The sequence below is a fragment of the Pseudomonas guariconensis genome (assembly GCF_015680235.1).
GTDB lineage: Bacteria > Pseudomonadota > Gammaproteobacteria > Pseudomonadales > Pseudomonadaceae > Aquipseudomonas > Aquipseudomonas guariconensis_A.
Window position 1 is genome coordinate 284,725 of record NZ_JADLJL010000001.1, and the last position, 57,452, is coordinate 342,176.

The 57,452-nt window shown below is 64.2% G+C and carries 50 protein-coding genes (2 of these 50 only partly in view); 33 read left to right on the forward strand and 17 right to left on the reverse strand.

Annotated features, from left to right (window positions below):
* The 3 genes from aat to infA all read left to right on the forward strand — a co-directional run.
* Positions 1–397 carry the 3' portion of a leucyl/phenylalanyl-tRNA--protein transferase gene (gene aat, locus IRZ56_RS01335; RefSeq protein WP_196143370.1) on the forward strand. Its footprint begins 284 nt before the window's first position, so the window shows 397 of its 681 coding nt (coding positions 285–681); the start codon falls outside the window, past its left edge; the stop codon is at positions 395–397.
* A 55-nt stretch (positions 398–452) separates the two neighbouring features.
* Positions 453–1,160 carry an arginyltransferase gene (locus tag IRZ56_RS01340; RefSeq protein ID WP_084855706.1) on the forward strand — a complete coding sequence of 236 codons (708 nt, stop codon included), beginning with the start codon at positions 453–455 and terminating at the stop codon, positions 1,158–1,160.
* A 103-nt stretch (positions 1,161–1,263) separates the two neighbouring features.
* Positions 1,264–1,482: a translation initiation factor IF-1 gene (gene infA, locus IRZ56_RS01345; RefSeq protein WP_002553999.1), complete on the forward strand. Its 219-nt coding sequence runs from the start codon at positions 1,264–1,266 to the stop codon at positions 1,480–1,482.
* Between the two features lie 160 nt (positions 1,483–1,642).
* Here infA and clpA read toward each other — a convergent pair whose 3' ends face one another.
* Together clpA and clpS are read right to left on the reverse strand one after the other, a co-directional pair.
* Positions 1,643–3,913, reverse strand: a complete 2,271-nt coding sequence (clpA, locus tag IRZ56_RS01350; RefSeq protein ID WP_196143250.1) for an ATP-dependent Clp protease ATP-binding subunit ClpA — start codon at positions 3,911–3,913, stop codon at positions 1,643–1,645.
* 30 nt (positions 3,914–3,943) lie between these two features.
* Positions 3,944–4,306 (reverse strand): ATP-dependent Clp protease adapter ClpS, encoded by a 363-nt coding sequence (gene clpS / locus IRZ56_RS01355; RefSeq protein WP_043212233.1) that lies wholly within the window; start codon positions 4,304–4,306, stop codon positions 3,944–3,946.
* Positions 4,307–4,535: 229 nt separating this feature from the next.
* On the opposite strand from clpS, the gene cspD reads away from it, so the two are divergent.
* Positions 4,536–4,793 (forward strand): cold shock domain-containing protein CspD, encoded by a 258-nt coding sequence (gene cspD, locus IRZ56_RS01360; protein WP_196143251.1) that lies wholly within the window; start codon positions 4,536–4,538, stop codon positions 4,791–4,793.
* Between the two features lie 70 nt (positions 4,794–4,863).
* Here cspD and icd read toward each other — a convergent pair whose 3' ends face one another.
* Positions 4,864–6,120: an NADP-dependent isocitrate dehydrogenase gene (gene icd, locus IRZ56_RS01365; protein WP_196143252.1), complete on the reverse strand. Its 1,257-nt coding sequence runs from the start codon at positions 6,118–6,120 to the stop codon at positions 4,864–4,866.
* Between the two features lie 429 nt (positions 6,121–6,549).
* Between icd and IRZ56_RS01370 the strand changes: the two genes are divergently transcribed.
* From IRZ56_RS01370 to IRZ56_RS01405, 8 genes are all read left to right on the forward strand, one after another.
* A complete protein-coding gene (locus tag IRZ56_RS01370) occupies positions 6,550–8,775 on the forward strand; it encodes an NADP-dependent isocitrate dehydrogenase (RefSeq protein WP_196143253.1) in 2,226 nt (741 codons plus the stop codon).
* 199 nt (positions 8,776–8,974) lie between these two features.
* Complete coding sequence (locus IRZ56_RS01375; RefSeq protein ID WP_196143254.1) at positions 8,975–9,415, forward strand: NUDIX hydrolase; 441 nt, start codon at positions 8,975–8,977, stop codon at positions 9,413–9,415.
* 58 nt (positions 9,416–9,473) lie between these two features.
* Positions 9,474–10,598, forward strand: coding sequence for a tRNA 2-thiouridine(34) synthase MnmA (mnmA, locus tag IRZ56_RS01380; protein ID WP_196143255.1), 1,125 nt, complete (start codon positions 9,474–9,476; stop codon positions 10,596–10,598).
* Entirely contained in the window at positions 10,595–11,221 is a 627-nt protein-coding gene (gene hflD, locus IRZ56_RS01385) for a high frequency lysogenization protein HflD (protein WP_196143256.1), read from the forward strand. Before mnmA ends, hflD begins: the two co-directional genes overlap by 4 nt.
* Before the next feature lie 237 nt (positions 11,222–11,458).
* The gene (purB, locus tag IRZ56_RS01390; RefSeq protein ID WP_196143257.1) at positions 11,459–12,829 is read left to right on the forward strand and encodes an adenylosuccinate lyase; all 1,371 of its coding nucleotides are present in this window, start codon (positions 11,459–11,461) and stop codon (positions 12,827–12,829) included.
* 81 nt (positions 12,830–12,910) lie between these two features.
* Positions 12,911–14,077: a cupin domain-containing protein gene (locus IRZ56_RS01395; RefSeq protein ID WP_196143258.1), complete on the forward strand. Its 1,167-nt coding sequence runs from the start codon at positions 12,911–12,913 to the stop codon at positions 14,075–14,077.
* Entirely contained in the window at positions 14,070–14,504 is a 435-nt protein-coding gene (locus IRZ56_RS01400) for a GNAT family N-acetyltransferase (protein WP_196143259.1), read from the forward strand. Before IRZ56_RS01395 ends, IRZ56_RS01400 begins: the two co-directional genes overlap by 8 nt.
* Before the next feature lie 222 nt (positions 14,505–14,726).
* On the forward strand, positions 14,727–16,700 hold the full coding sequence (locus IRZ56_RS01405) for a DNA topoisomerase III (RefSeq protein ID WP_196143260.1): 1,974 nt from the start codon (positions 14,727–14,729) through the stop codon (positions 16,698–16,700).
* A 9-nt stretch (positions 16,701–16,709) separates the two neighbouring features.
* Here the strand turns inward: IRZ56_RS01405 and IRZ56_RS01410 are convergent, their stop codons facing one another.
* The 4 genes from IRZ56_RS01410 to IRZ56_RS01425 form a co-directional block, all read right to left on the reverse strand.
* The gene (locus IRZ56_RS01410; protein ID WP_196143261.1) at positions 16,710–21,167 is read right to left on the reverse strand and encodes an NEL-type E3 ubiquitin ligase domain-containing protein; all 4,458 of its coding nucleotides are present in this window, start codon (positions 21,165–21,167) and stop codon (positions 16,710–16,712) included.
* Between the two features lie 88 nt (positions 21,168–21,255).
* Positions 21,256–22,347 carry an extracellular solute-binding protein gene (locus IRZ56_RS01415; RefSeq protein ID WP_196143262.1) on the reverse strand — a complete coding sequence of 364 codons (1,092 nt, stop codon included), beginning with the start codon at positions 22,345–22,347 and terminating at the stop codon, positions 21,256–21,258.
* Positions 22,347–23,456 (reverse strand): agmatine deiminase, encoded by a 1,110-nt coding sequence (gene aguA / locus IRZ56_RS01420; protein WP_196143263.1) that lies wholly within the window; start codon positions 23,454–23,456, stop codon positions 22,347–22,349. Before aguA ends, IRZ56_RS01415 begins: the two co-directional genes overlap by 1 nt.
* Positions 23,457–23,551: 95 nt before the next feature.
* Positions 23,552–24,439, reverse strand: coding sequence for a LysR substrate-binding domain-containing protein (locus IRZ56_RS01425; protein ID WP_196143264.1), 888 nt, complete (start codon positions 24,437–24,439; stop codon positions 23,552–23,554).
* Positions 24,440–24,782: 343 nt separating this feature from the next.
* Between IRZ56_RS01425 and IRZ56_RS01430 the strand changes: the two genes are divergently transcribed.
* The 4 genes from IRZ56_RS01430 to IRZ56_RS01445 all read left to right on the forward strand — a co-directional run bounded on the left by IRZ56_RS01430 (position 24,783) and on the right by IRZ56_RS01445 (position 28,954).
* Positions 24,783–26,072: an NAD(P)/FAD-dependent oxidoreductase gene (locus IRZ56_RS01430; protein ID WP_196143265.1), complete on the forward strand. Its 1,290-nt coding sequence runs from the start codon at positions 24,783–24,785 to the stop codon at positions 26,070–26,072.
* The gene (locus tag IRZ56_RS01435) at positions 26,065–26,643 is read left to right on the forward strand and encodes a helix-turn-helix domain-containing protein (RefSeq protein WP_196143266.1); all 579 of its coding nucleotides are present in this window, start codon (positions 26,065–26,067) and stop codon (positions 26,641–26,643) included. Before IRZ56_RS01430 ends, IRZ56_RS01435 begins: the two co-directional genes overlap by 8 nt.
* A 9-nt stretch (positions 26,644–26,652) precedes the next feature.
* Positions 26,653–28,008, forward strand: coding sequence for a glutamine synthetase family protein (locus tag IRZ56_RS01440; RefSeq protein WP_196143267.1), 1,356 nt, complete (start codon positions 26,653–26,655; stop codon positions 28,006–28,008).
* 166 nt (positions 28,009–28,174) lie between these two features.
* Positions 28,175–28,954: a TSUP family transporter gene (locus IRZ56_RS01445; RefSeq protein ID WP_196143268.1), complete on the forward strand. Its 780-nt coding sequence runs from the start codon at positions 28,175–28,177 to the stop codon at positions 28,952–28,954.
* Here the strand turns inward: IRZ56_RS01445 and nudC are convergent.
* Positions 28,922–29,752, reverse strand: coding sequence for an NAD(+) diphosphatase (gene nudC, locus IRZ56_RS01450; protein ID WP_196143269.1), 831 nt, complete (start codon positions 29,750–29,752; stop codon positions 28,922–28,924). The genes IRZ56_RS01445 and nudC overlap by 33 nt on opposite strands.
* A 36-nt stretch (positions 29,753–29,788) precedes the next feature.
* Positions 29,789–30,601, reverse strand: a complete 813-nt coding sequence (locus IRZ56_RS01455) for a crotonase/enoyl-CoA hydratase family protein (protein ID WP_196143270.1) — start codon at positions 30,599–30,601, stop codon at positions 29,789–29,791.
* 150 nt (positions 30,602–30,751) lie between these two features.
* On the opposite strand from IRZ56_RS01455, the gene nhaB reads away from it, so the two are divergent.
* Complete coding sequence (nhaB, locus tag IRZ56_RS01460; RefSeq protein WP_196143271.1) at positions 30,752–32,254, forward strand: sodium/proton antiporter NhaB; 1,503 nt, start codon at positions 30,752–30,754, stop codon at positions 32,252–32,254.
* Positions 32,255–32,420: 166 nt separating this feature from the next.
* On the opposite strand, the gene IRZ56_RS01465 is transcribed toward nhaB, so the two are convergent.
* Positions 32,421–32,813, reverse strand: a complete 393-nt coding sequence (locus IRZ56_RS01465; RefSeq protein ID WP_196143272.1) for a GFA family protein — start codon at positions 32,811–32,813, stop codon at positions 32,421–32,423.
* 201 nt (positions 32,814–33,014) lie between these two features.
* On the opposite strand from IRZ56_RS01465, the gene IRZ56_RS01470 reads away from it, so the two are divergent.
* Positions 33,015–33,428, forward strand: a complete 414-nt coding sequence (locus IRZ56_RS01470) for a hypothetical protein (RefSeq protein WP_196143273.1) — start codon at positions 33,015–33,017, stop codon at positions 33,426–33,428.
* A 207-nt stretch (positions 33,429–33,635) separates the two neighbouring features.
* On the opposite strand, the gene IRZ56_RS01475 is transcribed toward IRZ56_RS01470, so the two are convergent.
* Positions 33,636–34,253: a dihydrofolate reductase family protein gene (locus IRZ56_RS01475; RefSeq protein ID WP_196143274.1), complete on the reverse strand. Its 618-nt coding sequence runs from the start codon at positions 34,251–34,253 to the stop codon at positions 33,636–33,638.
* A gap of 263 nt (positions 34,254–34,516) precedes the next feature.
* Between IRZ56_RS01475 and IRZ56_RS01480 the strand changes: the two genes are divergently transcribed.
* Positions 34,517–36,271: a BCCT family transporter gene (locus tag IRZ56_RS01480; protein ID WP_196143275.1), complete on the forward strand. Its 1,755-nt coding sequence runs from the start codon at positions 34,517–34,519 to the stop codon at positions 36,269–36,271.
* Between the two features lie 122 nt (positions 36,272–36,393).
* Here the strand turns inward: IRZ56_RS01480 and ehuA are convergent, their stop codons facing one another.
* The 4 genes from ehuA to ehuB form a co-directional block, all read right to left on the reverse strand.
* Entirely contained in the window at positions 36,394–37,251 is an 858-nt protein-coding gene (gene ehuA, locus IRZ56_RS01485; protein ID WP_196143276.1) for an ectoine/hydroxyectoine ABC transporter ATP-binding protein EhuA, read from the reverse strand.
* Positions 37,251–37,907: an ectoine/hydroxyectoine ABC transporter permease subunit EhuD gene (ehuD, locus tag IRZ56_RS01490; RefSeq protein ID WP_196143277.1), complete on the reverse strand. Its 657-nt coding sequence runs from the start codon at positions 37,905–37,907 to the stop codon at positions 37,251–37,253. Before ehuD ends, ehuA begins: the two co-directional genes overlap by 1 nt.
* Positions 37,904–38,563, reverse strand: a complete 660-nt coding sequence (gene ehuC / locus IRZ56_RS01495; RefSeq protein ID WP_084855739.1) for an ectoine/hydroxyectoine ABC transporter permease subunit EhuC — start codon at positions 38,561–38,563, stop codon at positions 37,904–37,906. The genes ehuD and ehuC overlap by 4 nt, the downstream gene beginning before the upstream one ends.
* A gap of 62 nt (positions 38,564–38,625) precedes the next feature.
* A complete protein-coding gene (gene ehuB / locus IRZ56_RS01500; RefSeq protein ID WP_196143278.1) occupies positions 38,626–39,486 on the reverse strand; it encodes an ectoine/hydroxyectoine ABC transporter substrate-binding protein EhuB in 861 nt (286 codons plus the stop codon).
* 271 nt (positions 39,487–39,757) lie between these two features.
* Between ehuB and IRZ56_RS01505 the strand changes: the two genes are divergently transcribed.
* From IRZ56_RS01505 to IRZ56_RS01550, 10 genes are all read left to right on the forward strand, one after another.
* The gene (locus IRZ56_RS01505; RefSeq protein WP_196143371.1) at positions 39,758–41,152 is read left to right on the forward strand and encodes a PLP-dependent aminotransferase family protein; all 1,395 of its coding nucleotides are present in this window, start codon (positions 39,758–39,760) and stop codon (positions 41,150–41,152) included.
* Positions 41,153–41,792: 640 nt separating this feature from the next.
* Positions 41,793–42,764, forward strand: coding sequence for a hydroxyectoine utilization dehydratase EutB (eutB, locus tag IRZ56_RS01510; RefSeq protein ID WP_196143279.1), 972 nt, complete (start codon positions 41,793–41,795; stop codon positions 42,762–42,764).
* Between the two features lie 33 nt (positions 42,765–42,797).
* Positions 42,798–43,790 carry an ectoine utilization protein EutC gene (gene eutC, locus IRZ56_RS01515; protein ID WP_196143280.1) on the forward strand — a complete coding sequence of 331 codons (993 nt, stop codon included), beginning with the start codon at positions 42,798–42,800 and terminating at the stop codon, positions 43,788–43,790.
* Between the two features lie 33 nt (positions 43,791–43,823).
* Positions 43,824–45,014, forward strand: coding sequence for an ectoine hydrolase DoeA (gene doeA / locus IRZ56_RS01520; protein WP_196143281.1), 1,191 nt, complete (start codon positions 43,824–43,826; stop codon positions 45,012–45,014).
* A 4-nt stretch (positions 45,015–45,018) separates the two neighbouring features.
* Positions 45,019–46,038, forward strand: coding sequence for a N(2)-acetyl-L-2,4-diaminobutanoate deacetylase DoeB (doeB, locus tag IRZ56_RS01525; RefSeq protein WP_196143282.1), 1,020 nt, complete (start codon positions 45,019–45,021; stop codon positions 46,036–46,038).
* Between the two features lie 42 nt (positions 46,039–46,080).
* A complete protein-coding gene (locus IRZ56_RS01530) occupies positions 46,081–47,547 on the forward strand; it encodes an NAD-dependent succinate-semialdehyde dehydrogenase (protein WP_196143283.1) in 1,467 nt (488 codons plus the stop codon).
* A 12-nt stretch (positions 47,548–47,559) separates the two neighbouring features.
* A complete protein-coding gene (locus IRZ56_RS01535; RefSeq protein WP_196143284.1) occupies positions 47,560–48,945 on the forward strand; it encodes an aspartate aminotransferase family protein in 1,386 nt (461 codons plus the stop codon).
* Positions 48,946–49,126: 181 nt separating this feature from the next.
* Positions 49,127–50,020 carry a LysR substrate-binding domain-containing protein gene (locus tag IRZ56_RS01540; protein ID WP_196143285.1) on the forward strand — a complete coding sequence of 298 codons (894 nt, stop codon included), beginning with the start codon at positions 49,127–49,129 and terminating at the stop codon, positions 50,018–50,020.
* A gap of 101 nt (positions 50,021–50,121) precedes the next feature.
* Positions 50,122–50,826, forward strand: coding sequence for an SDR family oxidoreductase (locus tag IRZ56_RS01545; RefSeq protein WP_196143286.1), 705 nt, complete (start codon positions 50,122–50,124; stop codon positions 50,824–50,826).
* A 166-nt stretch (positions 50,827–50,992) separates the two neighbouring features.
* Positions 50,993–51,301, forward strand: coding sequence for a hypothetical protein (locus IRZ56_RS01550; RefSeq protein WP_196143287.1), 309 nt, complete (start codon positions 50,993–50,995; stop codon positions 51,299–51,301).
* A gap of 109 nt (positions 51,302–51,410) precedes the next feature.
* Here IRZ56_RS01550 and IRZ56_RS01555 read toward each other — a convergent pair whose 3' ends face one another.
* Positions 51,411–52,145, reverse strand: a complete 735-nt coding sequence (locus tag IRZ56_RS01555) for a TraX family protein (protein ID WP_328310468.1) — start codon at positions 52,143–52,145, stop codon at positions 51,411–51,413.
* Positions 52,146–52,450: 305 nt separating this feature from the next.
* Here IRZ56_RS01555 and IRZ56_RS01560 point away from each other — a divergent pair, with 305 nt between their 5' ends.
* Entirely contained in the window at positions 52,451–53,116 is a 666-nt protein-coding gene (locus IRZ56_RS01560) for a hypothetical protein (protein ID WP_196143288.1), read from the forward strand.
* 24 nt (positions 53,117–53,140) lie between these two features.
* Here the strand turns inward: IRZ56_RS01560 and IRZ56_RS01565 are convergent, their stop codons facing one another.
* Positions 53,141–54,277 carry a helix-turn-helix transcriptional regulator gene (locus tag IRZ56_RS01565; RefSeq protein ID WP_196143289.1) on the reverse strand — a complete coding sequence of 379 codons (1,137 nt, stop codon included), beginning with the start codon at positions 54,275–54,277 and terminating at the stop codon, positions 53,141–53,143.
* 436 nt (positions 54,278–54,713) lie between these two features.
* Between IRZ56_RS01565 and IRZ56_RS01570 the strand changes: the two genes are divergently transcribed.
* From IRZ56_RS01570 to IRZ56_RS01580, 3 genes are all read left to right on the forward strand, one after another.
* Entirely contained in the window at positions 54,714–55,118 is a 405-nt protein-coding gene (locus tag IRZ56_RS01570) for a hypothetical protein (RefSeq protein WP_196143290.1), read from the forward strand.
* A gap of 257 nt (positions 55,119–55,375) precedes the next feature.
* Positions 55,376–55,831 carry a (2Fe-2S)-binding protein gene (locus tag IRZ56_RS01575; protein ID WP_196143291.1) on the forward strand — a complete coding sequence of 152 codons (456 nt, stop codon included), beginning with the start codon at positions 55,376–55,378 and terminating at the stop codon, positions 55,829–55,831.
* Positions 55,831–57,452: the 5' portion of a xanthine dehydrogenase family protein molybdopterin-binding subunit gene (locus IRZ56_RS01580; protein ID WP_196143292.1), read on the forward strand. 628 nt of this gene lie beyond the right edge of the window; the window shows 1,622 of its 2,250 coding nt (coding positions 1–1,622); the start codon lies at positions 55,831–55,833; its stop codon lies beyond the right edge, outside the window. Before IRZ56_RS01575 ends, IRZ56_RS01580 begins: the two co-directional genes overlap by 1 nt.

The window sequence follows — 57,452 nt, forward strand, 5'->3', positions numbered from 1 at the left end:
TGCGGTCATCGCTGCCTGCGCCGCCCCGCGCGACTACGCCGACGGCACCTGGATCACCGACAGCATGCAAGCGGCCTATTGCGAGCTGCACCGGCGCGGCATCGCCCACTCGGTGGAGGTGCGCCAGAACGGTGAACTGGTCGGCGGCCTGTATGGCCTGGCCATGGGTCGGCTGTTCTTCGGCGAATCGATGTTCAGCCGCGCCGACAATGCCTCCAAAGTGGGCTTCGTCGCCTTGGTCGAGCACCTGAAGGCCGCCGGCTTCGTACTGATCGACTGCCAGATGCCGACCAACCACCTGCACAGCCTTGGCGCCCGCGCCATCAGCCGGGCCAGCTTCGCCGAGCACCTGGCGCGCCACCTCGACCAGCCCAACACGGCCACCTGGGCTCGCTAGGCGAGTTCTGCCAGCTGGCTTACACTTAAATCAAAGTCTTGCCGAGGGGTCGATCATGACAGAGCTGGCGCGGTTGAAGTTCTATGCCACTCAGCCCCACGCCTGCAGTTACCTGCCGGACGAGCAGGCGACTACGCTGTTCCTGGACCCCAGCCAACCGATGGACGTGCATGTGTATGCCGACCTTTCGGAAATGGGTTTCCGCCGCAGTGGCGACCACCTGTACCGCCCCCATTGCCAGCATTGCAATGCTTGCGTGCCTGCCCGCATCCCGGCGGCGCGCTTCATTCCCAACCGCCAGCAACGGCGCATCCTCAAGCGCAACGCCGACCTGACCGTCACCGCTGCCCGCCCGGCCTTTCGCGAAGAATATTTCGACCTCTACCGGCGCTACATCGAGCAACGCCACGCCGATGGCGACATGTACCCGCCGAGCCGTGACCAGTTTTCCACCTTCCTGGTACGCGACCTGCCGTTCTGCTGGTTCTATGAATTCCGCCTCGAAGGCCGGCTGATGGCCGTGGCCGTGTGCGACCTGCTGCCCAACGGCCTGTCGGCGGTCTACACCTTCTACGAACCGGAAGAAGAACGCCGCAGCCTGGGGCGCTACGCCATCCTCTGGCAGATCACCGAAGCCCTGCGCCAGGACCTGGAAGCGGTCTACCTGGGTTACTGGATCAAGAACTGCAAGAAAATGAACTACAAGACCCAGTACCGGCCTATCGAACTGCTGATCAACCAGCGGTGGGTTACCCTCAATTGAAAGCATTGGCTTGAAACACAGTTTTCGGGCATAATCCACGCCACTTTTTTTGCCCGGTGCAGTTGTGCGTCGGGCCATCACTGGATACCGAGGGCTTTACTGCATGTCGAAAGAAGACAGCTTCGAAATGGAAGGTACTGTCGTCGACACCCTGCCCAACACCATGTTCCGCGTGGAGTTGGAAAACGGGCACGTCGTAACCGCGCACATCTCTGGGAAGATGCGCAAGAACTACATCCGCATTCTCACTGGCGACAAGGTCCGCGTCGAACTGACGCCGTACGACCTGAGCAAGGGCCGCATCACCTACCGTGCGCGCTAAGCTCCAGCCATGAAAAAGCCCGGCCATGTGCCGGGCTTTTTCATGCCTGTCAGATATAGAGGGCTGCTTTGCAGCCATCGCGAGCTGCGCTTGCTCCTACGGGGTTATGCATCCCGTAGGAGCGAGCAAAGCTCGCGATGGCCGCAACGCGGCCCTGCTGTCACGCAACCTCGGCCGTGGTCTCGAAGTCGAACACCAGCTCGCCATCACGCAGGTCAACGTGCACCACCCCGCCATGCTCGGACAGCTCGCCGAACAGGATCTCCTCGGCCAACGGCCGCTTGATCTTGTCCTGGATGAGCCGCGCCATGGGCCGTGCACCCATCTGCACGTCGTAGCCGGAGGCGGCCAGCCACCCGCGGGCGTCATCGCTGACTTCCAGCAGCACACGCTTGTCCTCGAGCTGCGCCTGCAGTTCGATGAGGAACTTGTCGACGATGCTCTTGATGGTTTCGTGACTCAGGCGGCCGAACTGGATGATGGTGTCCAGACGGTTGCGGAACTCGGGCGTGAAGCTCTTGCGGATCACTTCCATGGCATCGGAAGTGTGGTCCTGCTGGGTGAAGCCGATCGAGGCCCGCGCGGCGGTTTCGGCGCCGGCGTTGGTGGTCATGATCAGAATCACGTTGCGGAAGTCCGCCTTGCGCCCGTTGTTGTCGGTCAAGGTCCCGTGGTCCATCACCTGCAGCAGCAGGTTGAAGACTTCCGGGTGGGCCTTCTCGATTTCGTCGAGCAGCAGCACGCAGTGCGGTTGCTTGGTGATCGCCTCGGTCAACAGGCCACCCTGGTCGAACCCGACATAGCCTGGCGGTGCACCGATCAGGCGCGACACGGTATGCCGCTCCATGTACTCGGACATGTCGAAGCGCACCAGCTCGACGCCCAGGGCCTTGGCCAACTGGCGTGCGGCCTCGGTCTTGCCCACGCCGGTGGGGCCGGCGAACAGGAACGAACCGACCGGCTTGTCCGGCGCCTTGAGCCCGGCACGGGAGAGCTTGATCGCGGTCGCCAGCGAGTCGATGGCGGCATCCTGGCCGAACACGGTGAGCTTGAGATCACGCTCGAGGTTACGCAGCAGCTCCTTGTCGGAACTGGTGACATGCTTGGGCGGGATCCGCGCGATCTTGGCGACGATGTCCTCGACCTGCGACACGTCGATGCGCTTGACCCTGTTGGCCTCCGGCTGCAGGCGCTGGTAGGCGCCGGCCTCGTCGATCACGTCGATGGCCTTGTCCGGCATGTGCCGGTCATTGATGTAGCGCGCAGCCAGTTCGGCGGCGGCGCGCAGGGCCTCGTCGCTGTACTCGATGTTGTGGTGGGTCTCGAAGCGGCCCTTCAGGCCACGCAGGATGCCCACGGTGTCTTCCACCGACGGCTCGGTGACGTCGACCTTCTGGAAACGCCGCGCCAGGGCCCGATCCTTCTCGAAGATACCGCGAAACTCCTGGAACGTGGTCGAACCGATGCAGCGAATATCCCCGGAGGACAGCAGCGGCTTGAGCAGGTTGGACGCATCCATCACCCCGCCCGATGCCGCACCGGCACCGATGATGGTGTGGATCTCGTCGATGAACAGGATCGCCTGCGGACGCTTGCGCAGCTCGCCGAGCAGCGCCTTGAAGCGCTTCTCGAAGTCGCCGCGGTACTTGGTACCGGCCAGCAAGGCGCCGAGGTCGAGGGAGTAGACGACGCTCTGGGCCAGCAGGTCAGGCACCTGGCCGTCGACGATACGCTTGGCCAGGCCTTCGGCGATGGCGGTCTTGCCCACGCCAGCCTCACCGACCAGCAGCGGGTTGTTCTTGCGCCGGCGGGCGAGGATCTGGGCGACCCGCTCGACTTCCTGTTCGCGACCCACCAGTGGGTCGATGCGGCCCAGGCGGGCCAGTTCGTTCAGGTTGCTGGCATAGGCGTCCAGGGGGTTGCTCGAGGACGCGGCTTCGCCACCTTCCTCGTCCTGCATGTCCTGGTCGCTTTCGCTGTGCGAACCGTGGCCCGGCACCTTGGAGATGCCATGGGCGATGTAGTTGACCACGTCGATGCGCGCCACGCTCTGCTGCTTGAGCAGGAACACGGCCTGGCTTTCCTGTTCACTGAAGATCGCCACCAGCACGTTGGCGCCGGTGACTTCGCGCTTGCCGGAGCTCTGCACATGGAACACGGCACGCTGCAGGACGCGCTGGAAGCCCAGGGTCGGCTGGGTTTCGCGGTCCTCGTCATGAACGGGAATCAGCGGTGTGGTGGAATCGATGAACTCTTGCAGGTCGTGCTTGAGCTTGTCGAGATTGGCACCACAGGCGCGAAGAACGGTCGCGGCGGCCTCGTTGTCAAGGAGTGCAAGCAGCAGGTGTTCGACGGTCATGAACTCATGACGCTTCGAACGAGCCTCCTTGAAGGCCAGATTGAGGGTGACTTCGAGCTCGCGGTTTAACATAGCTTCACCTCATACCCAAGTGGTCGGCGATTAACCGTCCTTCTCGATTTCACAGAGTAGCGGATGCTGGCTTTCCCTGGCGTATTGGTTGACCTGCATGGCCTTTGTCTCGGCGATGTCACGGGTAAACAATCCGCACACTGCCCGCCCTTCGGTATGGACGGTCAGCATGATCTTGGTCGCCAGCTCGCGGTTCAGATTGAAGAACGTCTCGAGCACTTCGACGACGAAATCCATTGGCGTGTAGTCATCGTTGAACAAAACCACCTTGTACATCGGTGGCGCCTGCAGGATCGGCTTGGCTTCCTGTACCGCCAGACCGGAGCCGTCGTCCTCGTTCGATTGCGGGCGATCCTGATTGAATGTTAGTCGAATCTGGCTGAGTGGTTGCATGGAAAGAATTTCATCATATCGACAGGTTAAGGTAGTGGGTTGACCGCGCAGGCCGCTTCCGGCGCGGGCGCCGTCTGACCTTGACTATCGGCAAAACGGTGTTACAACCAATAAGAACCCACCGTGGTCGATAAAGATCCGCGCAGTCAACCAGATTTTTTCGCATGGTTCGTATGCGGATGACCGGATGATACTCCAGTGATGGAGTCCTTTGCAGAGGGACATGAGGATGGCGAGCGGTAAAGTCAAGTGGTTCAACAATGCCAAGGGCTATGGTTTCGTCAACGAGGAGGGTAAAAGCGAAGACCTGTTCGCCCACTATTCGCATATCCAGATGGACGGCTACAAGACGCTCAAAGCTGGCCAGTCCGTGACCTTCGACATCGTCCAGGGTCCCAAAGGGCTGCACGCCGTGAACATCGCCAACACTGGCGCCACCCAGGCCAAGGTCGAGGCCCAGCCGGCAGGCGACACCGTACAGGCCTGACCCGCCCCACCTTCTGCAGGCACATCGGCAGCCGGCCAGCCCCGCAAGGGCTGGCCGGTTTTCATTGGCCTCACATGTGCTTGATCATTTCGTCGCCGAAGCCGGAGCTGCTGACCAGCGTGGCCCCTTCCATCAAGCGCTCGAAGTCATACGTGACGGTCTTGGCGGCGATCGCGCCATTGGTCCCCTTGATGATCAGGTCGGCCGCCTCGGTCCAGCCCATGTGGCGCAGCATCATCTCTGCCGAGAGGATCACCGAACCCGGGTTGACCTTGTCCTGCCCGGCATACTTGGGCGCGGTGCCATGGGTAGCCTCGAACATGGCCACGGTGTCGGAGAGGTTGGCACCCGGGGCGATGCCGATGCCGCCGACCTCGGCCGCCAGGGCATCGGAGAGGTAGTCGCCGTTGAGGTTGAGGGTCGCGATCACATCGTATTCGGCTGGGCGCAGCAGGATCTGCTGGAGCATGGCGTCGGCAATCGCGTCCTTGACGATCACCTCACGGCCGCTCTTGGGGTTCTTGAACTTCATCCATGGGCCGCCGTCGAGCAGCTCGGCGCCGAACTCGTCCCGGGCCACCTCGTAGCCCCAGTCCTTGAAGGCCCCTTCGGTGAACTTCATGATGTTGCCCTTGTGCACCAGGGTCAGCGACTCGCGGTCGTTGTCCACCACATACTGCAGGGCCTTGCGAACCAGGCGCTTGGTGCCTTCCCGGGAGACTGGCTTGACGCCGATGCCGCAGTCCTGGTCGAAACGGATCTTGGTGACACCCATTTCCTCCTTGAGGAACTTGATCACCTTGTTCGCCTCCGGGGAACCGGCCTTCCATTCGATGCCGGCATAGATGTCCTCGGAGTTCTCGCGGAAGATCACCATGTCGACATCGCCCGGCTTCTTGACCGGGCTCGGCACGCCCTGGAACCACAGCACCGGGCGCAGGCAGACGTACAGGTCCAGCTGCTGGCGCAAGGCCACGTTCAGCGAGCGGATGCCGCCACCGACTGGCGTGGTCAGTGGGCCCTTGATCGACACGACGTAGTCGCGCACCGCATCGAGCGTTTCCTGGGGCAGCCAGGTGTCCTGGTCGTATACCTGGGTGGCCTTCTCGCCGGCATACACTTCCATCCAGGCGATCTTGCGCTTGCCACCGTAGGCCTTCTGCACGGCGGCATCCACCACCTTGATCATCACCGGCGAAACATCGACACCGATACCGTCGCCCTCGATGTACGGGATGATGGGGTTGTCGGGAACGTTGAGCGAATGGTCTGCATTGACGGTGATCTTGGCACCGTCCGCCGGAACCTTGATTTTCTGGTATCCCATGCTGCACTACTCCGCTTTTTCCAGGTGTGATTGGACATCCTGCGATCCAATGAGCCTAAACCACATCCGCCGACCTGCAAGGGATGCGACAACCGACCACATTGCGGATACGTCTTTGGTCTTATAAATGGGCCGATATCACTTGGCCTTGCTGAATCGCCCGAATGGTTTGGTATACTGCGCCGCGACCGAAGGGTCATCGGGGCGATCCCTAGGCAAAATGCGGACCGCCCTTGGCCATGAATGGATACCAAGCCTGGCCACTAAGCCTGTGCTGTTACCGCAGCCCAGCACTTGACGCTCGACTGATGCATCCACCATCACCGCTCGCAGCCTCTCGACTTTCCGCTCATGGCACTGCCAGAGCGATGCGCCTACCCTGCGCACCACGAGACTCGAGCACGCTCAGCACACAGAGAGTTAACCCGCATGCCCACCCGTTCCAAGATCATCTATACCTTCACCGACGAAGCCCCCGCCCTCGCCACCTACTCGCTGCTGCCGATCATCGAAGCCTTCACCGCTTCGGCTGACATCGCCGTCGAAACCCGCGACATCTCCCTGGCTGGCCGTATCCTCGCCGCCTTCCCGGAGCAACTGGGCGCAGAGAAGCAAGTAGGCGATCACCTGGCGGAACTGGGCCAGCTGGCTACCACCCCTGAAGCCAACATCATCAAGCTGCCGAACATCAGCGCCTCGGTACCGCAGCTCAAGGCCGCGATCAAGGAACTGCAAGCCAAGGGCTTCAACATCCCGGACTACGCCGACGAGCCGGCCACCGCGGAAGAAAAAGAGTCGCGCGCCCGCTACGACCGCATCAAGGGCTCTGCGGTGAACCCGGTACTGCGCGAAGGCAACTCCGACCGCCGCGCCCCGCTGTCGGTCAAGAACTACGCCCGCAAGCACCCGCACAAGATGGGCGCCTGGGCCGCCGACTCCAAGTCGCACGTTGCCCACATGACCCAGGGCGACTTCTATGGCAGCGAGAAAGCTGCGCTGATCGAAGGCGATGACAGCCTGCGCATCGAGCTGGTCGCCAAGGACGGTTCCACCACCGTCCTGAAGGAAAAGACCGCCGTCAAGGCCGCCGAAGTCATCGACTGTGCCGTCATGAGCCGCAAGGCCCTGAAAGCCTTCATCGCCGAGCAGATCGCCGATGCCAAGGCCTCCGGCGTGCTGCTGTCGGTACACCTTAAAGCCACCATGATGAAGGTTTCCGACCCGATCATGTTCGGCGTCATCGTCGAAGAGTTCTACAACGACGTGCTGGCCAAGCACGCCGCTGCACTGGCCGAAGTGGGCTTCAATGCCAACAACGGCATCGGCGACCTGTACGCCCGCATCAAGGACCTGCCAGCCGACAAGCAGGCCGAGATCGAAGCCGACATCCAGGCCCTGTACGCCGTTCGCCCGGCGCTGGCCATGGTCAACTCCGACAAAGGCATCACCAACCTGCATGTACCAAGCGACGTCATCGTCGACGCCTCGATGCCTGCGATGATCCGCGACTCGGGCAAGATGTGGAACACCGCCGGTGAACTGCAAGATGCCAAGGCCATCATTCCTGATCGCTGCTACGCCGGCATCTACCAGGCCGTGATCGAAGACTGCAAGGCCAACGGTGCCTTCGACCCGACCACCATGGGCAGCGTGCCGAACGTCGGCCTGATGGCGCAGAAAGCCGAAGAGTACGGCTCCCACGACAAGACCTTCCAGATCAAGGCCGACGGCGTCGTACGCGTGGTCGATGGCAAGGGCCAGGTGCTGCTGGAACAGAGCGTCGAGGCCGGCGACATCTTCCGCATGTGCCAGACCAAGGACGCGCCGATCCAGGACTGGGTCAAGCTGGCCGTCAACCGTGCCCGCCTGAGCAACACCCCGGCGGTGTTCTGGCTCGACCCTGCCCGCGCCCACGACGGCGTGATGATCGAGAAGGTGCAGAAGTACCTGAAGGACCACGACACCAGCGGCCTGGACATTCGCATCCTGGCTCCGGTCGATGCCATCAAGTTCTCCCTGGCCCGTATCCGCGAAGGCAAGGACACCATCTCGGTGACCGGCAACGTACTGCGCGACTACCTGACCGACCTGTTCCCGATCATGGAGCTGGGCACCAGCGCCAAGATGCTGTCGATCGTCCCGCTGATGAACGGCGGTGGCCTGTTCGAAACCGGTGCCGGCGGTTCGGCACCTAAGCACGTGCAGCAGCTGGTCGAAGAGAACTTCCTGCGTTGGGACTCGCTGGGTGAATTCCTGGCCCTGGCCGCCTCCCTGGAGCACCTGGGCAACACCTACGACAACCCGCGCGCCAAGGTCCTGGCCAACACCCTGGACCAGGCCACCGGCAAGTTCCTCGATACCAACAAGTCGCCTTCGCGCAAGGTCGGCGGTATCGACAACCGCGGCAGCCACTTCTACTTGACCCTGTACTGGGCCGAGGCACTGGCCGCCCAGAACGACGACGCTGCCCTGCAGGCACGCTTCGCCCCTCTGGCCAAGACCCTGGCCGAGAACGAAGCGACCATCGTCGCCGAACTGGCCGCCGTCCAGGGCAAGCCGGCCGACATCGGTGGCTACTACGCCCCGGATGCCGAGCTGACCGCCAAGGTGATGCGCCCAAGCCAGACCCTGAACAGCGCCATCGCCGCCCTGTAAGGTTCGCTTGAAGTAACAGCACAAACCCCGGCCACGCACCGGGGTTTGTGCTTTCTGGGAACAAGGGCTGCTATGCAGCCCATCGCCGACAAGCCTGCACAGGTACTGCATCAGGCTCTATGTTTGCGCAGTACCTGTGGGAGCTGACTTGCCGGCGATGGGCCGCAAAGCGGCCCCAGCAATCCAAAGGGACATATCAATGACCTGGCAACCCCACATCACCGTCGCCACCATCGTCGAACACGAGGGCAAGTTCCTCTTCGTAGAAGAGTTCAAGGCCGGCCAGCACGTGTTCAACCAACCCGCCGGCCACCTGGAGCCCAACGAGACCCTGCCCCAGGCCGCCCTGCGCGAAACCCTGGAGGAAACCGCCTGGGAGGTCGAGCTCACCGGCGTGGTCGGCATCTACCTCTATACCGCCCCCAGCAACGGCGTGACCTACCAGCGCATCTGCTTCGCCGCCCGCCCCGTGCGCCACCACGAAGGCCGCGCCCTGGACAGCGACATCGTGCGCGCTGTCTGGCTGACCCGTGAAGCGCTGCTGGCCGACCCTATACGCTGGCGCAGCGAGCTGGTGCCACGCTGCCTGGACGACTACCTCGCCGGCCCGCTGCACAGCCTCACACTGCTACGCGACTGACGCGAAGCCCCCGGCCTGATAGAATCGGAATTTTTCCCCCAGATACACACCGGTAGCCATGACCAGCCCAGCACTCAAAGACCCCGCCAAGACCCGCGTCATCGTCGGCATGTCCGGCGGCGTGGACTCTTCCGTCTCCGCCCTTCTGCTCATGGAGCAGGGCTACCAGGTGGAAGGTCTGTTCATGAAGAACTGGGAAGAAGACGACGGCACCGAATACTGCACCGCCCGTGAAGACCTGGCCGACGCCCAGGCCGTGTGCGACCGCATCGGCATCAAGCTGCACACCGCCAACTTCGCCGCCGAATACTGGGACAACGTGTTCGAACACTTCCTGGAAGAATACAAGGCAGGCCGTACGCCGAACCCGGACATCCTCTGCAACCGCGAGATCAAGTTCAAGGCGTTCCTCGACTACGCCCTGTCCCTGGGCGCCGACCTGATCGCCACCGGCCACTACGTGCGCCGTCGCGACACCGGCGAGCTCACCGAGCTGCTCAAGGGCCTGGACCCGAACAAGGACCAGAGCTACTTCCTGCATGCCGTCGGCGGCAAGGAAATTGCCCGCACCCTGTTCCCGGTGGGCGAACTGGAAAAGCCCGAGGTGCGCGCCATCGCCGAGAAACACGGCCTGGCCACGGCCAAGAAAAAGGACTCCACCGGCATCTGCTTCATCGGCGAACGCCGCTTCAGCGACTTCCTCAAGCAGTACCTGCCCGCCCAGCCCGGCGACATCGAGACCACTGACGGCGAAGTGATCGGCCGCCACCACGGCTTGATGTACCACACCATCGGCCAGCGCCAGGGCTTGGGCATCGGCGGCCTGAAGGACGCCGGCGACGAGCCGTGGTACGTGCTGCACAAGGACCTTACCCGCAACGTGCTGGTGGTCGGCCAGGGCAATGAACACCCCTGGTTGTTCTCCCGCGCCCTGCTGGCCTCGGATATCTTCTGGGTCAACCCGATCGACCTGGTCAACCCGCGTCGGCTCACCGCCAAGGTGCGCTACCGCCAGGGCGACCAGGCATGCACCCTGGAACGCACCGAGAGCGGCTACCGCGCGGTGTTCGACGAGCCGCAGCGCGCCGTCACGCCAGGCCAGTCGGTGGTGTTCTACGATGGCGAGGTGTGCCTGGGCGGCGGCGTCATCGAGGCTGCCGAGCCCTGGAGCCCGCGCCAATGAACAACATCCAGGAGCAACTGATCGCCTTGGGCGGCGTGTTCCAGGCCGCGGTGCTGGTCGACCGCATCGCCCGCACCGGCCAGGCCAGCGAGGCCAACATCGGCTGCATGCTCGGCAGCCTGCTGGTCCGCGACCCCAGGGACACCCTGGAGGTGTTCGGCGGCGACGACCTGAACCTGCGTGACGGCTACCGTGCACTGGTCGGTGCCCTGGAGCGCGACCCCAGCAGCCTGCAACGCGAGCCTCTGCGCTATGCCCTGTCGATGCTGGGCCTGGAGCGCCAGCTGGCCAAGCGCGACGACATGCTCGACACCATCGGCAAGCGCCTGCCGCAGATCCAGGCCCAGGCCGACCACTTCGGCCTGGTTCACGATAATGTCATCGCTTCCAGTGGAGCCTTGTACCAGGACACCCTGAGCACTCTGCGCCAGCGGATCCAGGTGCACGGCGACATGCGCTTCCTGCAGCAGGCCGGTAACGCCTCGAAGATCCGCGCCCTGCTGCTGGCTGGCATCCGCGCCGCGCGCCTGTGGCGCCAACTGGGCGGGCACCGCTGGCAGCTGGTGTTCAGCCGGCGCAAGTTGCTCAACCAACTGTACGACATGATGCGCAGCCCCTCCTGACAGGGGTTTGACAGTTCCGGCCCTATCGCCGGCAAGCCAGCTCCCACAGGTACTGCATCGGCCTTGGGCACAGTGCAAATCCTGTGGGAGCCGGCTTGCCGGCGATAGAGCCGGAACAGGCAATACACAATGCCGCACCTGATATATGGCCTGACCTTTGGTCAGCCACCCGACTCGGGCGCATTTTTCATGTATGATATGCGCCCTTCCAAAAGCCTGACTGTCCGAGAACACCCCATGCAGCTCTCCTCGCTCACTGCGGTTTCCCCTGTAGACGGCCGCTACGCCGGCAAAACCCAGGCCCTGCGCCCCATCTTCAGCGAATTCGGCCTGATCCGTTTCCGCGCCCTGGTCGAGGTGCGCTGGCTCCAACGCCTGGCCGCCCACCCGCAGATCGGCGAAGTGCCGGCGTTCTCCGCCGAAGCCAACGCCCTGCTGGACAGCCTGGCCACCGATTTCAAGCTCGAGCATGCCGAGCGCGTCAAGGAAATCGAGCGCACCACCAACCATGACGTCAAGGCCATCGAGTACCTGCTCAAGGAGCAGGCCGCGACCCTGCCGGAACTGGCCAAGGTCAGCGAGTTCATCCACTTCGCCTGCACCAGCGAGGACATCAACAACCTGTCCCACGCCCTGATGCTGCGCGCCGGCCGTGACGAAGTGCTGCTGCCGCTGATGCGCCAGATCGCCGACGCCATCCGCGCCCTGGCCCACCAGTACGCCGACGTGCCGATGCTGTCGCGCACCCACGGTCAGCCGGCTTCGCCGACCACCCTGGGCAAGGAACTGGCCAACGTGGTGTACCGCCTGGAGCGCCAGATCGCCCAGGTCGCCGCCGTGCCGCTGCTGGGCAAGATCAACGGCGCCGTGGGCAACTACAACGCCCACCTGTCGGCCTATTCGCAGGTCGACTGGGAAGCCAACGCCCGCGCCTTCATCGAAGACGAGCTGGGCCTGGTGTTCAACCCCTACACCACCCAGATCGAGCCGCATGACTACATTGCCGAGCTGTTCGACGCCATCGCCCGCTTCAACACCATCCTGATCGACTTCGACCGCGACGTGTGGGGCTACATCTCCCTGGGCTACTTCAAGCAGAAGACCGTCGCCGGCGAAATCGGCTCCTCGACCATGCCGCACAAGGTCAACCCGATCGACTTCGAGAACTCCGAAGGCAACCTGGGTATCGCCAACGCGCTGTTCCAGCACCTGGCCAGCAAGCTGCCGATTTCCCGCTGGCAGCGCGACCTGACCGACTCCACCGTGCTGCGCAACCTGGGCGTGGGCTTCGCCCACAGCGTCATCGCCTACGAAGCCAGCCTCAAGGGTATCGGCAAGCTGGAAATCAACACCCAGCGCATCGCCGCCGACCTGGACGCCTGCTGGGAAGTGCTCGCCGAGCCGATCCAGACCGTCATGCGCCGCTTCAACATCGAGAACCCCTACGAGAAGCTCAAGGAGCTGACCCGTGGCAAGGGCATTACCCCTGAAGCGCTGCTGACCTTCATCGACGGCCTGGACATGCCGGCCGAAGCCAAGGCCGAGCTCAAGCTGCTCACCCCGGCGACCTACATCGGTAACGCGGCAGCCCAGGCCAAGCGCATCTAAGCTGACCCTCGCGTTCAACGCCCGGCTTGGCCGGGCGTTTTTATTCCCGGATAAAAACTAAGTTTTTTCAATAGGTTGAACATGAATCCTGATACTCCACTGCAGCTGCTTGGTGGTCTGACAGCCCGTGAATTCCTGCGTGACTATTGGCAGAAGAAGCCCCTGCTGGTGCGCCAGGCCTTCCCGGACTTCGAAAGCCCCCTCGACCCCGACGAGCTGGCCGGCCTGGCCCTGGAAGAGGAAGTCGAGTCGCGCCTGGTGCTCGAGCACGGCGAGCGCCCCTGGGAACTGCGCCGCGGCCCGTTCGCCGAGGACAGCTTCGCCGACCTGCCGGCGCGTGACTGGACCTTGCTGGTCCAGGCCGTGGACCAGTTCGTGCCGGAAGTGGCCGAACTGCTGGAGCACTTCCGCTTCCTGCCCAGCTGGCGCATCGACGACGTGATGGTCAGCTTCGCCGCGCCCGGCGGCAGCGTCGGCCCGCATTTCGACAACTACGACGTGTTCCTGCTCCAGGGCCACGGCAAGCGCAACTGGAAGGTCGGCCAGATGTGCGACAGCGACAGCCCGTTGATCGAGCACGCCGACCTACGTATCCTGGCCGACTTCGAACAGAGCGACGAGTGGACCCTGGAGCCAGGCGACATGCTCTACCTGCCGCCACGCCTGGCCCACTATGGCGTGGCCGAGGACGACTGCCTGACCTACTCGGTAGGCTTCCGCGCCCCGAGCGCCGCCGAGGTACTGACCCACTTCACCGACTTCCTCAGCCAGTTCCTGCCCGAGGAAGAGCGCTACAGCGACGCCGACGCCCAGCCGGCCAGCGACCCCCACCAGATCCAGCATGACGCCCTGGACCGCCTCAAGGCACTGTTGGCCGAGCACATGGGTGACGAGCGCCTGCTGCTGACCTGGTTCGGCCAGTTCATGACCGAGCCGCGTTATCCGGAGCTGGTGTCGGGCGAGGAGCTGAGCGAAGACGACCTGATCGACAGCCTGGAACAGGGCGCCATCCTGATCCGCAACCCCAGCGCGCGCCTGGCCTGGTCGGAAGTCGACGACAACTTGCTGCTGTTCGCCAGCGGCCAGAGCCGCCTGCTCTCGGGCCACCTGCGCGAGCTGTTGAAGCTGGTGTGCGCCGCCGACGCCCTGCACATCGAAAACCTTGTACAGTGGCTCGAAGACGAAGAAGGCCTGACACTGCTTTGCCAACTGGTCAAACAAGGAAGCCTGGGATTTGCCAATGAATAAGATCAGCGTTCGCCTCGCCGACTGGCACAAAGACAACGCCGATATCCGCCGCATCCGCGAAGCGGTGTTCGTTGCCGAGCAGCACATTCCGCCGGAGCTGGAGTTCGACGCCGAGGACCAGGACGCCCTACACTTCCTGGCCCTGGAAGGCGACTACCCGATCGGCACCGCCCGGCTGCTGCCCGACGGCACCATCGGCCGCATCTCGGTGCTCAAGGACTGGCGTGGGCTGAAGGTCGGCGACATGCTGGTGCGCGCGGTGATCGTCGAGGCGCAGAACCGCGACCTCAAGCAGCAGATGCTCAGCGCCCAGGTACATGCCACACCGTTCTACGAGCGCCTGGGATTCCGCGTCGTCAGCGAGGAATTCCTCGAGGCCGGCATCCCGCACGTGGACATGGTCCGCGACTCGCGCGAACTGGCCTGACGCCACACCCCTGTAGGAGCGGCCTCGTGCCGCGAGCGGGTAGCACGCAGCCCCAGCTACCTTGGCGCACCGGGGCCGCTTTGCGGCCCTTTCGCGGCACGAGGCCGCTCCTATAGGTCTGCGTCACCCGAAAAACTGTATATCCATCCAGATAAAGCTTGCCTACACGCCCTGGCTTGCGCATTCTAGTGCTCATCATTTCTCGATGAAGCAATCCCGGCCATGCGCCTGTATCTTTGCGAAAAACCCTCCCAGGCAAAAGACATCGCCAAGGTCCTCGGCGCCAACCGCAAGGCCGACGGCTGCTGGCAGGGCCCCGACGTCTGCGTGACCTGGTGCATCGGCCACCTGCTCGAAACCGCCCCGCCCGACAGCTACGACGAACGCTACAAGCGCTGGAACCTGGCCGACCTGCCGATCATCCCCGAGAAATGGAAGATGCTGGTCAAGCCCAAGACCGCCAGCCAGTTCAAGGCGGTCAAGCGGCTGCTCGGCGAAGCCCGGGAATTGGTGATCGCCACCGACGCCGACCGCGAAGGCGAAATGATCGCCCGCGAGCTGGTGGAGCATTGCCGTTACCGAGGGCCTGTCCAGCGCCTGTGGCTTTCGGCCCTGGACGACGCCTCGATCCGCAAGGCACTGGCCCGCCTGCTGCCGGGACAGCAAACCTACAGCCTGTACCATTCGGCCCTGGGCCGCTCCCGTGCCGACTGGCTGATCGGCATGAACTTGAGCCGCCTGTTCACCCTGCTCGGCCGTCAGTCCGGCTACCAGGGCGTATTGCCCGTAGGCCGGGTGCAAACACCGACCTTGCGCCTGGTGGTGGACCGCGACCGTAGCATCGCCGACTTCGTGCCCGTGCCCTACTGGGCCATCGAGGTGCAGCTGGAAAGCGCTGGCAGCGTCTTCAATGCCCAGTGGCGCGCGCCCGAAGACGCCTGCGACGACCAGGGCCGTTGCCTGAACCAGGCCCTGGCCCAGCAGGCCGCTGCCGCCATCGGCGCCGCTGGCAGCGCCCAGGTGACCCAGGTCGCCACCGAGCGCGTACGCGAAGCCGCCCCCCTGCCCTTCGACCTGGGCACCCTGCAGGAAGTGTGCTCGAAGAAGCTCGGCCTCGGCGCCCAGGAAACCCTGGACATCGCGCAGGCCTTGTACGAAACCCACAAACTGATCACCTACCCGCGCAGCGACTGCGGCTACCTGCCACTCAGCCAGCATGCCGAGGCGCCGGCGATCCTGGCGGCCCTGCAACGCGCCGACGCCAGCCTGGCGCCGCTGCAGCCGCACCTGGAACCGCAACGCCGCTCGCGTGCCTGGAACGACGCCAAAGTCAGCGCCCACCACGGCATCATCCCCACCGCCGCCGCCAGCGACCCCTCGCGCCTGCCGCCCAAGTACAAGGCGGTGTACACGCTCATCCGTGCTCGCTACCTGGCGCAGTTCCTGCCCAACCACGAGTACGACCGCACCCAGGCCGAGTTCGACTGCGCCGGCCACGCCCTGCGTGCGGTGGGCAAGCAGATCGTCGAGCCAGGCTGGCGCCGCGCCCTGCCCGAGGCGCTGACCCCAACCAAAGGGCGCGAGGCGCCGCCCGCTCAAGTATTGCCACCGCTGCGCGAAGGCCAGGACTGCGCCGTGCAGGGTCTGCAACTCAAGGACTTATGGACCCAGCCGCCCAAGCCCTTCACCGAGGGCGACCTGATCAAGGCCATGAAGAACGTCGCCAAGCTGGTCGACGACCCGCTGCTCAAGCAGAAGCTCAAGGAAACCACTGGCATCGGTACCGAAGCCACCCGCGCCAGCATCATTCAGGGCCTGCTCGATCGGGGCTATCTGGTCAAGAACGGCAAGGCCCTGGCCGCCACCCCGGCGGCCTTCAGCCTGATCGAGGCCGTGCCCCGGGCCATCGCCGACCCTGGCACCACGGCCATCTGGGAACAGGCGCTGGACATGGTGCAGAGCGGCGAAATGAGTCTGGAAGAGTTCGTCGCCCGGCAATCGGCGTGGATGGGCAAGCTGGTGCAGCGCTGCAGCGGCATGCGTCTGACCATCAGCGGCCCGCCCGTGCCCGCTTCGGGCAAAGGCGCGCCGTGGAAAAAGAAGCGCAAAAGTAGCCCCAAGGCCAAGGCGGCGGGTGAAGCCACCAAAGCGGCCAACGGCAAGGTCAGGCCGAGCCGACGCAAGGTAACCCGCTGACGGGCGAACTCAGATCGCCAGGTCGTAAATGATCGGCACCTTCCAGCTCGCCCCGTACTTTCTCAGTGCCTCGCTGGTGAGCGTACGCAACATGCCCGGTTTCACGGCCTGGATCACTCCCCACAGCTGCGCCGCGCCTTCATCGTCCCCCGCGTCGCAAAGCGTGCTGTATTCATCCTGGAGTGCCTGGGGCACTTCAAACCTATGACCGTAGGTCTTTTCCAGGTGGCTCACCCATACGCTGCGCTGCAGCAGGGCCTCGACCAGGATGCTTTCGGTCTGCTCCGACGTGATCCTGTCCCGTATCGCGTCGAGGGTTTCCTCATCTGCCTCGGCGAAAAAAGGGTGGCGAATGGTCAACCGGTTGAGGCCCAGATCCAACGCGTCATTGAGCCCGATCCGAAAATACAGCAAGGCCTCCACCGCCTCGCGCCCGTCGCCTCTCATGTTCAATGCATGCTCGCGGGCAGCTTCGTCTACCTGGTCCAGCCGCCATAGTCTTCCCAGCAGGCCCACCAGCGCTTCCTCCGCGACACCATCGCGCTCCGCGGCCCATACCGTCCGGTTTATCTCCAAATTGCTGAAGCAGGTAATGGCATTGTCTTCGCAGTGTGCGTTCACGGCCAATGCAAACAAGTGCGTCCTCAACGCCGGATCATCCATCAAATCCACCATCAGGGTGTACAAGCGGTTGGCCAAATCAGTGGCGTGGTCTTCGTTGGAGAAGCCTATCGACCTGGCCACCCTCGCCACCAACGTGAAGAACTCATGCGCCTCGGGGTACTGCTCCAGCTCGACCCAGGCCAACGCCATGCTGTCTCTGACCGTCGGATCGACACGGTCTTGCCAACGCAAGCGCATCGGCACTTCACTCCACCTCGGCTCCTGCCAGTCCCTCGGCTCAGGTGCGTATAGAGCATCGTCAATACGGACCCTGCCCTGCGCCCACAACTGCGAATGAACGACCGTACTGGGGATACTGATGCGGGCGTTGCCTCGTATATCGAAGTTGGAGATCCTGGCATGCAGCACAATCCCTGTAGGTATGGACGCCAGGTTGGCGTTGTTGAGCAACAGTGTATTGAGCATTGGTAAGGATCGAATGTCAGGCGCCCGCCCCAACGGGTTGTTGGACATATTCAAATAGACCAGCGACCTGCAGCGAGACACCCAGGTGGACTGAATGCCGTCCAGGTCAATCTTGTTATTGGAAAGGTCGAGTACGTTCAACTTCGTATCGAATGCCTTGTGCAAAGGCACCCGCTCGATCTTGCAACCGGTCACCTCCAACCGTCGTAAATTGACGAATGCAGCGAGGAACGTGCTCGGTATCTGCTTCAACGGCATTGCCCGCAGCAACAATTCTGAAACGTGCGGAAACTCAACGCCGGGGAACAAGCTCGGCAACGTTGTCAGCCGCGAAAACAAGACGCCCGCGATCGTCAATGTATCGTCCGGCTCATCACGTGCACGGGTCTTTCGCGGGATCAAGCGCTTCCAGGCCTTGAGCAAAAGCGCCTTGGCCAGGCGACGGCACTTTATTTCCCTCGGCGAACTCAGCGCATTCACCCAGACCCAATAGTTGAGGTTCTCGCACAACGCACGGTATTCGACTTTCAGTTCGCCGAGCACCACGCCAGGGACCTGGCTCTTGTTGCGAATCCCTTGCAACCACTGCTCGACTTCCTCGTCGCTGAAATCTGGATAGAAGTAGCGCAACCGTGTTTGAAGGGACTTGGGTTGGCGCTTGCCGACCTGATATAGATCACTGCTCAACGTGTAGTCGTCATGCTCTACAGACAAATCAGGCAAAGCCAGGAATGCACGACCATTGGCCAACGCCTGCGCCACTTGCTCACGGTGGTCGAGCAACAGCCCGACCAAGCGGGCCCGCAACGTCAATGCAAAGGTTTCGTCCTCGCCCGAGCCTTCGTCCTGTCCCTGCGCGAAAGCGCTGGCAAGGGTCAGGAACAACTCCCCCGGTTCACCGATATCCCGCCCTTGGTCATCACGTAAAAGGAACTGCCCATCCTGGCAGATCAGGCTGAACATGACGTCTTCGCCCTGGAACCTCAGTGAAGGCGCCTGCCCGTCGTCAACGATCAGTTCCCAGCCTGGCCCGGCAACGGCGTCGGGGAACGCTTCCAGCAGGCTCACTGCCAAGCGGGCAAGGTCCAGGCCCTGCGGTATTTCAAAGCACAACGCCTCGAATGCACGCACACTGCGGATCCGTGCGGCATGTACGCCGGCCCATTCAGCCAGGCGTGGCGGAACCTGTCCGTTCTCCAGCGCTTGCAGGTCGTCATCGCTGGTGATGTGCAATAACTGCTCTGCCGCCAGGCGATGCAGGCCAGCAAACGTCTGGCGCAAGAGACGTGTGTCATCCGTAACGGCGTCCAGCTCGCGGTACAGGTGCTGAAAGAGTTCGCGTCGGTGCGTCCAGGCCAGGTCAGCCAAGTTGTCATCGCTCGTATCACCCGTCGGTCTCAAGTCTCGTACCCGCGAAAGCAATGCCTGGTCCAGGATCGGTTGCCCGTAATGCAACCGGCTCGCCAAGTCGTACACGCGGTTGACCAACCGAACCCGCTGAACCGTATCGACCAGTTCGGCGTCCGGTGCCCTGGCATACACATGCAACCCCCTGAGGTAGTCGGCATCCAGGCCATGTATCGCCATGACCTGGTCGATCTGTTCGTCACGAAGCTTGCCGAATGCCCCGCCCAGGCGCCGGAACATACGCCGGGCATCTGTCCATTCCACCGGCTGCTCGCACCAAAGCCGCCAGGCGCCTGCCTGGTTGTGCAGTACTTCCGGGGCATGACCATCCTGGGATTTCAAATGCCAGGTGTCATGGTCACGCTTGAGCACTTCATAGAACTGGCCATCGATCTCTATCCAGTGCCGTTCGCCCAGGCTGCGGACCCCAAGCTCATCCGATGCCGCCTCAGCCGGCGGCTCGCTGAGAAACGGCGCAAGGTCCTGGTTCCACAGTTTCTCCGTACCGTCCTCCAGCAGGACCGGCACCAACTGGTCCACCACCTCGGCCCGTGCCCAGTTCGACCGCAATGTGTCGAACCCCTCGCCCACCCCGCCCGAGAGCGTCATGCCATCGATGACATGAACCACATGATCGAGCGCGGCCGTAGTGTCTCCGTCCCGCCAATCCTCGATGGCGTGAAACACCTCTTCGAGCATGCTCCATACATGCGCCAGATGAAGGATCTCGCCAACCTCCGGCACGAACAGCTGTGCCATTTCCAGCAACGTCCTGCCTTCAGCCTCCAGGCGCTGGTCATGTGCCTTCTGCACGGCGCGGTCCAGTCGCGCCACCGGCGTGGCGATCATTGCAGCATCGTCCTTGACCTGGGCGACGCGCGCCGCCGCCAGATACTCGAACAATGGCCTGGGGTAGGCCTTCAAGCTTTCGTCCAGGCCCTCTATTTTCAGCGCTACCGCGTTGTCCAGGCGACTCAGGGCAGCGGAAAAGAAACGTTGGCTGTCGCGATAGCGCACGAATCGCCTGAAGAACTGCCGGTATTCAGACTGGGCCAAGCGCTTGGCCAACGTACCTCTGGCGAAGTCGTTGATGTTGCTGGCTGAGTGCCAGGGGCCGTGCGGATCGCCTGGAATATGAACCAGCACGCGCTGGCTGGTATTTGCCAACTGGTGCTCCTCGACGGCCACCAGCACGACGATCTGCTGCAGATCGCAAGCGAACGCACGTAGTCGGCAGGCGATGACAGGAGCCCCTCCCAAGCCCCCTGGCTTGCCGTGCCGATAGAGCGCGATCACCACACCCAGTTCGTCCCACGACAAAACGTCTTGTTCATACGCCTTGAAGGCATCGAGCAACATGGAAGAGCGCTGCAGTTGCGCTATGGACTGCTTGAAATCCAGACCGTTACCTGCCGATGACTTGAAAACCGAGTCGAGGTGCTGCTGGTATTGCACGCCCAGGTCAAGTGTCCGGCACAGCTCGGCAAATGCCCGCGCACTCGGTTGTGCCACGGTATTGCCGGATACGTCGACCAACCTATTGTGCTTTGGCTGGCCATCAGGCTTGGTTTCATCCAGCGTGAAGTTGCGTAAGGCAGCACTCAGCAAAGGGACGTCGTAATAATCGGTATCCTGCAATGGTAAGCGGCCGGCCCAGGGGCTCTGTTCAGGCGAGGTGAAGAAGTACTGGCGACGAAAGTACTGGGTGTCGATATCGACATCGGCACCCACCTGTTCGTGTATCGCAGCCTGGAGCATTCGTTTGCCGAAAACGTCGATCTGCTCTATCCGGGCCCAGTAGCGGACCAGGCGCTGTCGGCTTGCCAGGCCATCCTCCAGCGCCTCCACCAGATCCAGGTAATACATGTCGTGCACCTGGGTAATCCACCCGGGCAAACGCCTGGCGATCAGGCGATCCTGGAACTGTTGCGCGACTGCCAGCGTGTCCACGCCTTGGGAAACGTTACCCATGTGCCTGCCTCCGACTGTGTAGGAAGGGGGCGAGATTAATCACCCCCTGCCCACCACGACCGGTACCAGGCTACTACCCGTCTCAGGTTCAGCTCTTGAGCCGGCTGAACGCGCGGGTCAGCGCTCGGTTGAACGCCTTGCCATTGTCGTTCTTGCTGTACAACCGCGCCCTCACCTGCGCAGGTGGATAGGTGCCCGGTGCATTGCGGATCCGCGCATCCACCAGGCTGTCTGCTGCCGTGATGGCATTGGCGTAGTGAATGGTGTCGGTGATGGGCGCGATCACGTCCGGTCGCATCAGGTAGTCCATCAACTTCCAGGCCGCCTCCGGATGCGGCGCGTCCTTGGGTACCACCAGCGCATCCAGCCAGATGAGCGTGCCTTCCCTGGGAATCTGGTAGTCGAGCTTGAACGTCTTGCCGGCCTGCTCGGCCTGGGCCTGGGCGATGGCCACGTTGCCGTTCCACGACATCGCCACGCAGGTCTCGCCATTGGCCAGGTCGTTGATGTTGCGGTCATTGTCGAAATAACGGATATACGGGCGGATCTTGCGCAGATGCGCCTCGGCGGCCTTCAGGTCCTCCATGCGCTGCTGGTTGATGTCCAGCCCCAGGTAGCGCATGGCTGCCGCGAACACCTCGTTGGGATCATTTAGAAAACTCACACCGCAGTCGGCGAATTTCGCCACCACCTGCGGGTCGAACAGCATCGCCCAGCTGTCACGCGGCGCATCCGCGAGCCGCGCCGCCACCGCCTGTTCCTGGTACCCCACGCCCGTGGTGCCCCAGGCGTAGGTACCGGCATAACGATTGCCCGGGTCGAACACCGCCATATGCTGGCGGAACTCCTCGCCGATGCCCGACAGGTGCGGCAACTGGCGCTTGTCCAGCGGCTGCAGCGCGCCGCTGGCGATCGCCCGGCTCAGGTGCTGGCCAGCGCTGAGCACCAGGTCGTAGCCGCTACCGCCAGTGAGCAGCTTGGTTTCGGCGGTTTCCAGGGAGTCGAAGTGGTCGGCCACCACACGGATGCCGGTCTCTTTCTCGAAGTTGGCCAGGGTGTCCGGGGCGAGATACTCGCCCCAGATGTACAGATTGACGGTCGGCTGTTGTGCGTCGGCTGCCTGGGCCGCCGACACGGCACAACCCAGGGCGAGCGCCAGGGCAAGGGCGGTCGGTTTCATCAGCGGTCTCCGGCAGCGTATTGAGGCATGGTGATGCAGGCGACGTTGCCGCCACCGAGCAGGATCTCCCGCGAGTGCTCGATACCGATGATGCGGTGGTTGGGAAACAGCTCGGCCAGGGTCGCCTGGGCCACGCTGTCGTTGCGGTCGCCGAACAGCGGCACGACGATGGCCGAGTTGCCGGCGTAGTAATTGATGTACGAGGCACAGATCCGGGTACCTGCCTGGCGCAGATGGGTACCGTCGACCTGGTCGAGGCCTGCGGCCTCTTCGGCGGTCCATTCCAGTACCTGCGGCTGCGGCAGCTTGTGCACTTTCAACTCGCGGCCTCGGCTGTCGCGTGTGCTGCGCAAGATGTCGTAGGCCTCCTGGTAGATCTCCCACTGCGGGTCGTTGCGATCGTCGGTCCATTGCAGCACGACCTCGCCGGGGCGTACGAAGCAGGCCAGGTCGTCCACATGACCATCGGTTTCGTCGAACTTGCAGCCGCGCGGCAGCCAGATCACCTGCTCGGCACCCAGGTAGTCCTGCAGGCGGCGGGTGACTTCCTCCTTGCCCAGGTGGGCATTGCGGTTGCGGTTGAGCAGGCACTGCTCGGTGGTCAGCAGGCTGCCCTGGCCATCGCTCTGGATGCCGCCCAGCTCGGCGATCAACGGGGCGCGGTAGCGGTCCAGGTGCTCGATTTCCAGCATCTTCTGGGCGATCTGATCGTCCTTGTCCCAGGGATAGTAGAGGCCGCCATCCAGGCCACCGTAGGCATTGAATTCGAAATCCACCCCGCGTACTTCGCCGGTGCTGTCGTTGACCACGAAACAGGCGCCGCTGTCACGGAACCAGGTGTCGTTGCAGGTCATCTCCACTACCCGCACCTGGGCCGGCAACAGACGGCGGGCGTTGGCGTACTGGGCGGCGGAGGCGCACACGGTCACAGGTTCGCTGGAGGCGATGGCGGTGACGATATCGACCCAGACCTTCTGCGCCGGCTTGCCACCGTTGCGCCAGACATCCGGGCGCTCCGGCCAGCCGAGCCAGCAGCGGGTCTTGCGCTCGAATTCGCCAGGCAGGCGGAAGCCATCGGCCTTGGGAGTGGTGGTCAGCGTACGCGCCATGGGTCGAACCTCGTCATCGGTGAGTGATGACTGCACGCTACGCCGCAGCGCCAGGGGCTTCCAACGATGAAAACTCAGCGATTGATGAATTGAATTCAGGGTTCGGCGATCTGTTCGATGAACCAATCGACGAATTCGGCCACGGCCACCCGCTCCAGGCGCAGGCGCTCGCATACCAGGGCGTATTGGCCCTGTGCGGTCACACTGGCCGTGAACGGCCGCACCAGCCGCCCGCTTTGCAGGTCGGCCTGGCAGGTCAGGTTATCGCCCATGGCCACGCCCTGCCCCAGCACCGCCGCCTCCAAGGCCAGCGCCGCATGGGGGAAATACAGCTGGCGGGTGGGCAAGGCATCTTCGGCGTGAGTGGCCAGCCAGGTGGTCCAGGTGCGGCCGTCCTGGTCGTCGTGCAGCAGGCAATGGCGCACCAGGTCCCGTGGGCGCTTGAGTCCGCCCTGGTTGAACAGGCCCGGGCTGCACACCGGGAAGAACTGCAACAGCGGCAGCGGCCGGACGAAATGGGTACTGGCGTCCAGCGCGCTGGTGCCGTAGGTGATGGCAAGGTCGACGTCCACCGCCGGGGCACCGGCGTCGATCGGCTGCTCGTGCAGGTGCAGGGTGATGTGCGGGTAGCGACTGCTGAAGTCGGCAAGCCGGGCCACCAGCCACTTCTGCGCGAGCTCTGCCGTCACCGCGACCCTGAGCACGGCCTGGGACGCCGGATCGCGCAGCTCGTCGCAGGCCTTGCCGATCAGTTCGAAGGCCTGCTGCAGGTGATGCAACAGGCGCTCGGCTTCAGCCGTCGGACGCACCTGGCGCCCTGCCCGCTCGAACAGCGGCACGCCGAGTTGCTCCTCCAATTGGCGGATCTGATGGCTGACCGCGCTGTCGGTCACGCACAGCTCGGCAGCAGCGCGGCCGAAGTGGCCATGGCGGGCGGCGCATTCGAAGGTGCGCAGGGCAGTCAGGGAAGGCAGGCGGCGCATGGGGGTTCCTGAGTCCAAGGGGCTGCAGTGCAGCCAATCGCGGGGCGAGCCCGCTCATAGAACAACGCATAAGTATTTGATTTTGCAGGGCCCTGTGGGAGCGGGCTTGTCCCGCGGTTGGGCCGGGCCCGATATCATCGTCGCCTGGCAAGGGCTTCGCCCTTGATCGCGGGACAAGTAGGACCGCCGCACCGCCGCTCCCACAGGGGCGCGGCGCTAGCCGCTTGTTCTCTGCGCGATGGGTCACAACAGGATCTTATCTGCAAATGATGGCGACTGGCGCGGTGAAATTTATCTGCTATTTTTTCATGAAATAAATAACAAAAAATTTCACGAGGCCCGCATGTTCAAGCAATCCGCTCAACACGTCGCCAGCTATTACGCCCAGACCTACCCCGGCGCCATCCCCTTACGCCCGACCCTACAAGGCACCCTGGATACCGATGTGCTCATCATCGGTGCTGGCTTCAGCGGCCTGCATACCGCGCTGCGCCTGGCCCTGGCCGGTAGGCGCGTGGTCCTGCTGGAGGCCAGCCGGGTCGCCTGGGCCGCGTCCGGGCGCAATGGCGGGCAGGCGCTGCTAGGCTGGTCGTGCGACATGCCGCCGCTGGAGAAGGCGCTGGGCGTGGAGCGCGCCCGCCGGCTGTGGGCCAGCATGTGCTGGGCCGCCGAAGAAATGCGCGAGCTGCCCGAGCGACACGGTTTCGACGTGGACTACCGGGTCGGCAGCCTGTGGACCGCCGTGATGCCCCGTCGGGTGAAGATCCTTGAACAGGCCCAGCGCGAGGCCGAGCAGAAATGGGGGTACGACTGCCTGCGCCTGATCCGCCGCGACGAGCTGCCCGAATGGATCGACAGTCCGCGCTACCAGGCCGCCCTGTACGATCCCAACGGCGCCCATCTCAACCCGCTGAAGCTGGCCCAGGGCCTGGCAGCCACGATCGAGGCCGCGGGTGGGCAGATCTTCGAGCAGAGCCGGGTGCTGGACTATCACGAAAGCGCCAGCGGCTTCGTCGCCCGCACCGCCCACGGCGAAGTGCGCAGCCAGGTGCTGGTACTGGCCTGCAATGCCTATATCGACCGCCTCGACCGCGACCTCTCGCGCCGCCTGCTGCCGGTGGGCTCCTACCAGGTGGCCACCGCGCCCCTGGACCCGGCACTGGCCCAGTCGCTGCTGCCGCGCAACAGCTGCGTGATCGACAACCAGTTCGTCCCTGATTACTTCCGCCTGACGCCCGATCACCGCCTGTTGTTCGGCGGTGGCTGCACTTACCTGGGCGGTATTCCCAAGGATGTCGCCAGCGCCACCCGCCCTTATCTGGAACGCGTCTTCCCCCAGCTCACCGGCGTGGCCCTGGACTATGCCTGGGGCGGACACATCGACTGCAGCATCCAGCGCACGCCGGACATCGGACGCCAGGGCCAGCGCTACTGGCTGCAGGGCTTCTCCGGCCATGGCGTGCTGCCGACCCTGGCCGGCGCGCGGGCGGTCAGCGATGCGATTCTCGGCGATGACGAGCTGCTGGGCCTGTATCAGGGCATCGAGAACGGTCGCTTCCCCGGTGGAGCGCTCATGGCCGCGCCATTGGAAGCCGCTGCCAAAGCCTGGTACAGGTTGCGCGACCATGTCTGAAGCCCACGTCACACGGCACACCGACGAAGACATCCAGGGCCTGGCGCTGCTGATCCGCGACCTGCGCAAGCACCGTGGCCTGACCCTGGGCGAGCTGGCCAGTCGAGTCAACCGCTCGCTGGGTTTCGTGTCCCAGGTCGAGCGCGGCCTGTCGCGCCCAACCGTGGCCGACCTCACCGCCATCAGCGAAGCCCTGCATGTACCGACCACCTATTTCTACCAGGCCAACCAGCCCCGGGCGCTGGGCTGGGTCACCCGTCCCGGCGAGCGGCGCACGATCTACTACGCCGAGGGCGTGACCGACGTGTTGGTCTCGCCCACCCTCACCGGCAGCTTCTCCATGCTCGAAAGCCACCTGGCCCCCGGCGCCAGTAGTGGCGAGGGGCACCTGGACGACAGCTCCGAACAGGGCGGGTTCGTCCTCGAAGGGCAACTGACCGTCTGGCTGGAAGGCCGCGACGAGCCGGTGACCCTCGGCCCCAACGACAGTTTCCAGCTACCGCCGCACAGCCAGTTCCGCTACGCCAACCTGACCGACCAGACGACCCGAGTCCTCTGGGTATTTCGTTGAGAGCACAGCATGACAACCACAATAAAAAGCGTTCCCGACCTGCTCAGTGAAGTTCGCGCATTTCGCGCCCAGCACCCCGACGTGCGCCATGTGGACCTGATCAGCCTGGATATCCCCGGGCATTTCTATGGCAAACGCTACCCGGTGGACATGCTCGAAAAGGTTGCCGCCGGCAGCCCCCTGAAACTACCGCAAAACTGCGTGTTGCTGGGCGTGCAGGGCGGGCTGTTCCCGATCGGCGACTACTGCTTCGCCGACGGCGATCCGGACGCACCGCGCCGCCTGGTGCCCGGCACCCTCAAGCCGGTGAACTGGGAGCGCGAGCCGCTGGGGCAAATGCTCATCACCTCCGACGGCACCGCCGCCCCCATCGAGTTCGAACCGCGCGAAGTGCTCGCCCGCGTGCTGCAGCGCCTGCAACGTCGAGGCATCCGCCCGGTGGTCGCCTTCGAGCTGGAGTTCTACCTGTTCGACCGTACGCTCGAAGATGGCCTGCCGCAGTTCCCCCGCGACCCGTTCAGCGGCGATGCCGACGACCAGCCCAACATGCACATCGAGCGCCTTTCGCGGTTCTCCGACGTGCTGCACGACATGGTCGGCACGGCCAATGCCCAAGGCGTGGATGCCAATGTCATCACCGCCGAGCTCGGCCCGGGCCAATTCGAGATCAACTTCGGCCATTGCGATGACGGCCTGCGCGCAGCTGACTGGGCCGCCATGTTCTGCCGCAGCACCCGTGGCGTTGCCCTCAAGCACGGCCTGCGCGCCTCGTTCATGAGCAAGCCCTACCTGCATGCGCCGGGCAGCGGCATGCATGTCCATGTGAGCCTCTACGACGAGGCCGGCAACAACCTGCTGGCGGCCGACGGCCAACGCCCCCTGCGCCACGCCGTGGCCGGCTGCCTGGCGCTGCTGCCGCACTGCATGCCGATCTTCGCCGCCAACCACAATGCGTTTCGTCGCTATGGCGCCATGGTCAATGCCGCCAGCCGTGCCAGCTGGGGCTTCGAGGACCGCGATGCGTGCATTCGCATCCCCGACTCCGATGCCCGTAACCTGCGCATCGAACATCGCCTGGCGGGGGCCGACGCCAACCCATACCTGGTGCTGGCGGCGATCCTGTGCGGCATGGAACATGGGCTCGATGCCGCACAGGAGCCGATCGCGCCGCTCAACGACGACCGCACCAGCGGAATCGATTTCCCCACGGACATGCTCGGCGCCGTGGCGGCGATGCGCAGCGATCGGGCGGTGAACGAGGGCTTGGGTGAGGAGTTCGTGATGGTCTATTGCGAAAACAAACGCCAGGACCATTTGGCATTCATGCATGAGGTCAGTGCGCGGGAGTATCGCTGGTTCCTCTGATCGACATATCAACAAAGGTCGCCCCCACACTGTTGGAGCGGCCTTGTGCCGCGCAAGGGCTGCAAAGCAGCCCCAACGGCTCGATTGGCAACCGCTCTGCGGGCCGATTACCATGTACACCCTCTAGCGCGGCCCTCGCCGCCTCCCCAGCCAGCCAAAGCCCCCCATGCCCTTCGAACTCACCGTAGAACCACTCACCCTGCTGATCCTCGCCCTGGTCGCCTTCGTCGCCGGGTTCATCGACGCCATCGCCGGCGGCGGCGGGCTGCTGACCACGCCGGCATTGCTGACCGCCGGCATGCCGCCGCACCTGGTACTGGGGACCAACAAGCTCAGTTCCACCTTCGGCTCGGCCACCGCCGGCTTTACCTACTACCGACGCAAGCTGTTCCACCCGGCGCAGTGGCGCCCGGCGCTGCTGGGTACATTGGTCGGTGCGCTGCTCGGGGCGGTAGCGGCGCACTTCATGCCCGCCGACTGGCTGAACAAGATGCTGCCGGTGATCGTCTTCGCCTGCGGCGTCTACCTGCTGTTCGGCGGTACGCCCAAGGCACCACTGGACGCCGACGTGCCAATCAAGAAGAGATGGCAGTTCCCCCAGGGCTTCGGCCTGGGCTTCTATGACGGCGTGGCCGGCCCGGGCACTGGCGCGTTCTGGACGGTGAGCACCTTGCTGCTCTACCCCATCGACCTGGTCCGTGCCAGCGGCGTGGCACGCAGCATGAACTTCGTCAGCAACATTGCGGCGCTGACGGTATTCATCGTTTCCGGGCAGGTGGACTACATCGTCGGCCTGGCCATGGGCCTGTCGGTGATGGTCGGTGCGTTCTTCGGTGCCCGCACGGCGATCAGCGGCGGCAGCAAGTTCATCCGCCCGGTATTCATCGCCGTGGTCCTGGCATTGACCGTGCGCCTAGTGTGGCAGCACTGGTTCGGGCAGGCCTAGGCGACGGGCCACATAGAGGTCGATCAGGTAGCGGGCGATGGAGCGCCCGGCCGGCAGCGGCGGCAGGTCGTGCACGTTGAACCACTGGGCATCCTCGATCTCGTCCGGCTGCATGACGATTTCGCCACCGGCATATTCGGCATGGAAGCCCAGCATCATCGAATGGGGGAATGGCCAGCACTGGCTGCCGATGTACTGGATGTTCCTGACCTCCACCGCCACTTCCTCGCGCACCTCACGCACCAGGCAGTCCTCCGCCGACTCGCCCGGCTCGGCAAAGCCCGCCAGGGTGCTGTACACGCCCGTGACGAAGCGCGGCGAACGTGCCAGCAACACTTCATCTCCCCGGGTAATCAGCACGATCATGCTTGGCGAAATGCGCGGGTAGCTGCGCAGGTCGCACGGCTGGCAGTACATCGCCCGCTCCCAACGGATCTGGGCCATGGGCTGGCCACAGCTGCCGCAGAAACGGTGCTCGCGGGCCCAAGTGCCGATCTGCGCGGCATAGCCCAGCACGGTGTAGGTCTGCATGTCGCCCTCGAGCATGAACTGGCGCAGGCCGCGCCAGGTGCAGCCCGGCACCTGGGCAGTGGCGCGCAGCTCGAGCAGGAACACCGGCTGGCCGTCCAGGTGGCCGATGCCGTGCTCGCACAGTACGTCCAGGTCCTGGGCCTTGAGCCACTGGCGGGGGAACAGCGCGCCGTTGTCGTCCACCAGGAACCCTTCCGGGCCACGGGCGACGGCCAGGCCGCCGGTGATCTGCGGGTCTAGTACTGCGGTAGTCCAGCGTGCTGACATGTTCGGGGGTTCCTTGAAGCGCGTCCCCCGGCCTGGTCAGTCGGCGAACGTCGGTTTCTGTTTGCTCATGTGGGCCGCGATAGCGACCCGCAGGTCTTCGGACTGCAGCATGGCGGCGTTCCAGGTGGCGATGTACTCCAGGCCATCGTCGATGCGATGGTCGCGCATGTAGTTGAGCATCTGCTTGGTGCCGCCCACGGCAATCGGCGATTTTTGCGCAATTTGCGCCGCCAAGGCAAAGACTCCATCGAGCAGCGCCGCCTGGTCGTCGAACACTTGGTTGACCAGCCCGATACGCTGGGCCTCGGCCGCCGCCACGTTGCGCCCGGTATAGGCCATCTCGCGCATCACGCCATCGCCGATGATACGCGGCAAACGTTGCAAGGTGCCGACATCGGCCGCCATGCCCATGTCGATTTCCTTTATCGAGAACTGTGCATCCGCGCTGCAGTAGCGCATGTCGCAGGCCGAAACCAGGTCGATCGCCCCGCCCAGGCAATAGCCCTGGATCGCCGCCAGCACCGGCTTTCGGCAGTTGTCCACGGCATTGAACGACGCCTGCAGGCCGAGAATGGTGCGCCGCAGCAGGCGTGCGTTGCGCCCCACGTCCCTGCCCATCTGCCCGGCCAGCTGGGCCAGCAAGGCCAGGTCGATACCGGCGGAAAAATGCCTGCCGGCAGCGCTGAGCACCACTACGCGCACCGCGTCGGTGTCATCGACCCACTGGAAGATGTCGCGGATCTCCTGCCAGAAGTCGGCATTCATCGCATTGAGCTTTTCCGGGCGGTTGATCTGCACATGGGCGATGTTATCGGTCAGTTCAACCTTGAACGCGCGATACTCGGTCACAGGCGGCACTCCTGAAGTAAAAATATTCACGTAGCGGACTATAACGCACCCACAAGGCAGTGCTTGTGCCAAAAGCGGGACTGAACGCCTTGCACCCAGCGCGCGCATCGGGCACCTTGCGCCACTGCTGAATCATAAGGATACAAATTCATGTCCCGTTCCCTGCCCAGCGCCTTCGCCCGCGGTTTCCTGGGCCAGTCGCCGCTCTGGTACAAGGCGGTCATCTGCCTGTTCCTGGTGCTCAACCCCCTGTTGTTGGCCACCCTCGGCCCGGTGGTCGCCGGCTGGGTGCTGGTGATCGAGTTCATCTTCACCCTGGCGATGGCGCTCAAGTGCTACCCCTTGATGCCGGGCGGCCTGTTGCTGATCGAAGCGCTGCTGCTGAAGATGACCACACCTGAAGCGCTCTACGAGGAATTGCTGCACAACTTCCCGGTGATCCTGCTGCTGATGTTCATGGTGGCCGGCATCCACTTCATGAAAGAGCTGCTGCTGTTCCTGTTCTCCAAGATCCTCCTGGGCGTGCGCTCCAAGGCGATCCTGTCGCTGCTGTTCTGCGTGCTGTCGGCCTTTCTCTCGGCGTTCCTCGATGCGCTGACGGTTACCGCCGTGATCATCAGCGCCGCGGTGGGCTTCTACGCGGTCTACCACCGCGTGGCGTCGGGTTCCAACCCGCGCGAGGAGTCGGAACTGGACAACGACCACCAGGTGCCGCAACTGCATCGGGACGACCTGGACCAGTTCCGCGCCTTCCTGCGCAGCCTGCTGATGCATGGCGCCGTGGGCACGGCCCTGGGCGGTGTCTGCACGTTGGTGGGCGAGCCACAGAACCTGTTGATCGGCCATGAAATGAGCTGGCACTTCGGCGAGTTCTTCTTCAAGGTCGCCCCGGTATCGATGCCGGTGCTGGCCGCAGGCCTGGTGACCTGCGTGCTCTTGGAGAAACTGCGCCTGTTCGGCTACGGCACGCTGATGCCCGAACGCGTGCGCCAGGTGCTGGCCAGCTACGCCGCCGAAGACGACGCCGCGCGCACCCAGGCCCAGCGCGTGGCCCTGCTGGTGCAGGGCATTGCCGCGTTGATCCTGATCGTCTGCCTGGGCCTGCACATCGCCGAAGTAGGCCTGATCGGCCTGTTGGTGATCGTGCTGATCACCGCCTTCACCGGCATCACCGATGAGCACCGCCTGGGCCGCGCCTTCCAGGACGCCATGCCGTTCACTGCCTTGCTGGTGGTGTTCTTCGCCGTGGTGGCGGTGATCCACCAGCAGCAGCTGTTCAGCCCGTTGATCGCCTGGGTCCTGGCCCTACCGGCAGAACAGCAGCCAGGCATGCTGTACCTGGCCAACGGCCTGCTGTCGGCGATCAGCGACAACGTGTTCGTGGCCACCATCTATATCACCGAGGTCAAGCAGGCGTTCCTCGAGGGCGCCATGAGCCGCGAGCATTTCGAGACCCTGGCGGTGGCGATCAACACCGGCACCAATCTGCCCAGCGTGGCCACGCCCAACGGGCAGGCGGCGTTTCTGTTCCTGCTGACCTCGGCGATCGCGCCGTTGGTGCGGTTGTCCTATGGGCGGATGGTGTGGATGGCGTTGCCCTATACCGTGGTCATGGGCGGGCTGGGGTGGTGGGCGGTGACCTACTGGCTCTGACCCCTTTCTCGTTGTAGGAGCGGCCTTGTGCCGCGATCGGGCGCGCAGCGGCCGTGAATGGGCCACCTCGGTATGACTGGTTTACCGAGGTGGCTGGTTTACGGGCGCTACGCGCCCGATCGCGGCACAAGGCCGCTCCTACATTGTCCCGAGCATGCTGACTCGGTCAGGTTTCGCTACGCCCCGTTCCTTCCCGGTCGCCCGCGTAATGCCGGGCGAGCGGGAACGCCGGCAACCACCCTTCACGCCGAACCGTCCAGCTTTCATAGGTCGGCGTGAACTGGTCCGGCGCATCTAGCGCCCCCAGATGGACCTCCACCTCGTCCCCGCTTCGCGAAAACACCGACGACCCGCAGCGTGGGCAGAAAAACCGTCCGGCATAGTCGCCCGTCTGGCCTTCGACCTTCACCGCCTCTTCGGGAAAAATCGCCGACGCGTGAAACAACGCCCCATGGTGCTTGCGGCAATCGAGACAATGACAAAGCCCTACCCTGTAAGGCTGCCCCGCAGCCTCGAAGCGAACCTGGCCGCAAAGGCAACCGCCTGTGAACAGGTGCATATCCGCCCTCCTTCGCCGATCTTGACGTCAATGGACAGCATAGCCATGCGAGCTTGCCGATTTCATCATCTATGCCCCGCGCATGGCCTTCCTCGAGGAGGATGACGGGGCCGGCTATTTTGTCGGGCGGCTTTGAACAAATGTCGCCGCGATTTGTCCATAGGACACATCACAACACTCGCCCCTGGAGGCGTTTAAATCATGAAGAAAACCCTGGCTGCCGTGGCTGCTTTTGCACTGGTATTGGGCACCACAGCCTTCCTGCCTGCTGAGGTGTCCCCGATCGCGTCGGCTTATGCCAAAGGTGGCGGCGGCGGTGGTGGCCACGGCGGTGGCGGTGGTCATGGCGGCGGGCATGGCGAGGGCGGCCTGGGCCTGGGCAAATCCGACGGGCATGCCGGCAAGGCTTCCCGTGACCATGGCCTGAGCGGCAACCACTACGGCAAGGACCGTAACGATGACAAAGGCCACGGCACCGCGACTTCGGGCATCGCCCAGTCGAAAGACACCCGCGGCCTGACCAAGGCCACTGCGATCTCCGGCACCACGCCGGGTACGCACAACAGCAAAGGGCTGTCGAACGCGGTGGATTCCTCCACCAAGAACGACCGCTGAGGCCAAAGGCCTGGTCGACAAAGCCGCACCCCACAAGGTGCGGCTTTTTTTTACGCTGGCGCACGGCAAGCCGACTCCGCGCCCTTTGTGGGAGATTCTATGGTTGTGGGCAAACCGGCTCCCACCGGTACTTCGCCAACTACACCCTGTGGGAGCCGGCTTGCCAGCGATTGGGCTGTCAGGCAGCCCCTTGCGTCCTCACCGGCGCTAGTCGAACGACCCGGTCCGCACTTCCCCGCTGCGCACATACCGGCTGATGACCACCCCGCTCGGCGTCGCGGTCGAGTCCGTCAGGGTAAAGGCCGCCGGCTGGGCATCGTCGCCGAACAGCCGCTTGCCCGCCCCCAGCAAGATCGGGTGGACCATGAGCAGCAATTCATCCACCAGCCCCGCCGCCAGCAATTGCTGCACCAGCTCGCTACTGCCCTGGGTCAGCAAACGGTCGCCCGCCTGCCGCTTGAGCGCGCCCACGGCCTCGCAGACATCGCCCTGCAGCCCATGGCTGTTATGCCACTCCAGTGTCTCTGGATGGTGGGTGGCCACATGTTTGGGTATGCGGTTGAACACTTCGGCAATCATGTGATCGCTCGACTCGGCGCCGATACGCGGCCAGTAGCCGGCAAAAATATCGTAGGTGCGCCGCCCCAGCAGCAGTTCGAACGGCTCGGCGAACAGCGCGTCGATGGCCTGACCGAAGGCCTGGTCAGCGTAGGGCACGAGCCAGCCGCCGAAACGGAAGCCGCCGCTCAGGTCTTCGCTCGGCCCGCCAGGGGCCTGCATGACGCCATCGAGCGAAACGAACGCGGCAACGGTGAGCTTGCGCATGGTGTGATCCTCCAGTTCTGGGCTGCCAACATGCCGCCCCTGCTCATGGTCGAACGGCGCACGGCCAGATCGACAGCCGGCCACGGCGTCGTTTCAAGGACGTGCCAGGACGGTCTTGGGACAGGAAGCCCCCTTTTTTCAGCAGGATAATCCCGCCTCGGCAGCACGGCCTGGTTCCGAGGCGTCTGCCGACGCACAGCGGCACACTTAAAAAAACTACAACCTGCAGCGGCAAGGCACCCACCAAAGGGGCGTTATTACACATGGCAACGGAAGAGAACGTTGAAACACTCGCGCTTGGCGTGACGGACCCTTCGCAAACCGAAGAGGCCAAACGGGATCGTCACCTGGAGGGCAAGATCGACTGGGTCGTCTTCGGCATCACCAGCATCCTCGCAATCGCATTCGTCATCTGGGGTTTCGTCAGCCAGGCAAGCCTCGCGGCCAGCGCCTCCAACGCCCAGTCCTGGGTCATCGTCAACTTCGGTTGGTTCTTCGTCCTCACTTCCACGCTGTTCGTGGTATTCGTGCTATGGCTGGCGGCTAGCCGCTACGGCAAGGTACCGCTGGGGCGTGATGGCGAGCGCCCCGAGTTTCGCACCGTGTCGTGGGTGGCGATGATGTTCAGCGCCGGCATGGGCATCGGCCTGATGTTCTTCGGCGTGGCCGAGCCGCTGTCGCACTATGTTTCCCCGCCGCCCGGCACCGCCACCGCGCAAAGCAGCGAGGCGATGCAGGTGGCCATGGCCACCACGCTGTTCCACTGGACCCTGCACCCCTGGGCCATGTACGCCATCGTCGGCCTGGTGATCGCCTACGGCACCTTCCGCCGCGGTCGCTCGCAACTGATCTCCACGGCATTCCGCCCGTTGATCGGCCGCCACGCCAACGGCCCCATCGGCCGCCTGATCGACATGATGGCGATCTTCGCCACCCTGTTCGGCTCGGCCGCCTCGCTGGGCCTGGGCGCACTACAGATCGCCGGTGGCCTGGAATACAACGGCTGGATCGAGCACCCGGGCAAAATCTTCTACATCTCGATCATCACCCTGCTCACCGTCGCGTTCGTCGCCTCGGCGGTCTCTGGCATTGGCAAGGGCATCCAGTGGCTGTCCAACACCAACATGGTGTTGGCCCTGGCACTGGCGCTGTTCACCTTCATCGTCGGCCCGACCCTGCTGATGCTGAACCTGCTGCCGACGTCCATCGGCGTCTACATCGAGATGCTGCCGCAGATGATGGCACGCACCAGTGCCAGCGGCGGCGAGCAGATGGACAACTGGCTGGCCGGCTGGACCGTGTTCTACTGGGCCTGGTGGATCTCCTGGACACCGTTCGTCGGCATGTTCATCGCCCGCATCAGCCGTGGCCGCACCATCCGCCAGTTCGTCACCGGCGTATTGCTGGTGCCGAGCCTGGTGAGCCTGATCTGGTTCACCATCTTCGGCGGCGCCGGCATCGACGCGCTGCAGCAAGGCACCTACCAGTTGGTCAATGGTGCCGTGAACAGCAACCATGCGCTGTACCAGTTGCTGGAAAGCTACCCGTGGGCCTCGGTGACCTCGGTGCTGGTGATGGTCCTGGTCGGTATCTTCTTCGTCTCCGGCGCAGACGCCGCATCCCTGGTGATGGGCACGCTGTCCGAGCGCGGCACCACCGACCCGTCCCGTGCCACGGTGATCTTCTGGGGTGCCCTGACCGGCACGGTGGCGGCGATCATGCTGGCCATCGGCGACCCGAGCAACCCAGGCGAGGCCCTCACGGGCCTGCAGAACCTGACCATCGTCGTGTCGTTGCCCTTCGTCATCGTGATGGTGCTGCTGTGCCTGGCGCTGTACCGCGACCTGCGCAAGGACCCGATGATGCTGCGCCATCTGCGCGGCACCGAGCTGATCGAGAAAGCCGTGCTGTATGGCGCGGTCAAGCATGGCGAGGAGTTCTACATCGTCGTGCAGGAGAAGAAGTCCGCGGTCAAGCGTACGTCCGCCGAGACCGAAGCCACTGAGCAACCGCTTTAACACCTCGTCGCCTACCTCGCGGGACAAGCCCGCTCCTCCAAGACAGCGCCGTTCTGACGTGCAGCGTCTTTCCTGTAGGAGCAGGCCTGCCCCGCGAACACCGGCGCAGCCGGTGCCATGCCTCAGTTGGCTTCCCTGACCGCACTCAAGAATGCCCGGGTCCTCTCCTGCTGGGGGTTCTCGTAGAGCTGGGCCGGCGCGCCCTGTTCATGGATCTGCCCTTTGTAGAAGAAGCACACCCGGTCGGCGAACTCACGGGCGAACCCCATCTGGTGGGTGACCATGAGCATGGTCAGGTTGTGCTCGCTGCCCAGTCGGCGGATCACGTTGAGCACTTCTCCGCACAACTCGGGGTCCAGCGCCGACGTCACCTCGTCGAACAGCATCACTTTCGGCCGCATGGCCAGGGCCCGGGCGATCGCCACGCGCTGCTGCTGGCCACCGGAAAGCTGCGAGGGGTAGTGATCGAACTTGTTGCCCAGCCCGACCATCTCCAACAGCTCGGCAGCACGTTCGCGGGCCTCGGCAGGCTTGACGCCCAGCACCTGCACCGGTGCCTCGATGACATTCTGCAGGGCGCTCATGTGCGGAAACAGGTTGAAGCTCTGGAACACCATGCCGATCTTCGCGCGCACGCGGCGCACATGGCGTTCGTTGGCGCTGACCAGGCCGCCGTTGCGCCCGGGCATGTGGGTCAGCGATTCGCCATCCACTTCGATCATGCCCTGGTCGATGCCTTCAAGCGTCATGAGCACCCGCAGCAAGGTGGACTTGCCCGAGCCGCTGGGGCCGATGATCGCCACTTTTTCGCCCGGGGCGACTTCCAGGTTCAGGCCGTCGAGCACAGTGAAGTTGCCGTAGCGCTTGGTGACGTCGCGGAAGGCGACGATCGGCTGGGCGATGACCGGTTCCGGCATGACGTGGTCCCGCTGCTGGGGGCTGGTGGCAAGGGTGGCGAGGTTCGAGACAGGCGCGATCATTAGCGTAACTCCAGGCGCACTTCGAGGCGCCGAACCAGGTAGGCCAGAGCGACGCTCAAGGCCAGGAAGAACAGACCGACCAAGGTGATCGGCTCCAGGTAACGGAAGCTTTCGGAACCGACGTTCTTGGCCTGCTGCATGATTTCCACCACGGTGATGGCGGACAACACCGGGGTGTCCTTGAGCATGGCGATCAGGTAGTTGCCCAGCGGCGGCAGGATCGGCCGCACCGCCTGGGGCAGGATGATCGTGCGGTAGGCGGTCCAGGGGGCGAAGTTCAGCGCCACCACGGCCTCCCACTGGCTGCGCGGCACAGCGTCCAGCCCGCCGCGGTACACCTCGGCGATATAACAGGCGTAGTGCAGGCCGATGCCGAGGATACCCGCCTGCATGGCCGTCATGTTCACGCCGTAGTTGGGCAATACGTAGTACAGGAAGTACACCTGGATCAGCAGCGGCGTGCTGCGGATGAACTCGATCAGCAGGGTCACCGGCCAGGCGATCGCCACTTGCCGGCTGCGCCGTCCGATGGCTAGGAACAAGCCCAGGACGATGGCGATCATGAAGCCCACCAGGGTAATGCCCAGGGTCTTGAGCGAGGCCTGCAGCAGGTCGGGCAAGATCTGCGCGACGTAGTTCCAGTCCCAGACGTTCATGACAGGCTCCCCCGCAGGCGACCACGGCCCAGGCGTCGCTCGACCCCGCGCATGGCAAAGTTGATGACCTGCGCCAGGACGAAGTACAGCAGCAGGGTCAGGCTGAAGATCTCCAGGGTCTGGAAGGTCGCCTGGTCCAGCTGGCGGGCGCGGAAGCTCAGGTCCGACAAGGTGATCAGCGACACCAGGGAGGTGTTCTTGAGCAGCTCGATCAGCAGGTTGGTGCCCGGTGCGATCGCCGCCAGCAACGCCTGGGGCAGGATGACGCGGCGAAAGCGCGTGGCCGGTGGCATGTTCAACGCCACGCAGGCCTCGTATTGGCCCTTGGCCACCGAGCCGATGGCACCGCGCATCACCTCGGCGCCATAGGCCCCGATGTGCAGCCCGAGACCGACGATGGCCACGGTGTAGGCGCTCAGTTCCAGGTTGAACGGCGGTAACGGCAGCACGAAGAACAGCCAGAACAGCTGCACCAGCAGCGACGTGCCACGGAACAGTTCGATGTAGGCCACGCAGAACCAGCTCAAGGGTCGCCAGGAGGAGCGCCGGCCCAGGGCGGCGAGGATCGCGGCGACGATGGCCAGCAACGAGCCGAAGAATGTGACCTGGATGGTGATCCAGGCACCTTGCAGTAACAGCGGTATCAATTCACCCATGGTTCGACCTGAATAATCGGATTACGCAGGGAACGGCATGGCAGGCGCCATGCCACCTCGATTCATTGCTGGGCACAGAGCTCGGCGGCGGTCTTGTCGGTCACGTTGGAGCGGTCGAAACCGAACGGGGCCACGGCCTTGAGGTGCTCTTCGCTGCCCAGCCAACGCTTGAGTTCGGCGTTGACCGCGTCGCGCAGGTCCTTGTCCTCAGGGCGGAACGCCAGGGCGCCGTAACCGGTGTGGGCCGGGTCGTCCTTAAAGTCGCCGATCGCCTCGACCTTCTCGCCGCCCTTCTTCGCCAGGCCCTTCATGGTCAGCTGAGTGCCCACCGCGGCATCGGCGCGCCCGGCGCGCACGGCCTGCAATTGGGCGGTGGTGTCTGGCACCTGGAGGATCTGCTCTTCCTTGACGCCTGAATCACGGGCATAGGCCAGGTTGACCGTGCCGGCCATGATCGCCAGCTTCACCTCGGGGTTCTTGGCGATGTCGGCGTAGCTGTGCAGGTTCTTCGGGTTGCCGGCGGCCACCAGCAGGGTGTCGGGCAAGGCGTACTGCGGGTCGGTGAAAATCACCTGCTTGCAGCGCGCCGGGGTGATGTACATGCCAGCGGCAATCACATCGAAGCGGCCTGCACGCAACCCTGGGATCAGCGACCCCCACTCGGTGAGCACGCCATCGACCTGCTTGATGCCCATCTTCTGGAAGATGATCTTGGCGATCTCCGGCGATTCGCCCGTGACCCGACCGTCGGTCTCGGTGAAGGCGAATGGCGTTTCGTTGGCGTAGCCGATACGAATGCGGCTGTTTTCCTTGATCGTGTCCAAGGTGGTGGCCTGGGCACTGGCAGCCAGGCCCAGGGCCGCACAGGCCATCAGCAGGCGCTTGAAGGGGGATACCGCGTTGGCGGAAGGAGGCTGGCTCATCAATGAATCTCCTGTTTTGTTATCAAACCGTCGGTGACGGCTGTGTGTATAGGAGGCAGTGGAGCAAAACAGCGAAGGCCGGATGTCTCGTTCGATCGGTGCACAGCCCGAGCGTTCCGGCGGGCCGACGATGCATTGTTCGGGTAACGGGTGTCGACCTTGGACCGGAGCATACAAAAGCCTCAACAGCGATGGCATTGCACTAGGACAATTGCCCGAAGATCCTGCACAGGCGATGCTGTGCGCAGTCCCGACCAGCGAAGCGATACCCATGGAAAACTGGAAGAAAGTCCTCGAGTCGGCACGCATCGGCGAGTCCAAGTACAAACTGCTGGTGCAGGCCATCACCGGGGAGATCGAACGCGGTGAACTGGTGCACGACCAGCGCCTGCCGCCCCAACGGCATGTTGCCGATGCGCTGGAGATCAGCGTGCAGACGGTGACCAATGCCTACAAGGAACTGGAGCGCCAGGGCCTGGTGCGCTGCGAGATCGGCCGCGGCAGTTTCGTCAGCCGGCGCATGAGCGACCGGGTAGCCGACGACATCATCGACCTGCCCGAGCGCACCCTGGTGGATTTTTCCATCACGCGCATCCTGCACACCCAGGTGCACGAGCGGATCTGGCGCGAGACCTGCGCCGAACTCAGCGTGGAGGAAGAGCAGCCATGGATCCACGCCTACCGCCCCATCGCCGGCTTCGAGAGCCACCGCGAGGCAGCGGTGCGCTGGCTGGCAGGCCTGGGCATGACGGTAGAGCGCGACGACGTGTTGGTGACCAACGGCGCGGCCCATGCCATCTTCTTGGCCCTGGCCTCGCTGGCCGGCCCCGATGACGTGGTGCTCTGCGAAGGCCTGACCGACCACGGCGTGATCGGCAACTCTCAGGTGCTGGGGTTCACCCTCAAGGGCCTTGAAATGGACCGCGACGGCATCGACCCGGAGCATTTCGAGGATATCTGCAGCAACGAACGGGTCACCGCCCTGGTGTGCACGCCAAACCTCAACAACCCTACCACCAGCCTGATGCCCGACGCTCGCCGCCGGGAGATCGCCGCCATCGCCCGGCGCTTTGGCGTGCACATCATCGAGGACGATGTGTACGGGCCATTGCTGGGCGAGCGTCGTGCCCGGCCGATCAGCCACTATGCGCCGGAGCTGTCGTTCTATTGCACCAGCATGACCAAGTCGGTGCTCACCGGGCTGCGGGTCGGCTACCTGGCCATGCCCAAGCGCCTGGCGCTGCGCACCGAAAGCATCTTGCGGGTCAACAGCTGGATGGCCACGCCGCTGGTGGCGGAGATCGCCACACGCTGGATCAACGATGGCCGCGCGGCGCAGTTGGCCGAATTGCAGCGCAAGCTGATCAGTGGGCGCCAGGCGATGCTGCGCGAGCACCTGGGCGAGTACCTGCTGGGCAACCCGGCCCAGGCACTGGGCGCCTGGCTGGGGATCCCCGCACACTGGGAGGTGGACAGCCTGGTGCGCGCCCTGCGTCGCCGACAGATCGCCGTGACCCCGCCGGAGCCGTTCCTGGTGCGCGGCACGCCGCGACCACGGGCAGTGCGGTTATGTGTAGGCGCCGAGTGTTCCGATGCCAAGATGCGCCAGGCGCTGGCCGACATGCATGAATTGTTCGGGCAATACCCGCAGATCCACGAGCTTTGACCCGGGGCCGCTGCGCGGCCCGATCGCGGGACAAGCCCGCTCCCACAGAGGGTCAGCACTGGCCGTTTGTTCTTTGCTCGACAGCGCAGCCCAAAGGGCTGGGTGACCTCCCGCAACAAGCGTACACAGGGCCTGTGTGCGGGCTTGCCCCGCGATTGGGCCGGGCCCGCTATCACCGCCGCCAAGCAAGGGCTTCGCCCTTGATCGCGGGACAAGCCCGCTCCCACAGGGTGTGGTTGGCGAAGTACCGGTGGGAGCCGGCTTGCCGGCGATTGGCCAGAACGGGCAACAGCATCATGAATCCTGAGCGAGCAGGGCTGGTTGAGTGCATGGTGATTACCCACACCGGGATGCGATCTGGCTTTGGGTAAAGGGTTGTCTTCATCGCCGGCAAGCGGGCTCCCACAGGGTGTGGTTGGCGCTGCACCAGTGGGAGCCGGCTTGCCCACAACCATAGAATCTCCCACAGAGGTGCGTTGTTCTTTGCGCGACAGCGCAGCCCGATGCGCTAGGTAGTCTTCCACAGGTGCCGCGACAGCACTCCAAAAAAATGTCCAGCAAATTGACCTAGTACATTCATCACGACAATTTGCCGCTCTTAGACTCCGCCCAACACCCGGTCACTCGTTGGGATGCGGTCATGTCAGAGCTTTCGCTTCACGATATCCACCTTGCCCACCAGCGCATCCAGGGGCTCGTGCGTCGCACGCCGCTGGAGCATTCGCCGAGCCTGAGCCGTCTGGTCGGCGTGCCGGTCTACCTGAAACTCGAATCCCAGCAGCTCACCGGCAGCTTCAAGCTGCGCGGCGCGAGCAACGCCGTGGCCTGCCTGGACGACCAGCAACGGGCACGCGGCGTGGTCACCGCCTCCACCGGTAACCATGGCCGGGCGCTGGCCTTCGCTGCCTCGCAACTGGGCGTGCAAGCGACCGTCTACCTGTCGCAGCTGGTGCCGGCCAACAAGGTCCAGGCGATTCGCGACCTGGGCGCCGAGGTGTGCATCGTCGGCCTCTCCCAGGACGACGCCCAGCACGCCGCCCAGCGCCACGCCGAGGAACAGGGCGCCATGCTGGTCCCACCCTTCGATCACCCCGCCGTCATCGCCGGCCAGGGCACCCTGGGCCTGGAAATCATCGAACAGTTGCCCGACGTCAGCCAAGTGCTGGTGCCGCTCTCCGGCGGCGGCCTGTTCGCCGGCGTGGCCCTGGCCCTCAAGAGCCTCAACCCGGCCATCACCACCCACGGCATCAGCATGCGCCGCGGTGCCGCCATGCACGCCAGCCTGCAGGCGGGGCACCCGGTCGAGGTGCAGGAGCTGCCGACCCTGGCCGACTCGTTGGGCGGCGGCATCGGCCTGGACAACCGTCACACCTTCACCCTCACCCAACGCTTGCTCGACCAGCTGCATCTGCTCGAGGAAGCGTCCATCGCAGCGGGCCTGCGCCATGCCTACCACCAGGAACGCCAGGTGCTCGAAGGGGCCGGCGCGGTGGGTATCGCCGCCCTGCTCGACGGCCTGGTACCTGCCCGCGGGCCGATCGTGGTGGTGGTCAGCGGGCGCAATGTCGACACCGCCCAGCACCTGCGGGTGATGAACGGCGACCACGCCTGAGGTTTTCCCTTTTCGCTCACTGGAGGTTCACCGATGCCGGCCATCACCTTGCTCAACGAAGCCGACCTGCGAGACTGCATCACCCTCGACCGCGCCGCGGTCGACACCGTCGAGCAGGCCTTCGCCCTGCTGGCCACCGCCAACGTGGCCATGCCGCCGATCCTGCGCCTGGACGTGCCCGAGCACAACGGCGAGGTGGACGTGAAGACCGCCTACCTGCCGGGCATCGAGCGCTTCGCGATCAAGGTCAGCCCAGGCTTCTTCGACAACCCCAGCCTTGGCCTGCCCAGCCTCAACGGCATGATGATGCTGCTCTCGGCACGCACCGGCCTGCTCGACGCCCTGCTGCTGGACAACGGCTACCTCACCGCCGTTCGCACCGCAGCGGCGGGCGCGGTGGCGGCGCGCTGGCTGGCCCGCGAAGACAGCCGCTGCGTGGCCCTGATCGGCAGCGGCGAGCAGGCCCGCCTGCAACTGCAGGCGCTGCGCCTGGTACGGCCGATCGAGCGGGTGCAACTGTGGGCCCGCGACCCGGCCAAGGCCGCGGCGCTGGCCGATGAACTGGGCCGCGACGGCACGCTGCACGTGGTGCTGTGCGACAGCATCGACCAGGCCATGCAAGGCGTGGATATCGCCGTCACCTGCACGCCCAGCCGTGAACCGCTGATCCAGCCCCGGCACCTGCAACCGGGCCTGCACATCACCGCCATGGGCTCGGACGCCGAGCACAAGAACGAGATCGCCCCGCAGGTGCTGGCCCAGGTCGACCGCTATGTCGCCGACCGCCTCGGCCAGACCCGCGTGCTGGGCGAGCTGCACCACGCCTTGCGCGCCGGCGCTATCACCGACGAGGCCGCCTTGTGCGAACTCGGCCAGGTCATCGCCGGCCAGCACCCCGGCCGTACCGATGCCGGCCAGGTCACCCTGTGCGACCTCACCGGCACCGGCGCCCAGGACACCGCCATCGCCAACCTTGCCTTCGAGCGCGCACGCGCCGCAGGCAAGGGCCTGGCATTCAACAGTTGAACCTCCCCACCCCACTCATCAGAGGGCATTGCAATGTCTCAGTCAGTGGTCAACCTGCCGTTCAGTCGGCAAGAGTACGCCCAGCGTCTGGCCAAGACCCGCGCCGCCATGCAGGCGCAGGGCCTGGAGCTGTTGCTGGTCACCGATCCGTCGAACATGGCCTGGCTCACCGGCTATGACGGCTGGTCGTTCTACGTGCACCAGTGCGTGCTACTGGCGCTGGACGGCGAGCCGATCTGGTTCGGCCGCGGCCAGGACGCCAACGGCGCCAAGCGCACGGTGTTCATGAGCCACGACAACATCGTCGGCTACCCGGACATCTACGTGCAGTCGCGCGAACGCCACCCCATGGACTACCTGTGTCAGGAAGTGATCCTGGCCAAGGGCTGGGGAGCGCTGAACATCGGCGTGGAAATGGACAACTACTACTTCAGCGCCGCAGCCTACCAGGCCCTGTGCCGGCACCTGCCCCAGGCGACCTTCAGCGATGCCGCCGGGCTGGTCAACTGGCAACGGGCGGTGAAATCGCCGAAGGAAATCGAATACATGCGCATCGCCGCACGCATCGTCGAGAAGATGCATGGGCGCATCCTCGAGCGCATCGAGCCAGGCATGCGCAAGAACGAACTGGTGGCCGAGATCTACAGCAGCGGCATTCTCGGCGTGGACGGCCACGGCGGCGACTATCCCGCCATCGTGCCCCTGCTGCCGACCGGTGCCGACGCCAGCGCTCCGCACTTGACCTGGGACGACTCGCCCTTCACCCGCGGCGCCGGCACCTTCTTCGAGATCGCCGGCTGCTACAAACGCTACCACTGCCCGCTGTCGCGCACGGTGTATCTGGGCAAGCCGCCGCAGCACTTCCTCGACGGCGAAAAGGCCGTGGTCGAAGGCATCGCCGCCGGCCTGGAAGCCGCCCGCCCCGGCAATACCACCGGCGACATCGCCCGGGCCTTCTTCAAGGTGCTGGAGAAGTTCGGCATCCACAAGGACAGCCGCTGCGGCTACCCGATCGGTATCAGTTACCCGCCGGACTGGGGCGAGCGCACCATGAGCCTGCGCCCCAGCGACACCAGCGTGCTGCAACCGGGCATGACCTTCCACTTCATGCCGGGGCTGTGGATGGACGACTGGGGCCTCGAGATCACCGAAAGCATCCTGATCACCGAGACCGGGGTGCAGACCCTGTGCGACGTGCCGCGCCAGCTGTTCGTCAAGGACTAACGCCATGAATGCATTCACGGACACCGCCACCGAGGTGGCCAACCCGATCAGCAGCACCGTGGACTTCACCCGCGATGGCGTGCAGCACGGTTTCCTCAAGCTGCCCTACTCGCGCGACGACTCGGCCTGGGGCGCGGTGATGATTCCCATCACCGTGGTCAAGCACGGCGTAGGGCCCACTGCCCTGCTCACCGGCGGCAACCATGGCGATGAATACGAAGGCCCGGTGGCGCTGTGCAAGCTGGCCCAGCAGCTGCGCGCCGAAGCGGTTTCAGGCCGGGTGATCATCGTGCCGTTCATGAACACCCCGGCGTTCCATGCCGGCACCCGCACCTCGCCGATCGACCAGGGCAACCTCAACCGCAGCTTCCCGGGCAAGCCCGACGGCACGGTCACGCAGAAGATCGCAGATTACTTCCGGCGCACCCTGCTGCCCCTGGCCGACGTGGTGCTGGACATCCATTCCGGCGGTCGCACCCTGGACTTCCTGCCCTTCGCCGCCTGCCATGTGCTGCCCGACAAGGCCCAGCAGGCACGCTGCGAAGCGGGCATGCGGGCATTCGCCGCGCCCTACGCCATGCGCATGCTCGAACTCGACGCCCAGGCCATGTACGACACCGCCGCCGAGGCCCAGGGCAAGGTGTTCGTCACCACCGAACTGGGCGGTGGCGGCACCTCGACCGCACGCAGCGTCGCCTTGGCAGAGCGCGGCGTGCGCAACCTGCTGGTACATGCCGGCATCCTCCAGGGCGAAATTTCGCCCGCCGAGTCGATCATGCTCGACATGCCCGATGGCGACTGCTTCATCGCCAGCGAGCACGACGGCCTGCTGGAGATGTGCCGCGACTTGGGCGAGCAGGTGCGCCAGGGCGAGGTGATCGCCCGCATCCATGACATCCGTCGCACCGGCAGCGCGCCGGTGGAATACCGCGCGCGCCGCGACGGCCTGCTGGCCGCCCGGCATTTCCCCGGGCTGGTGCAGTGCGGCGACACCCTGGCGGTGATCGCCGACGTGTTGGCCTAGCCGGAAGACGCAACGACAACAAGAGGTATGGGAGAACAGCTCATGTCAGACGAATACCCGTTCAAGCAACTGTGCCATGTGGACGGCCAATGGCTGCACAGCACCAGCGGCAACAGCATCGCCGTCCTCGACCCGGCCAACCGCCAGACCATCGGCCATGTACCGCTGCTCGACCACGAGCAGATCGTCGCCGCCGTGGACGCCGCCCAGCGTGCCTTTACGTCCTGGCGCAACCTGCGCCTGGAAGAACGTGCGACGCTGCTGCGCCGCTGGGGCGAACTGATCCTCGAACACCAGGAGCCCCTGGCGCGCATCCTCAGCCAGGAGCAAGGCAAGCCCCTGGCCGAGGCGCGCGGTGAGATCGCCTATGCCGCCAGTTTCATCCCCTGGTTCGCCGAAGAGGCCCGCCGCCTGTACGGCCAGACCATCCCCAGCCATATCCCCGGCGCCGACCTTGGCACGGTGAAGGAGCCGGTAGGCGTGTGCGCGCTGCTCACGCCCTGGAACTTCCCCAGCGCCATGATCACCCGCAAGGCTGCCGCAGCCATGGCCGCCGGATGCACCGTGGTGGTCAAGCCGGCCCATGAGACGCCCTACTCGGCCCTGGCTCTCGCCCAACTGGCCGAGGACGCAGGCCTGCCGCCGGGGGTGTTCAACGTGGTCATCGGTGAGCCGCAGATGGCCATGGAAACGCTGGTGCGCGATCCGCGGGTGCGCTCGGTCAGCTTCACCGGCTCCACCCGGGTCGGCAAACTGGTGCTGCAGGCTGCGGCCCATGATGTGAAGAAGGTCGCCCTGGAGCTGGGCGGCAATGCGCCCTTCATCGTCTGTGCCGACGCCGACCTGGACCTGGCGGTGAAGGTCGCCGTCGCCGCCAAGTTCCAGACCTCCGGCCAGGACTGCTGCGCGGCCAACCGCATCATGGTCCAGCGCCCGCTGTACGAAGCCTTCCTCGGCCGCTTCGCCGAGGCGGTGCGGGCCCTGCGCGTGGGGCCGGCGATGGTCGATGGCCAGGAGACCTCGGCCGACGTCGGCCCGCTGATGCACCAGGGCGCCTTCGACGCCACGGTGGCACGGGTCGAGGATGCCATCGCCAAGGGTGCCCGCCGCCTGGTGGGAGGTGAAGCCCATGCCCTGGGCGGCTGGTTCTACCAGCCCACCGTGCTGGCGGACGTGACGCCGGCCATGCGCATCTACCAGGAAGAAAACTTCGCCCCCATCGCCGGGGTGATGCCCTTCGACACCCTGGAGCAGGCCATCGAGATGGCCAACGATACCGAGTACGGCCTGGCCGCCTACATCTGTTCCAACCGCCTGGACGTGGTGCAGCCGCTGATCCGTCGGCTGGACCACGCCATGGTCGCGGTCAACGGCGTGAAGTTCACCGGTCACCCCATCCCGTTCGGCGGCATGAAGGCTTCGGGCCTGGGCCGTGAAGGTGGCAACGAGGGCTTCGAGCCATTCGTCGAGACCAAATATTTCTGCGTGCACCACCAAGGTCAATTCTAAGGAGTGTTTGCCATGAACCCAGAATACAACCAGCTGTTCGAGCAAGACCGTGCCCACTTCATGCACCCATCCACCCACGCCCATGACCACGCCAGCGGCGCGCTCAAGGGGCGGATCATCACCGGTGCCGAGGGCATCCGCCTGCGCGACCACGAAGGCCGCGAGCTGATCGATGCCTTCGCTGGGCTGTACTGCGTGAACATCGGCTACGGCCGCACCGAAGTGGCCGACGCGATCCATCGCCAAGCCAAGGAGCTGGCGTACTACCACACCTATGTGGGCCACTCCACCGAGGCGATCATCGAGCTTTCCAGCCGCATCATCGACTGGGCACCTGCGGGCATGAAGAAGGTCTACTACGGCCTCTCCGGCTCCGACGCCAACGAGACCCAGGTCAAGCTGGTGCGCTACTACAACAACATCCTCGGGCGCCCGAACAAGAAGAAGATCATCTCCCGCGACCGTGGCTATCATGGCTCGGGCATCATGACCGGCAGCCTCACCGGCCTGCCCAGCTTCCACCAGCATTTCGACCTGCCGGTGGCGGGCGTCACCCACACCGTCTGCCCACACTGGTACCGCAAGGCCCCGGCTGGCATGGACGAGCAGGCCTTCGTGCGCTACTGCGCCGACGAGCTGGAAAAGCTGATCCTCGCCGAAGGCCCCGACACCGTGGCCGCCTTCATCGGCGAGCCGTTGATGGGCACCGGCGGCATCATCGTCCCGCCCAAGGGCTACTGGGCGGCGATCCAGGCCGTGCTGGACCGCTACGACGTGCTGCTGATCGCCGACGAAGTGGTGTGCGCTTTCGGCCGCCTGGGCTCGAAGATGGGCAGCCAGCGCTATGGCATCCGACCGGACCTGATCACCACCGCCAAAGGCCTGACCAGCGCCTATGCGCCGCTGTCGGCGGTGATCGTCGGCGAGAAGGTATGGAACGTGATCGAGGAAGGCTCGCAGAAGGCCGGCCCCATGGGCCATGGCTGGACTTACTCCGGCCACCCGATCTGCGCTGCGGCGGCCCTGGCCAACCTGGACATCCTCGAGCGCGAGGACCTGACCGGCAACGCCGAGGTGGTTGGCGCCTACCTCAACCAGCGCATGCGCGAGACCTTCGAAGGCCACCCGCTGGTGGGCGAGGTGCGCGGCGACGGCATGCTCTGCGCGGTGGAATTCATGGCCGATCGCGAAGCCCGCATCGCGTTCGACCCGGCATTGAAGGTCGGCCCGCAGGTATCGGCGGCGTGCCTGGAGCGGGGCATGATCGCCCGTGCCATGCCCCATGGCGACATTCTCGGTTTCGCCCCACCGCTGGTGCTGGACAAGCAGGATGCTGAGCGCATCGTGGCCATCACCAAAGCGGCGGTGGATGAAGTGGCGGGGAACGTGTTGGGTTGAGGATGCTGGGGGGCGCTATGCGCCCCTTTCGCGGCACAAGGCCGCTCCTACAGGGGCTGTGTAGTGCTCACGGTGAGTGCGGGCTTGTCCCGCGATTGGCCCGGCTTTCCTTGGCAGAGAAACACGTGCCACACTCGGCCCAACAGCCCAGCCCTCGTTACCCAATAGAAAACCCATTGCCATGCCCGCAGGTTTCCCTGGTTTGCCCTCACTCAATGCGCTACGCGTGTTCGAAGTGGTGGCGCGTCACCTGAACTTTCGCCTCGCCGCCGAGGAACTTGGCGTGACCCAGGCTGCCGTTGCCCAGCAGGTACGTGGACTGGAGGCGAGCCTGCAAGTTCGCCTGTTCGACCGCCTGCCCCGCGGCCTTGGTCTGACCGATGCCGGGCGGGCCTACAGCGCGAGCGTTCGCAGCGCGCTGACAATGCTCGACGAGGCGACCCGGCTGCTGCGCCCAGAACCCTCACATCTCACCGTCAGCGTTACCCCGACCTTTGCCTCGAAATGGCTGATCCCCAAGCTGGGACACTTTGCCCAGACACATCCAGACATCGACCTGCGACTGCTGGCCACCGAACGGCTTTCACATTTCCATACCGATGGCGTCGATATCGCCGTGCGCTACGGCCAACCACCCTTCGGGGCTGGCCTGAACGCCGAGCTGTTGATGGAGCAGCGGATCGTCGCGGTGGCAAGCCCCGCCCTGCTGGCCGAACGCGGCATCCCCGATCGCTTCGAAGCGCTGCAAGGGTACGTTGCCCTTCACGATGCCCATGATTATTGGCCGCAGTTCATCGCCACCGTGTTTCCCGGCCACCCCGCAACGACAACCAAGCATGTACATTTCAACCAGACATCGCTGGCGATCGATGCTGCCGTTGCCAGGCAAGGCATTGCCCTTGCCAGCCAGGCGTTCGTCAAAGACGATCTCGCCACAGGCAGGCTGGTGCAGGTTTTCCCTCAGCACCTGCGGCTAGACAAAGCGTTCTACCTCGTATGGCCACGCAAGGCACAACAGCCTGCGGCCCTGGATATCGTCAGGCACTGGTTCAAAGCCCAGGTAGACAATAGCTAATCTACTGGCTCGGCAACGCTGGGCTGCCTCCCTGGATGCTCATGCGACTGCTAGTGTGAAACCTACTGCAACAGCGTGGTTTTCAATGCTCAGGAGGTAGCATGTCTGTAGAAAAAGTAGCGATCATCACCGCCGGCGGCAGTGGCATGGGTGCAGCCGCGGCACGTCGTCTCGCAGCCGATGGCTTCAAGGTCGGCATCCTTTCGTCTTCGGGCAAGGGCGAGGCGCTGGCTAACGAACTCGGCGGTATCGGCGTGACCGGCAGCAACCAGTCGGTGCAAGACCTGCAGCGGCTGGTCGATGCCGTCATCGAGCAATGGGGCCGCATCGACGTACTGGTCAACAGCGCCGGCCACGGTCCTCGCGCGCCCATCCTCGAGATCAGTGATGAAGAATGGCACAAAGGCATGGAGACCTACCTGCTCAATGTCATCCGCCCTGCACGCCTGGTGACGCCGATCATGCAGCGGCAAAAAGGCGGCGTGATCATCAACATCTCCACGGCCTGGGCCTTCGAACCCAGCGAACTGTTCCCCACTTCGGCGGTGTTCCGTTCTGGCCTGGCGGCGTTCAGCAAGATCTTCGCGGACAACTTCGCCGCCGACAACGTGCGCATCAACAACGTACTCCCCGGCTGGATCGACAGCCTGCCAGCCACCGATCAGCGTCGCGACAGCGTGCCGCTCAAGCGATACGGCACCAGCGAAGAAATCGCCGCGACCATTGCCTTCCTCGCCAGCGATGGCGCGGCCTACATCACCGGGCAGAACATCAGGGTCGATGGTGGGGTGACGCGTAGCATCTGATGCGGTCGTTTTGCGGGCTCGAACCTGTGCTTGGCGCTTTAAAGGCCGGCCCGCTGGTTGTTAACGCGCTTGGTCCGAAAAGGTTGTGATAAATGCATACCGAGACGGAGCCGGTCACTCCAAATTGGACACAGACCTTCCTGTGTTTGACTTGAGGTAAGCGACCATGGCTAACAATCAAGACAAGGGTAACCAAGGCGACACCAACACTGGCATGGGCAACAACACAGGTACAGGCCAACAAGGTGGCCAGGGCTCCGGAAGCGGCATGCCCAACCCGCAAAAAGGGGGGCAGCAATCGGACCGCAAGCCTGAGGACAAGATGAACAAGGACTGGGATCGCTCCCGGGAATCCGGAAGCCAGGGCGGCCAGGCTGGCCAGGGCAGAACCGACAAGCAGAACCCCTCCGACAGGGACCGCATGGGTGGGCAACAATCGCAAAGCGACACTCAGCAATGGGACAAGAACCGCTGATTGCCGATGAGCGGCGCCGGGGTGGGTAACTGCCCTGGCGCCTGCCGGGCCTTCTGAAAGAGGACGCGTGGCAGTTGGCCAACGGCAGCGACGCCAAGTGGAAAAAGCGCTAGAACACGTTGCGTATACCGAGCAGCACAGCGAGATGGCCTGGGTAGAACCAGTAGCTCCATTGGGTGACCGGCATTACTCGCAAGGGCAGCTTGCACCAGAACAGCGCCAGCCCAAGTACGGGCGCAAACGCGGCGACCAGCAACGCCAGCATGGCGTAGGGCTCCAGCTGCACGGCACGTGCGAACAACCCGGTACGCGTATTGATGATGACGCACAGCGCAACGGGCACGAGCGCAAAGAGCGCCGGGCGCTTTATCGCCAGCAACAAGGCCGAAGGCAGGAGCACGCCAAAGAAGCCATACATGAGCGGCTCGTTCAGCACACCGGCGAGCGCTACCGCCGCGGCCGCCATCGCCAGGCTTTCGACGCTTCGGTGATGCGCCCCCCAGGCCACCAGCAGGCCCAGGGCCAGGGTCACCAGCACATTGAACGTGTCCGAGGTGCCAATCAGGCGATACGGCACCTCTGAAAGCGCAGCGAACAGCACTAGCAGCGCCAGGTACCGGCCGTTGCTGCGGGTGAACAGCTCGCCTGGCCGAGTGCGCGAAACGTTGATCGCGATGGCCAGGCAGAACAAGGGGAACGAAAGCCGGCCAAGCACGAACAGGTCACTGAGCGTCGGCCAGGCCAGGCGCATGTGATCGAGCACCATGGTCAACAGGGCGATCCACTTGATCAGGTCCTGTTCGGCATGGCGTCCACTACTGGCGTTGGCTTCTCTGAGGTTCACGGCATACTCCTCGGGCTACCCACCGTCTGCGTACTGCATCAAGGGCTGTAACGAAGCGCCTCCTGGACGCTGCCCAACATCGGGTCGACGTCACAGTCAATTTCCGACACCGCTGTCGGCATTTCGCCAAGGCGTATTGACATCAATCCGTGCCGCTAGAGAAGATCGCCGGGCCAGCCAGGCGATACAACACGCCTTGCAAATAGTTCCGCAAAACCCCCAAAAAAAAAACGACCAGACTGCTCACACGCAAGCATGGCGCTGGCCCCTATCCCTGCCTGAATACCCTTCCATAGGAAACAATCATGCGCAAAACAGCGACGATCATCGGTTTGCTGACGCTTTGCGGTTGCTCCACCCATACCGGACAGACCGGTGACATGATCGCCGACGCGGCCAAGGACGGAGACGTCTTAGGCGTGGGGATCATGAGCCTTGCGCTGCCTTTCGCGCTGATCATGGACGTCTTCACCTTGGGCAATACCCTGGACGAAGACGACATGGAAACGGTCGCAACGGCAGTCGAAGCCTCAGCCAACACTTACACTGCAAGCCAAGCCCAGGCAAGCGAAGCCATCACTCCCCATCAGCCCCCCGAGGCCAACACTTACTACACCCAGGCGCCGACGCCGGGGAGTCAAGATGCGCTCATTGCATCGCTCAAGGACCACGCCTTGCCACAGTGCGTTGAATACCGCGGCAATCGCTTCTACAACGTCTGCAACTTCGACATCGAGTTAACGTTCTGCATCAAGAACCCCGCGCCGTTCGACAAGGCACCGCTGACCGACGCAGGTGCTGCCTACGATTGTGCAAAGGATCAATACGGCTTGTGGACGATCGCTGCAGGCAAGGCTATGGCAGGAACATTCACCGGAGAAAGGGCGCTTTACAGCGCGTGCAGGCGCCCTTATTCACCCGTGAAAATCAAAGGAATCGCAGGCGGCCCAGACCAATATGCATGCAAATAGCAGCTGCTGAAGTCGTGAGCGTTGTCACACCTCTGACCCCAAGGTCGCGACACTGCGCAGGATCAAACGCACCAGCATCGTCTGACGCGTCACCCCGGTCTTGGAGAAGATCGACCGTAGGTGCGCACGTGCCGTGTTGCTGCTGATGCCCAGCTCGATCGAGGCCTCGTCCTTGGTCAAGCCGTTGGCCAGCAACATGGCCAGGCTGGTTTCTGCCGGTGTCAAGTTGAACAGCGCGCTGACGATTTCCTTCGGCGCGCTGGAATGCCGCTCCGGGTCGCTGATGAAGATCACCACCGCCGGGCACTGCTTGCCTTCGCTCCATTCCAGCGGCGGTACCGAGCGCACGATGATGCCCAGGTCCGCGCGCTCGGAAGCACGCTTGACCCGCAGGGCTTCGACCACCGATGGGGTATTGCTCTTGTGCGAGAGCAGGGAGCGTTTGACCAGGCGGCGAAACTCCTGGGTCTCGCGGCTGCTGCCGACCACCAGCGAGCCCTGGACCAACCTGATGCCATCCTTGGCCTGGATCAGGTCATTGGCAACCTCGTTGGTCTGCAGCACATGGCCAGCCTCATCGAGCAGGATCGTGCCGACCTCGAGCTGGTCCACCGCCTCGGCATACAGGTTACGCTCGGTGGCGATGCGGTTGAGCTGGGTATGGATTTCGACCGAATGCTCGAGGTGCGGAATGAACTGCGCCAACAACGCCTTTTCGTCATCGCCGAAGCCAGGCGCGGTGCGGCTTCGGCTGATGCGGATCCGGCAATTGACGCCGTCGCACGTGGTGATGTCTGCGCCCAGGATATGGAACACGTCCAATGGCTCGAGAAAACTTTTGTAGAACTCCGAATTCAGCCAGTTGTTGTCGGTGATGAACTCCGAGTTGGTGACCACCTGGCGATTGGGCAGGTCGACGAATGGGTCGAGGGCGAAGAAGTACTGGTTGTAGGAGCTGGTGATCTGCGCCGTGGAGCCGGTGGTATTGATCATCAGGCCGACATCCAGATGGCTTGGCGGGCGCAGCATGAACGTGACGTACTTGCTGCGCATCTGCACATTGAGCTGGTTGAGGAATGTGGCCCAGGGAATGGTCTCCCGTGGCCCCTGATAGAGTTTGCCGACTAGGTCACTGAACGACTCGACGCTGAGGTTGTGCATTGAAAAACCGCTTTTCTTGTTGACGTTGGCACGGTGTTGGAAGCACTGCCATCAGGCCTTGTGGCCGATCGCATGAGGCTCACCAGGCAGTGTACCCGCCCTGGCGAAGCTCAAGGCAACCTGACGGACGATGCCCGTCGCGGCGCCGGTCACGATTTATGGTCTCGTCGAAATGGCCCATCAGCCTCGCCTCGTCACGTCTCGTTGGACCCGTGAGAAAACATTCTCGGCAGCGATCGGGGGCCGGGCATCGGCCATTGGGACTATGGCCTGTGGCCCAGTTCTCGCGGGCAGCCAAGAAAAAGCCGGGGCGTTATTTATACGAGGCGGCCTAGAACTTTTTCCTATTTATCGGTCTATCTGGATAGCCACGAAGCTCGGCAAATCACTTGCCAGCCGGCTACATCCCATTGTCCACCAGAGGTTGTCTTCGCTCATGAAATTCCATGTCCCACGGATAGTGCTGCTCGGCCTGTTCGCGTTCGCGGCAATGGGCTCGGCATCAGCAACGCAAATGAAGGCGTCCACCCCTGCGGCCACTCCTGAAGTCGCAGCCGTCCAGGCTCCGCGCGAGGCCGCCGGCAACCCCTGGGCCAATCTGGCCAGCACCGCCGACCTGCAATCGGCACCGCTGCTTGCCCATGACGACCGCTACTGGCACGACCACGATGGCCGCTGGCACGACCGCCGAGGTGACTGGCGCCGTGACCACTGGCGCCGCGAGCAGGCCCGCCGCGCCGCCGAGCGCCGTCGCGACTGGGAACGCCACCATTATCGCGCCATGCACCATCGCTACGACCGCGACTACCGCGATTACGATCGCCGCTACTATCGTCGCTGATATCCCCTCGTTTTTCTGCGCCAAGCACCTTGGCGCCCCTGCAGACGTCTGGCACGACCTGGAGGCCTGCAGGGCAGTTCCAACCGACAGATGCGGACCTGCGGGCGCATTGCTCCGATTCAGTCAACCGACAGCCAATTCACCAGGCCCTGGCGATGGCCACCCGCCGCGCCTGTGCTAGCGTTTCTGGATTGGGCGCACTTCGCCCGCCTGCCTGACGAGAATCGACCTTTCAACCGACTGATTACAGGTGAGCCATGGAGCTGAAGATCAATCAAAAGACCTACCAGGTCGATGCCGAAGCCGACACGCCGCTCTTGTGGGTGATCCGCGACGACCTGGGCCTGACCGGGACCAAGTACGGTTGCGGCCTGGCCCAGTGCGGCGCTTGTTCGGTACTGGTCGACGGCAGCGTGGTGCGCGCCTGTGTCACGCCGGTGGCGAGTGTGGTCGGCCGCGAGGTGACCACCATCGAGGCGATCGAAGCCGATGAGGTGGGCAAGCGTGTGGTCGCGGCCTGGGTCGAGCATCAAGTGGCCCAGTGCGGCTACTGTCAATCCGGCCAGGTGATGGCGGCGACCGCGTTGCTCAAGCACACACCCAAGCCCAGCGACGAGCAGATCGACGCGGCGATGGTCAACCTGTGCCGCTGCGGTACCTACAACGCCATCCATGCCGCTCTGCACGACCTGGCCCAAGGGGATAAAGCCTGATGAAAGCGCCAATCGCTACCCCCGAAGATCTGCTGAACCTGAGCGCGGGCGAAACCGTCAACCTGTCGCGCCGGCGTTTTCTGGCCGGCACCGCGGTGGGCGCACTGGTCCTCGGCTTCGGCCTGCCGCTGGGCTCGGCCCGGGTGCAGGCAGCAGCGGCAACGACCCCGGAACGCGGCACCCAGGTACCGGCTTTCCTGGAGATCCGCCCAGACAACACCGTGCGCCTGCTCAGCCCGTTCATGGAAGGTGGTCAGGGTACCTATACCTCCATGGCGCAGATCGTCGGCGAGGAACTGGACGCCGACCCGGCCACCTTCCTGGTCGACAGCGCGCCGCCCGGCGAGGCCTACGTGGTCATGGAGAACGGCATGCGCATCACCGGCGGCAGCATGTCGGTGCGCATGAGCTACCCAACCATGCGCCGCCTCGGCGCCCTCGCCCGCGCCATGCTGCTGCAGGCCGGTGCCGAGCATTTCGGCGTGCCGGTGGGCGAGCTGTCCACCGAGCCTGGCAAGGTCGTCCATGCGGCCTCCGGGCGCAGCGTCAGCTATGGCGAGCTGGCCGAGCGGGCCATGGACCTGCCCGTGCCGGACCCGGCCAGCATCCCCCTGCGCGACCCCAGCCAGTTCCGCTGGATCGGCAAGCCGGTCAAGCGCGTCGATGCCTACGACAAGTCCACCGGCAAGGCCCAGTACAGCATCGACACCAAGGTCGACGGCATGCTCCATGCTGCCGTGCAGCATGCACCTCGCCTGGGGATGACGGTCGCCAGCCTGCACAACGAAGCCCAGGTCAAGGCCATGAAGGGGGTGCATTCGGTGCATCAACTGCCTGGCGCCGTGGCCGTGGTCGCCGAGCGCTGGTGGCACGCCAAGCAGGCTGTGCAGGCCCTGCAGGTCGACTGGCAGGAGCCGGGCCCGGGCTCGAACGTCCGGTCCATGCCCAAGGACTTTTCCAGCGACGCCTGGCGCGAACACCTGGCCGCCCAGCCCGGCCCTGGCCGCGACGATGAAAAGCAAGGGGACGTGGCCACCGCCCTGGCCGGCGCCAAGACCACCGTAGAGGCGACCTATCACAACCAGTACCTCAACCATGCCCAGATCGAACCGCCGTCGACGACCGCCCGGTTCAACCCGGACGGTTCCCTCGAGGTGTGGCTGCCCAACCAGGCACCGGATATGTTCCGCGACGACATCGCCAAACGCACCGGCCTGGACCCGGCGCGGATCACCCTGCACTCGCCACTGCTCGGCGGCTTCTTTGGCCGGCATTTTCTCTATGACTCGGCCAACCCCTACCCCCAGGCCATCGCACTGGCCAAGGCCGTCGGGCGCCCGGTGAAGGTGATCTGGACCCGCGAAGAAGAGTTCCTGCGCGATGTGCTGCGCCCGGTCGCCGTGGTCAAATTCCGGGCGGGGCTCGATGACAAAGGCTTGCCGGTCGCTCTCGAAGCCGTCAGCGCCACCGAGGGGCCGACCGAAGCCATCGCCGGCAAGCAAGGCGAGCAGCTCGACCCCACTGCCCTCGAAGGGTTGTCGGGCAAGGCCTATGCCATCGCCAACAAACGCATCGCCCAGGTCTACGTCAAAGGGCCGGCCATGCTGGGCTACTGGCGCTC

Bases quoted from the DNA above. Each gene is read 5' to 3' on its own strand.
- IRZ56_RS01425 (WP_196143264.1), bottom strand. From the start codon at position 24,439: ATGCGCCGCCTGCCTTCCCTGACTGCCCTGCGCACCTTCGAATGCGCC.
- icd (WP_196143252.1), bottom strand. From the start codon at position 6,120: ATGGGATACCAGAAAATCAAGGTTCCGGCGGACGGTGCCAAGATCACC.
- eutB (WP_196143279.1), top strand. From the start codon at position 41,793: ATGTCAGAGCTTTCGCTTCACGATATCCACCTTGCCCACCAGCGCATC.
- IRZ56_RS01430 (WP_196143265.1), top strand. From the start codon at position 24,783: ATGTTCAAGCAATCCGCTCAACACGTCGCCAGCTATTACGCCCAGACC.
- doeA (WP_196143281.1), top strand. From the start codon at position 43,824: ATGTCTCAGTCAGTGGTCAACCTGCCGTTCAGTCGGCAAGAGTACGCC.
- ehuC (WP_084855739.1), bottom strand. From the start codon at position 38,563: ATGGGTGAATTGATACCGCTGTTACTGCAAGGTGCCTGGATCACCATC.
- aguA (WP_196143263.1), bottom strand. From the start codon at position 23,456: ATGGCGCGTACGCTGACCACCACTCCCAAGGCCGATGGCTTCCGCCTG.
- doeB (WP_196143282.1), top strand. From the start codon at position 45,019: ATGAATGCATTCACGGACACCGCCACCGAGGTGGCCAACCCGATCAGC.
- IRZ56_RS01575 (WP_196143291.1), top strand. From the start codon at position 55,376: ATGGAGCTGAAGATCAATCAAAAGACCTACCAGGTCGATGCCGAAGCC.
- IRZ56_RS01415 (WP_196143262.1), bottom strand. From the start codon at position 22,347: ATGAAACCGACCGCCCTTGCCCTGGCGCTCGCCCTGGGTTGTGCCGTG.
- IRZ56_RS01370 (WP_196143253.1), top strand. From the start codon at position 6,550: ATGCCCACCCGTTCCAAGATCATCTATACCTTCACCGACGAAGCCCCC.
- IRZ56_RS01410 (WP_196143261.1), bottom strand. From the start codon at position 21,167: ATGGGTAACGTTTCCCAAGGCGTGGACACGCTGGCAGTCGCGCAACAG.
- IRZ56_RS01340 (WP_084855706.1), top strand. From the start codon at position 453: ATGACAGAGCTGGCGCGGTTGAAGTTCTATGCCACTCAGCCCCACGCC.
- IRZ56_RS01530 (WP_196143283.1), top strand. From the start codon at position 46,081: ATGTCAGACGAATACCCGTTCAAGCAACTGTGCCATGTGGACGGCCAA.
- IRZ56_RS01435 (WP_196143266.1), top strand. From the start codon at position 26,065: ATGTCTGAAGCCCACGTCACACGGCACACCGACGAAGACATCCAGGGC.
- IRZ56_RS01395 (WP_196143258.1), top strand. From the start codon at position 12,911: ATGAATCCTGATACTCCACTGCAGCTGCTTGGTGGTCTGACAGCCCGT.
- IRZ56_RS01465 (WP_196143272.1), bottom strand. From the start codon at position 32,813: ATGCACCTGTTCACAGGCGGTTGCCTTTGCGGCCAGGTTCGCTTCGAG.
- IRZ56_RS01565 (WP_196143289.1), bottom strand. From the start codon at position 54,277: ATGCACAACCTCAGCGTCGAGTCGTTCAGTGACCTAGTCGGCAAACTC.
- IRZ56_RS01475 (WP_196143274.1), bottom strand. From the start codon at position 34,253: ATGCGCAAGCTCACCGTTGCCGCGTTCGTTTCGCTCGATGGCGTCATG.
- hflD (WP_196143256.1), top strand. From the start codon at position 10,595: ATGAACAACATCCAGGAGCAACTGATCGCCTTGGGCGGCGTGTTCCAG.
- infA (WP_002553999.1), top strand. From the start codon at position 1,264: ATGTCGAAAGAAGACAGCTTCGAAATGGAAGGTACTGTCGTCGACACC.
- IRZ56_RS01535 (WP_196143284.1), top strand. From the start codon at position 47,560: ATGAACCCAGAATACAACCAGCTGTTCGAGCAAGACCGTGCCCACTTC.
- nudC (WP_196143269.1), bottom strand. From the start codon at position 29,752: ATGTCAGCACGCTGGACTACCGCAGTACTAGACCCGCAGATCACCGGC.
- clpA (WP_196143250.1), bottom strand. From the start codon at position 3,913: ATGTTAAACCGCGAGCTCGAAGTCACCCTCAATCTGGCCTTCAAGGAG.
- cspD (WP_196143251.1), top strand. From the start codon at position 4,536: ATGGCGAGCGGTAAAGTCAAGTGGTTCAACAATGCCAAGGGCTATGGT.
- ehuA (WP_196143276.1), bottom strand. From the start codon at position 37,251: ATGATCGCGCCTGTCTCGAACCTCGCCACCCTTGCCACCAGCCCCCAG.
- IRZ56_RS01540 (WP_196143285.1), top strand. From the start codon at position 49,127: ATGCCCGCAGGTTTCCCTGGTTTGCCCTCACTCAATGCGCTACGCGTG.
- IRZ56_RS01560 (WP_196143288.1), top strand. From the start codon at position 52,451: ATGCGCAAAACAGCGACGATCATCGGTTTGCTGACGCTTTGCGGTTGC.
- IRZ56_RS01375 (WP_196143254.1), top strand. From the start codon at position 8,975: ATGACCTGGCAACCCCACATCACCGTCGCCACCATCGTCGAACACGAG.
- ehuB (WP_196143278.1), bottom strand. From the start codon at position 39,486: ATGAGCCAGCCTCCTTCCGCCAACGCGGTATCCCCCTTCAAGCGCCTG.
- IRZ56_RS01405 (WP_196143260.1), top strand. From the start codon at position 14,727: ATGCGCCTGTATCTTTGCGAAAAACCCTCCCAGGCAAAAGACATCGCC.
- IRZ56_RS01505 (WP_196143371.1), top strand. From the start codon at position 39,758: ATGGAAAACTGGAAGAAAGTCCTCGAGTCGGCACGCATCGGCGAGTCC.
- IRZ56_RS01570 (WP_196143290.1), top strand. From the start codon at position 54,714: ATGAAATTCCATGTCCCACGGATAGTGCTGCTCGGCCTGTTCGCGTTC.
- eutC (WP_196143280.1), top strand. From the start codon at position 42,798: ATGCCGGCCATCACCTTGCTCAACGAAGCCGACCTGCGAGACTGCATC.
- IRZ56_RS01445 (WP_196143268.1), top strand. From the start codon at position 28,175: ATGCCCTTCGAACTCACCGTAGAACCACTCACCCTGCTGATCCTCGCC.
- purB (WP_196143257.1), top strand. From the start codon at position 11,459: ATGCAGCTCTCCTCGCTCACTGCGGTTTCCCCTGTAGACGGCCGCTAC.
- clpS (WP_043212233.1), bottom strand. From the start codon at position 4,306: ATGCAACCACTCAGCCAGATTCGACTAACATTCAATCAGGATCGCCCG.
- IRZ56_RS01550 (WP_196143287.1), top strand. From the start codon at position 50,993: ATGGCTAACAATCAAGACAAGGGTAACCAAGGCGACACCAACACTGGC.
- IRZ56_RS01470 (WP_196143273.1), top strand. From the start codon at position 33,015: ATGAAGAAAACCCTGGCTGCCGTGGCTGCTTTTGCACTGGTATTGGGC.
- IRZ56_RS01400 (WP_196143259.1), top strand. From the start codon at position 14,070: ATGAATAAGATCAGCGTTCGCCTCGCCGACTGGCACAAAGACAACGCC.
- ehuD (WP_196143277.1), bottom strand. From the start codon at position 37,907: ATGAACGTCTGGGACTGGAACTACGTCGCGCAGATCTTGCCCGACCTG.
- nhaB (WP_196143271.1), top strand. From the start codon at position 30,752: ATGTCCCGTTCCCTGCCCAGCGCCTTCGCCCGCGGTTTCCTGGGCCAG.
- IRZ56_RS01545 (WP_196143286.1), top strand. From the start codon at position 50,122: ATGTCTGTAGAAAAAGTAGCGATCATCACCGCCGGCGGCAGTGGCATG.
- IRZ56_RS01480 (WP_196143275.1), top strand. From the start codon at position 34,517: ATGGCAACGGAAGAGAACGTTGAAACACTCGCGCTTGGCGTGACGGAC.
- IRZ56_RS01440 (WP_196143267.1), top strand. From the start codon at position 26,653: ATGACAACCACAATAAAAAGCGTTCCCGACCTGCTCAGTGAAGTTCGC.
- mnmA (WP_196143255.1), top strand. From the start codon at position 9,474: ATGACCAGCCCAGCACTCAAAGACCCCGCCAAGACCCGCGTCATCGTC.